Source organism: Streptomyces sp. NPDC048644, from assembly GCF_043199105.1.
Taxonomy (GTDB): Bacteria; Actinomycetota; Actinomycetes; order Streptomycetales; family Streptomycetaceae; genus Streptomyces.
On sequence record NZ_JBICVO010000024.1, the window covers coordinates 1 to 57671 of the forward strand.

The 57671-nt window shown below is 72.6% G+C and carries 49 protein-coding genes (1 of these 49 running past the window's edge); 30 read left to right on the forward strand and 19 right to left on the reverse strand.

All coding sequences use genetic code 11. The features are described 5' to 3' along the window. Positions 1–128: 128 nt before the first annotated feature. Genes ACGFNI_RS33475 through hutI form a run of 3 tightly spaced genes read left to right on the forward strand, consistent with a single transcriptional unit; the run spans position 129 to position 3930 of the window. A complete protein-coding gene (locus ACGFNI_RS33475; RefSeq protein ID WP_393689164.1) occupies positions 129–1376 on the forward strand; it encodes an allantoate amidohydrolase in 1248 nt (415 codons plus the stop codon). After that, the gene (locus tag ACGFNI_RS33480; protein WP_393689166.1) at positions 1373–2728 is read left to right on the forward strand and encodes a formimidoylglutamate deiminase; all 1356 of its coding nucleotides are present in this window, start codon (positions 1373–1375) and stop codon (positions 2726–2728) included. Before ACGFNI_RS33475 ends, ACGFNI_RS33480 begins: the two co-directional genes overlap by 4 nt. Positions 2729–2763: 35 nt before the next feature. Continuing rightward, positions 2764–3930, forward strand: coding sequence for an imidazolonepropionase (gene hutI / locus ACGFNI_RS33485; RefSeq protein WP_393689168.1), 1167 nt, complete (start codon positions 2764–2766; stop codon positions 3928–3930). Between the two features lie 123 nt (positions 3931–4053). Here the strand turns inward: hutI and ACGFNI_RS33490 are convergent, their stop codons facing one another. Next, entirely contained in the window at positions 4054–4992 is a 939-nt protein-coding gene (locus ACGFNI_RS33490) for an RNA polymerase sigma factor SigF (protein ID WP_393689246.1), read from the reverse strand. A 259-nt stretch (positions 4993–5251) separates the two neighbouring features. On the opposite strand from ACGFNI_RS33490, the gene ACGFNI_RS33495 reads away from it, so the two are divergent. The 6 genes from ACGFNI_RS33495 (at position 5252) to ACGFNI_RS33520 (ending at position 10851) form a co-directional block, all read left to right on the forward strand. Further along, positions 5252–5620 carry an STAS domain-containing protein gene (locus tag ACGFNI_RS33495; protein ID WP_393689170.1) on the forward strand — a complete coding sequence of 123 codons (369 nt, stop codon included), beginning with the start codon at positions 5252–5254 and terminating at the stop codon, positions 5618–5620. A 173-nt stretch (positions 5621–5793) separates the two neighbouring features. Further along, on the forward strand, positions 5794–6300 hold the full coding sequence (locus tag ACGFNI_RS33500; protein WP_393689172.1) for an ATP-binding protein: 507 nt from the start codon (positions 5794–5796) through the stop codon (positions 6298–6300). A 233-nt stretch (positions 6301–6533) separates the two neighbouring features. Further along, positions 6534–7262: an LPXTG cell wall anchor domain-containing protein gene (locus tag ACGFNI_RS33505; protein WP_393689174.1), complete on the forward strand. Its 729-nt coding sequence runs from the start codon at positions 6534–6536 to the stop codon at positions 7260–7262. Positions 7263–7409: 147 nt separating this feature from the next. Then, on the forward strand, positions 7410–8330 hold the full coding sequence (locus ACGFNI_RS33510; RefSeq protein ID WP_393689176.1) for a hypothetical protein: 921 nt from the start codon (positions 7410–7412) through the stop codon (positions 8328–8330). Next, complete coding sequence (locus tag ACGFNI_RS33515) at positions 8327–9433, forward strand: hypothetical protein (RefSeq protein WP_393689178.1); 1107 nt, start codon at positions 8327–8329, stop codon at positions 9431–9433. The genes ACGFNI_RS33510 and ACGFNI_RS33515 overlap by 4 nt, the downstream gene beginning before the upstream one ends. Before the next feature lie 47 nt (positions 9434–9480). Then, complete coding sequence (locus ACGFNI_RS33520) at positions 9481–10851, forward strand: hypothetical protein (RefSeq protein ID WP_393689247.1); 1371 nt, start codon at positions 9481–9483, stop codon at positions 10849–10851. Between the two features lie 72 nt (positions 10852–10923). Here ACGFNI_RS33520 and ACGFNI_RS33525 read toward each other — a convergent pair whose 3' ends face one another. Continuing rightward, complete coding sequence (locus tag ACGFNI_RS33525; protein ID WP_393689180.1) at positions 10924–12453, reverse strand: peptide MFS transporter; 1530 nt, start codon at positions 12451–12453, stop codon at positions 10924–10926. 480 nt (positions 12454–12933) lie between these two features. Between ACGFNI_RS33525 and ACGFNI_RS33530 the strand changes: the two genes are divergently transcribed. Next, on the forward strand, positions 12934–13614 hold the full coding sequence (locus tag ACGFNI_RS33530; protein WP_030086430.1) for a response regulator transcription factor: 681 nt from the start codon (positions 12934–12936) through the stop codon (positions 13612–13614). Between the two features lie 102 nt (positions 13615–13716). Next, positions 13717–14964: an ATP-binding protein gene (locus ACGFNI_RS33535; RefSeq protein WP_393689182.1), complete on the forward strand. Its 1248-nt coding sequence runs from the start codon at positions 13717–13719 to the stop codon at positions 14962–14964. 22 nt (positions 14965–14986) lie between these two features. Here the strand turns inward: ACGFNI_RS33535 and ACGFNI_RS33540 are convergent, their stop codons facing one another. Both ACGFNI_RS33540 and ACGFNI_RS33545 read right to left on the reverse strand, forming a co-directional pair. Then, a complete protein-coding gene (locus tag ACGFNI_RS33540) occupies positions 14987–15508 on the reverse strand; it encodes a GtrA family protein (RefSeq protein ID WP_393689184.1) in 522 nt (173 codons plus the stop codon). Between the two features lie 117 nt (positions 15509–15625). After that, entirely contained in the window at positions 15626–16084 is a 459-nt protein-coding gene (locus tag ACGFNI_RS33545; protein ID WP_393689186.1) for a hypothetical protein, read from the reverse strand. 173 nt (positions 16085–16257) lie between these two features. Between ACGFNI_RS33545 and ACGFNI_RS33550 the strand changes: the two genes are divergently transcribed. Genes ACGFNI_RS33550 through ACGFNI_RS33560 form a run of 3 tightly spaced genes read left to right on the forward strand, consistent with a single transcriptional unit; the run spans position 16258 to position 19210 of the window. Then, positions 16258–17463 carry a 5-(carboxyamino)imidazole ribonucleotide synthase gene (locus ACGFNI_RS33550; protein ID WP_393689187.1) on the forward strand — a complete coding sequence of 402 codons (1206 nt, stop codon included), beginning with the start codon at positions 16258–16260 and terminating at the stop codon, positions 17461–17463. Then, positions 17460–18014, forward strand: coding sequence for a 5-(carboxyamino)imidazole ribonucleotide mutase (gene purE, locus ACGFNI_RS33555; protein ID WP_393689189.1), 555 nt, complete (start codon positions 17460–17462; stop codon positions 18012–18014). The genes ACGFNI_RS33550 and purE overlap by 4 nt, the downstream gene beginning before the upstream one ends. Beyond that, positions 18011–19210, forward strand: coding sequence for a dipeptidase (locus tag ACGFNI_RS33560; protein WP_393689191.1), 1200 nt, complete (start codon positions 18011–18013; stop codon positions 19208–19210). The genes purE and ACGFNI_RS33560 overlap by 4 nt, the downstream gene beginning before the upstream one ends. A 78-nt stretch (positions 19211–19288) precedes the next feature. Here ACGFNI_RS33560 and ACGFNI_RS33565 read toward each other — a convergent pair whose 3' ends face one another. Beyond that, complete coding sequence (locus ACGFNI_RS33565; protein WP_393689192.1) at positions 19289–19654, reverse strand: VOC family protein; 366 nt, start codon at positions 19652–19654, stop codon at positions 19289–19291. A gap of 71 nt (positions 19655–19725) precedes the next feature. Between ACGFNI_RS33565 and ACGFNI_RS33570 the strand changes: the two genes are divergently transcribed. Further along, entirely contained in the window at positions 19726–20280 is a 555-nt protein-coding gene (locus ACGFNI_RS33570; protein WP_393689194.1) for a CGNR zinc finger domain-containing protein, read from the forward strand. 11 nt (positions 20281–20291) lie between these two features. Here ACGFNI_RS33570 and ACGFNI_RS33575 read toward each other — a convergent pair whose 3' ends face one another. Continuing rightward, complete coding sequence (locus ACGFNI_RS33575; protein WP_393689196.1) at positions 20292–21632, reverse strand: UDP-glucose dehydrogenase family protein; 1341 nt, start codon at positions 21630–21632, stop codon at positions 20292–20294. A gap of 279 nt (positions 21633–21911) precedes the next feature. On the opposite strand from ACGFNI_RS33575, the gene ACGFNI_RS33580 reads away from it, so the two are divergent. Further along, positions 21912–23084, forward strand: coding sequence for an acyl-CoA dehydrogenase family protein (locus ACGFNI_RS33580; RefSeq protein ID WP_227049675.1), 1173 nt, complete (start codon positions 21912–21914; stop codon positions 23082–23084). Between the two features lie 60 nt (positions 23085–23144). Here ACGFNI_RS33580 and ACGFNI_RS33585 read toward each other — a convergent pair whose 3' ends face one another. After that, on the reverse strand, positions 23145–24470 hold the full coding sequence (locus tag ACGFNI_RS33585) for an LCP family protein (RefSeq protein ID WP_393689198.1): 1326 nt from the start codon (positions 24468–24470) through the stop codon (positions 23145–23147). 192 nt (positions 24471–24662) lie between these two features. On the opposite strand from ACGFNI_RS33585, the gene ACGFNI_RS33590 reads away from it, so the two are divergent. Then, the gene (locus tag ACGFNI_RS33590; protein WP_393689200.1) at positions 24663–25217 is read left to right on the forward strand and encodes an acyl-CoA thioesterase; all 555 of its coding nucleotides are present in this window, start codon (positions 24663–24665) and stop codon (positions 25215–25217) included. On the opposite strand, the gene ACGFNI_RS33595 is transcribed toward ACGFNI_RS33590, so the two are convergent. Genes ACGFNI_RS33595 through ACGFNI_RS33605 form a run of 3 tightly spaced genes read right to left on the reverse strand, consistent with a single transcriptional unit; the run spans position 25168 to position 27736 of the window. After that, positions 25168–25749, reverse strand: coding sequence for a VanZ family protein (locus ACGFNI_RS33595; RefSeq protein WP_393689202.1), 582 nt, complete (start codon positions 25747–25749; stop codon positions 25168–25170). The two genes, ACGFNI_RS33590 and ACGFNI_RS33595, sit on opposite strands and share 50 nt — an antisense overlap. Positions 25750–25790: 41 nt before the next feature. Continuing rightward, a complete protein-coding gene (locus ACGFNI_RS33600) occupies positions 25791–26279 on the reverse strand; it encodes a hypothetical protein (RefSeq protein ID WP_393689203.1) in 489 nt (162 codons plus the stop codon). Next, the gene (locus ACGFNI_RS33605; RefSeq protein ID WP_393689204.1) at positions 26276–27736 is read right to left on the reverse strand and encodes an LCP family protein; all 1461 of its coding nucleotides are present in this window, start codon (positions 27734–27736) and stop codon (positions 26276–26278) included. The genes ACGFNI_RS33600 and ACGFNI_RS33605 overlap by 4 nt, the downstream gene beginning before the upstream one ends. A gap of 262 nt (positions 27737–27998) precedes the next feature. On the opposite strand from ACGFNI_RS33605, the gene ACGFNI_RS33610 reads away from it, so the two are divergent. Continuing rightward, the gene (locus ACGFNI_RS33610; RefSeq protein ID WP_393689206.1) at positions 27999–29021 is read left to right on the forward strand and encodes a glycosyltransferase family 2 protein; all 1023 of its coding nucleotides are present in this window, start codon (positions 27999–28001) and stop codon (positions 29019–29021) included. A gap of 69 nt (positions 29022–29090) precedes the next feature. Here the strand turns inward: ACGFNI_RS33610 and ACGFNI_RS33615 are convergent, their stop codons facing one another. The 4 genes from ACGFNI_RS33615 to ACGFNI_RS33630 form a co-directional block, all read right to left on the reverse strand. Then, a complete protein-coding gene (locus ACGFNI_RS33615; RefSeq protein ID WP_393689208.1) occupies positions 29091–30812 on the reverse strand; it encodes an LCP family protein in 1722 nt (573 codons plus the stop codon). Between the two features lie 68 nt (positions 30813–30880). Next, entirely contained in the window at positions 30881–32668 is a 1788-nt protein-coding gene (locus ACGFNI_RS33620; RefSeq protein WP_393689209.1) for an LCP family protein, read from the reverse strand. Positions 32669–32894: 226 nt separating this feature from the next. Then, positions 32895–34367 carry an LCP family protein gene (locus ACGFNI_RS33625; RefSeq protein ID WP_393689211.1) on the reverse strand — a complete coding sequence of 491 codons (1473 nt, stop codon included), beginning with the start codon at positions 34365–34367 and terminating at the stop codon, positions 32895–32897. 157 nt (positions 34368–34524) lie between these two features. Beyond that, positions 34525–35286: a TIGR03089 family protein gene (locus ACGFNI_RS33630; RefSeq protein WP_393689213.1), complete on the reverse strand. Its 762-nt coding sequence runs from the start codon at positions 35284–35286 to the stop codon at positions 34525–34527. Positions 35287–35657: 371 nt separating this feature from the next. On the opposite strand from ACGFNI_RS33630, the gene ACGFNI_RS33635 reads away from it, so the two are divergent. Together ACGFNI_RS33635 and ACGFNI_RS33640 are read left to right on the forward strand one after the other, a co-directional pair. Then, the gene (locus ACGFNI_RS33635) at positions 35658–36740 is read left to right on the forward strand and encodes a sugar phosphate nucleotidyltransferase (protein ID WP_393689215.1); all 1083 of its coding nucleotides are present in this window, start codon (positions 35658–35660) and stop codon (positions 36738–36740) included. A gap of 87 nt (positions 36741–36827) precedes the next feature. Beyond that, a complete protein-coding gene (locus ACGFNI_RS33640) occupies positions 36828–37733 on the forward strand; it encodes a DNA-3-methyladenine glycosylase family protein (protein WP_393689217.1) in 906 nt (301 codons plus the stop codon). A gap of 67 nt (positions 37734–37800) precedes the next feature. Here the strand turns inward: ACGFNI_RS33640 and ACGFNI_RS33645 are convergent, their stop codons facing one another. Genes ACGFNI_RS33645 through ACGFNI_RS33655 form a run of 3 tightly spaced genes read right to left on the reverse strand, consistent with a single transcriptional unit; the run spans position 37801 to position 40705 of the window. Further along, on the reverse strand, positions 37801–39153 hold the full coding sequence (locus ACGFNI_RS33645) for a coenzyme F420-0:L-glutamate ligase (RefSeq protein WP_393689218.1): 1353 nt from the start codon (positions 39151–39153) through the stop codon (positions 37801–37803). Continuing rightward, entirely contained in the window at positions 39150–40139 is a 990-nt protein-coding gene (gene cofD / locus ACGFNI_RS33650; protein ID WP_393689220.1) for a 2-phospho-L-lactate transferase, read from the reverse strand. Before cofD ends, ACGFNI_RS33645 begins: the two co-directional genes overlap by 4 nt. A 44-nt stretch (positions 40140–40183) precedes the next feature. Continuing rightward, complete coding sequence (locus tag ACGFNI_RS33655; protein WP_393689222.1) at positions 40184–40705, reverse strand: cysteine dioxygenase; 522 nt, start codon at positions 40703–40705, stop codon at positions 40184–40186. A 695-nt stretch (positions 40706–41400) separates the two neighbouring features. Between ACGFNI_RS33655 and ACGFNI_RS33660 the strand changes: the two genes are divergently transcribed. From ACGFNI_RS33660 to ACGFNI_RS33670, 3 genes are all read left to right on the forward strand, one after another. Next, positions 41401–41664, forward strand: a complete 264-nt coding sequence (locus tag ACGFNI_RS33660) for a WhiB family transcriptional regulator (protein WP_030266018.1) — start codon at positions 41401–41403, stop codon at positions 41662–41664. Positions 41665–41979: 315 nt separating this feature from the next. Next, positions 41980–45834, forward strand: coding sequence for a glycosyltransferase (locus ACGFNI_RS33665; protein ID WP_393689224.1), 3855 nt, complete (start codon positions 41980–41982; stop codon positions 45832–45834). After that, entirely contained in the window at positions 45831–47414 is a 1584-nt protein-coding gene (locus tag ACGFNI_RS33670) for a DUF5719 family protein (protein ID WP_393689226.1), read from the forward strand. The genes ACGFNI_RS33665 and ACGFNI_RS33670 overlap by 4 nt, the downstream gene beginning before the upstream one ends. A 22-nt stretch (positions 47415–47436) precedes the next feature. On the opposite strand, the gene ACGFNI_RS33675 is transcribed toward ACGFNI_RS33670, so the two are convergent. Continuing rightward, positions 47437–47895: a metallopeptidase family protein gene (locus tag ACGFNI_RS33675; protein ID WP_393689228.1), complete on the reverse strand. Its 459-nt coding sequence runs from the start codon at positions 47893–47895 to the stop codon at positions 47437–47439. A 318-nt stretch (positions 47896–48213) separates the two neighbouring features. On the opposite strand from ACGFNI_RS33675, the gene ACGFNI_RS33680 reads away from it, so the two are divergent. The 7 genes from ACGFNI_RS33680 (at position 48214) to ACGFNI_RS33710 (ending at position 55946) form a co-directional block, all read left to right on the forward strand. Beyond that, entirely contained in the window at positions 48214–48645 is a 432-nt protein-coding gene (locus ACGFNI_RS33680) for a DUF3499 domain-containing protein (RefSeq protein WP_393689230.1), read from the forward strand. A 251-nt stretch (positions 48646–48896) separates the two neighbouring features. Beyond that, complete coding sequence (locus ACGFNI_RS33685) at positions 48897–50513, forward strand: L-lactate permease (RefSeq protein WP_393689231.1); 1617 nt, start codon at positions 48897–48899, stop codon at positions 50511–50513. A gap of 137 nt (positions 50514–50650) precedes the next feature. Next, the gene (locus ACGFNI_RS33690; protein ID WP_393689233.1) at positions 50651–52009 is read left to right on the forward strand and encodes a phosphomannomutase/phosphoglucomutase; all 1359 of its coding nucleotides are present in this window, start codon (positions 50651–50653) and stop codon (positions 52007–52009) included. Positions 52010–52130: 121 nt separating this feature from the next. After that, positions 52131–52313 (forward strand): Trm112 family protein, encoded by a 183-nt coding sequence (locus tag ACGFNI_RS33695; RefSeq protein ID WP_227049697.1) that lies wholly within the window; start codon positions 52131–52133, stop codon positions 52311–52313. Positions 52314–52390: 77 nt separating this feature from the next. Continuing rightward, a complete protein-coding gene (locus tag ACGFNI_RS33700) occupies positions 52391–53527 on the forward strand; it encodes an SIS domain-containing protein (protein ID WP_393689235.1) in 1137 nt (378 codons plus the stop codon). Positions 53528–53628: 101 nt separating this feature from the next. Beyond that, positions 53629–54825 carry a mannose-6-phosphate isomerase, class I gene (gene manA / locus ACGFNI_RS33705; RefSeq protein ID WP_393689237.1) on the forward strand — a complete coding sequence of 399 codons (1197 nt, stop codon included), beginning with the start codon at positions 53629–53631 and terminating at the stop codon, positions 54823–54825. A 161-nt stretch (positions 54826–54986) separates the two neighbouring features. Next, positions 54987–55946, forward strand: a complete 960-nt coding sequence (locus ACGFNI_RS33710) for a cation diffusion facilitator family transporter (RefSeq protein WP_393689239.1) — start codon at positions 54987–54989, stop codon at positions 55944–55946. Positions 55947–56115: 169 nt separating this feature from the next. Here ACGFNI_RS33710 and ACGFNI_RS33715 read toward each other — a convergent pair whose 3' ends face one another. Next, positions 56116–57671: the 3' portion of a fructose-specific PTS transporter subunit EIIC gene (locus ACGFNI_RS33715; RefSeq protein WP_393689248.1), read on the reverse strand. 490 nt of this gene lie beyond the right edge of the window; the window shows 1556 of its 2046 coding nt (coding positions 491–2046); its start codon lies off the right edge, out of view — the gene reads right to left on this strand; its stop codon occupies positions 56116–56118.

The window sequence follows — 57671 nt, forward strand, 5'->3', positions numbered from 1 at the left end:
GGCATGGGCGTCATCCGTCACGTGGACGCCGGATACGACATCGCCGAGAACGTCGCCACCGAACGCCACGTCCGCATCCCCATGCGCGAAGAAGGACCGGCGGCCACTGCGACCCAGGGCGGTCACGCATGAACTCCTCCTTCCACACCATGTGGGACGAGCTGCGGCCGATCGGCCGCGACTCCTCATCGGGCGGCTACCGCCGCGCCGCCTGGACCGGCGCCGACACCGACTGCCGCGCGTGGTTCCGGGCCCAGGCCGAGACCCGCGGGCTCTCCTACGAACTGGACCGCAACGGCAACCAGTGGGCCTGGCTCGGCGCCGCGTCATACACCGACGTGGCCGCGGGCGAGGCCGTCGTCACCGGCTCGCACCTGGACTCTGTGCCCGACGGCGGCGCCTTCGACGGGCCGCTGGGCGTCGTCTCCGGCTTCGCCGCCCTCGACGAACTCCGCCGCAGGGGAACGGAATTCGGCAAGCCGCTGGCCATCGTCAACTTCGGCGACGAGGAAGGCGCACGCTTCGGGCTCGCCTGCGTCGGCTCCCGGCTCACCGCGGGGCTGCTGACCCCCGAGGCCGCCCACGAACTGCGCGACGCGGAAGGCGTCACCCTGCCGCAGGCCATGGAACGCGCCGGATACGACCCGTCGGCCATCGGCCCCGACCGCGAACGGCTCGACCGCATCGGCGCGTTCGTCGAACTCCACGTCGAGCAGGGCCGCGCCCTCGACCTGACCGGCGACCCCGTGGGCATCGCCTCCGCGATCTGGCCGCACGGCCGCTGGCGGTTCGACTTCCACGGCGAGGCCAACCACGCGGGCACCACCCGCCTGGAGGACCGCCGCGACCCGATGCTCACCTACGCCGAGACCGTGCTCGCCGCGCGCGAGCAGGCCCGGCTGGCCGGCGCCCTGGCCACCTTCGCCAAGATCAGCGTCGAACCGAACGGCGTCAACGCGATCCCCTCGCTCGTCCGCGGCTGGCTGGACTCCCGCGCCGCCGACCAGGACACCCTGGACACGGTGACCAAGGAGATCGAGCGGGCCGCGACCGCACGCGGCGCCCGCGACGGCGTGGACGTCCGGGTCGTCCGCGAATCCTTCAGCCCCATCGTGGAGTTCGGGCACACGCTGCGCGACGAACTGAGCGCGATCCTCGGGCGGACCGGCGCGGGCGGCGCCCGTACCGTGCCGGTACTCGGCACCGGCGCGGGCCACGACGCGGGCATTCTGTCCGGCACCGTCCCCACCGCCATGCTGTTCGTCCGCAACCCCACCGGCGTCTCGCACTCACCCACCGAAACGGCGGCCGAGGACGACTGCGTCGCCGGAATCACCGCACTCGCCGACGTACTGGAAGGTCTCGTGCGCACATGACGACGCAGGGCACAACGATGTACTGGCTCGAACACGCCTGGCTCGGCACCCACGTCGAGCCCGGCGTGGCCGTGGACGTGGCGGACGGGCGGATCACGGCCGTCCGCACCGGCACCGCCACCCCGCCGCCCGGCGCCGTCGCGCTGCGCGGGCTGACCATCCCCGGCCTCGCCAACGCCCACTCGCACGCCTTCCACCGCGCCCTGCGCGGCACCGTGCAGGTCGGCTCCGGGACTTTCTGGACCTGGCGCGAGGTCATGTACGACATCGCGGGACGGCTCACCCCCGACAGCTACTACGCGCTCGCCCGCGCCGTCTACGCCGAAATGGCCCTGGCCGGCATCACCTGCGTCGGCGAGTTCCACTACCTGCACCACGCGCCGGGCGGCACCCCCTACGACGACCCCAACGCCATGGGTGAGGCGCTGATCGCCGCCGCGGCCGACGCCGGAATCCGGATCACCCTCCTCGACACCGCCTACCTCTCCGCCGGCTTCGGCGCCCCGCCCGGCCAGCACCAGCAGCGCTTCTCCGACGGCAGCGCCGACGCCTGGGCCGAACGCGCCGCCGCCCTCAAGGACGGCCGCGCACACGCCCGCATCGGCGCCGCCATCCACTCCGTACGCGCCGTGCCCGCGGAGCAGTTGGGCACCGTCGCGCAGTGGGCCGCGGCACGGCAGGCCCCGCTGCACGTCCACCTCTCCGAGCAGACCGCGGAGAACGACGCCTGCCGTGAGCACCACGGCTGCACCCCCACCCGGCTGCTCGCCGACCACGGCGCCCTCGGCCGCCGCACCACCGCCGTGCACGCCACCCACCTCACACCGGAGGACATCGGCCTGCTCGGCGGCACCGGCACCGGCGTCTGCATGTGCCCCACCACCGAACGCGACCTCGCCGACGGCATCGGCCCCGCGGTCCCACTCCAGCAGCACGGCAGCCCGCTGTCCCTCGGCAGCGACAGCCACGCCGTCATCGACCTGCTCGAAGAGGCCCGCGCCATGGAGCTGGACGAGCGCCTGCGCACCCGCACCCGCGGCCACTGGACGGCCGCGGCCCTGCTGCGCGCCGCGACCGCCGACGGTCACGCCGCCCTGGGCTGGGACGACGCCGGCACCCTCACCACCGGCGCACTCGCCGACTTCACCACGATCGCCCTGGACTCCGTACGCACCGCGGGCCCGCTGCCCCGACTGGCCGCCGAGACAGCGGTATTCGCCGCCTCCGCTGCCGACGTACGGCACACGGTCGTCGGCGGCCGGCAGATCGTCCGGGACGGGACGCACACACTGCTGCCCGACGTACCCACCGCACTCGCCGAAACCATCGCCGCCCTGCACGCGAGCGACTGACGCGCCCCCAGCGGCCGAAGGAGAACACCCCCGCGATGACGACCACCGCGCTCACCCACATCAACCAGCTCGTCACCAACGACCCCTCCCTCGGTGAAGGCCCCCTCGGTCTGATCCAGGACGCGGCCGTCGTCATCGACGGTGACCGCATCGCCTGGGTCGGTGCTTCCAGCAAAGCACCCGCCACTGACAACGCCGTCGACGCCGGCGGCAGGGCCGCCATCCCCGGCTTCGTCGACTCCCACTCCCACCTGGTGTTCGGCGGCGACCGCACCCAGGAGTTCAACGCCCGCATGTCGGGCCGCGCCTACTCGGCCGGCGGCATCCGCACCACCGTCGCCGCCACCCGCGCCGCCACCGACGCACAGCTCTCCGCCAACGTCGCGCACTACATGGCCGAGGCGCTGCGCCAGGGCACCACCACCTTCGAGACCAAGTCCGGCTACGGCCTGACCGTCGACGACGAGGCCCGCGCGCTGCGCATCGCCGCCACCCACACCGACGAGGTCACCTACCTCGGCGCGCACATCGTCTCGCCCGACTACGCGGACGACCCCGCCGCCTACGTCGATCTGGTCACCGGACCGATGCTGGACGCCTGCGCCCCGCACGCCCGCTGGATCGACGTGTTCTGCGAGAAGGGCGCCTTCGACGGCGACCAGGCGCGTGCCGTCCTCACCGCGGGGAAACAGCGCGGCCTGCTGCCGCGCATCCACGCCAACCAGCTCTCCTACGGCCCCGGAGTCCAGCTCGGCGTCGAACTGGACGCGGCGTCCGCCGACCACTGCACCCATCTCACGGACGCCGACATCGACGCGCTGGCGAACTCCGCCACCGTCGCCACGCTGCTGCCAGGAGCGGAGTTCTCCACCCGCGCGGTATGGCCCGACGCCCGCCGCATCCTGGACGCCGGGGCGACCGTCGCGCTCTCCACCGACTGCAACCCGGGCTCCTCCTTCACGTCCTCCATGCCGTTCTGCATCGCCCTCGCCGTCCGCGACATGAAGATGACGCCCGACGAGGCGCTCTGGGCGGCCACCGCGGGCGGTGCGCAGGCGCTGCGCCGCACCGACGTCGGCCGGATCGCCCCCGGCGCCCGCGCCGACCTCGCCCTGCTGGACGCCCCCTCCCACGTCCACCTCGCCTACCGGCCGGGCGTCCCGCTCGTCACGGACGTCTGGCACAAGGGAGTCAGGATCTGAACAGGGGCCGCGCGGGGCGGTAGCGCCCAGGACGCGGAGGAGGGCCCGTCCCGAGTCGCCCGGGGCAGGCCCTCCTTCGCGCGGGCGGCTGCCGGTCGGCGGACCGGCAGTGACCGCGACGGCTCACTCGTCGATCATCAGACCCTTGCGCAGTCGCACCAGGGTGCGTGAGAGCAGACGGGAGACGTGCATCTGGGAGATGCCGAGCTCCTCGCCGATCTCGGACTGGGTCATGTTGGCGACGAACCGCAGCGACAGTATCTTGCGGTCACGCGGCGGGAGTTCGGCGATCAGCGGCTTCAGGGACTCGACGTACTCGATGCCTTCGAGCCCGTGGTCCTCGTAGCCGATGCGGTCCGCCAGTGCGCCCTCGCTGTCGTCCTCCTCGGGCTGCGCGTCCAGCGAGCTCGCGGTGTACGCGTTGCTCGCGGCCATGCCTTCGACGACCTCGTCCTTGGTGATGCCGAGGCGTGCGGCCAGCTCGCCGACCGTGGGTGCACGGTCCAGCTTCTGCGCCAGTTCGTCACCGGCCTTGGCGAGGTCCAGACGCAGTTCCTGCAGTCGCCTGGGTACCCGCACCGACCAGCTGGTGTCGCGGAAGAAACGCTTGATCTCGCCGACGATGGTCGGCATGGCGAACGTCGGGAACTCGACGCCACGGTTGATTTCGAAGCGGTCGATCGCCTTTATCAGGCCGATGGTGCCGACCTGGACGATGTCCTCCATGGGTTCACTGCGGGAACGGAACCGGGAGGCCGCGAACTTCACCAGGGCGAGATTGAGTTCGACCAGAGTGTTGCGGACGTACGCGAATTCGTGGGTGCCTTCCTCCAGCGACTCCAGCCGCTCGAAGAGGGTTTTGGACAGGGCCCTCGCGTCCACCGGACCCACCTCGTCGAACGGGGGGATCTCGGGCAGCCCGTCGATGTCGGGAATTTCCGTGACATCGGATTCGGCGGGGACCGCCTGGGCAGGGATCTGCCCTGTCGGGTCGGACGGGGGTGTCGACGAGGTGTGCTGCCGGGTGTCGTCGGTGCGCAATTCGTCGAGCCGGGGTGACATGGTCTCCTCCATCGTTCTCGGCATATGGCTGCCGACGCCTCTACGTGAAGCTGCGGTGTGCGGCGCCTCCAAAGCCGGCCGTGTCGAATGTGTCTGTCTACGCCTACCTGGCTTTGCCGGAAGATGGCAAGTGTGCGATGTCCTTATTTCGTGCTATATGGCGATTGTTCGGCTACCCCTGCGTGAAACGAGGGCGTAGGGTTCTCGCGAGCGCAGTCATAGGCAATCGACGTCGAGACAGCAAGAGGGGTGCGCGCGCATGGACCGCGGGACGGTCGGCAGTGCGAGCCGAGGCCGGCTTCACGTCGAGATCCGGCATCACGGCGCCAGCGCGGTCGTGACCGCCGCCGGTGAATTGGATCACCACACCGCCGATCTGTTGCGTGAGTCGCTGGAGGGGTGCGTGGCGGACGGCTACGCGCGCCTCGTGGTCGACTGCTCCCCCCTGGAGTTCATGGACTCCACCGGGCTCAACGTGCTGCTCGGCGCCCGCCTGAAAGCGGAGGCCGCCGGGGGCGGGGTTCATCTGGCCGGAATGCAGCCGGTGGTCGCCCGGGTTTTCGAGATCACCGGCGCGGAGGCGGTTTTCACGGTGCATGACTCCCTTGACGAGGCACTGGCCGACTGAGGGTGACGCGGGCGGTCCGGAGGGTGGCATTCCGGGCACGTAGTCCGCGTCACAACTTCCGTACCCAAGAAGTGGGTGTTCTCACGGTCCGGTCGGGCAGGAGACATCTGAATCCGTTGAATCAGTCAGGTATCAGTTTCCGTGAAAAGGCGAATCGGTGAGGTGAAGCGCTGATGAGCACCACCCGGCCGTACCCGCCGGGCGATCTCGGCCCGGAACCGGGCAGCGCCGGTGCTTCCGCCGCCGCCCCGGCCTCCGCCGCCGCCCCGGCCGGTCAGGTCCGCAGGCTGCGCCTGGCAGGCACCAAGGGGGCCGTGGCACGCGCCCGCGACTTCGCCAGGGAAGCCCTCCAGGACTGGGGCTGGCTGCCGGCTGCCACCGCCGACCAGCGGGCCGCCGCCGAGGATGTGCTGCTCGTCGTCTCCGAGTTGGTGACCAACGCCTGCCTGCACGCCGAGGGCCCCGAGGAACTGCGGCTGCGCTGCGCGTCCAAGGTGCTGCGCCTGGAGGTCAGTGACCTCGGCGCCGGATCGCCCGCGCCCCGCACCCCGCACCGGGCGGGCCGGCCCGGCGGGCACGGCATGTTCATCGTCCAACGGCTCTGCCTGGACTGGGGTGTTGTGCGCAACGCCGACGGCGCGGGCAAGACGGTGTGGGCCGAGCTGGCCGCACCGTCCTGAGCCGTACCGCCGTGCGGCTGCCCGGTCAGGGCGCCGGGGCAGCTGCTGTGTGACCGAAGTCGAGGGCGCGGACCTGCGGGTCCGCGCCCTCGTCCGTCACGGCCGGCAGACCCCGCCCGATCCGGGCTGTGCTGTGTCTTCCCTCGGCACGGTCCCCGGCGTACCTTGACGCCCAATCTGATGTGCCGTCAGTTGCCAAGAGGCGGTGCTCGACCGGGAGAAGGGATGTCGAGGTGACCCGCTTCCATGCACAGCGCACCAGCCACCCGCGCCGTACGGCCACGCTGGCCGCGGCCGTGGCGGCAGCGGCGGGGTCGGCGGTGATGCTGGCCGCACCGGCCGCGCAGGCCGACGTCGTCGACGTCAACTACCAGTGCAAGACGCCCATCGGCAACAAGGGCGCGGTCTCGCCCATCGACATCAAGGGCACTCCGGACGGCGGCGGGTACAAGCTCGTGATGTCGTTCCAGAAGGGTGTCTCCTCCAGCCCCGTCGAGCTGGGCAAGGGCGCCATGAAGCCGTCCGCGCTGATCAAGCTGGGCGGTGCGGAGAGCGGCACGGTGCCGGTGTCGGGGCCGACGAACGACAAGGCGATTCCGGCCAACACCCCCATCAAGATCAGCGACTTGAGCGGTACGTACACCCCCAAGAGCAGCGGGAAGGTGACGTTCACGGCGTCCACGCTCACCATCAAGGCGCTGGGCACCACGACCACGTGCACGCCGAGCAACAGCCCCAAGCCCTCGCTGACCTTGGACGTCAAGGGCTCGGGCGGGAGCAGCGGCGGCAGTTCGGGCGGTACGGGCGGCTCGACGGGCGGCGGTTCCGGCGGTTCGCCCGGCACCCTGCCGCAGACCGGACCGGCCGATTCCGCCCTCGCCCTCGGCACGCTCGGCGGCACGGTGCTGCTGGCCGGCGCGGCGGGCGGCCTCTGGCTCACCCGCCGCAGGCAGCGGGTGTGACCCGGGGCGGCCCGCCGCCCCGCCCGTACCGGCGGCCACGCAACTCCGCCACCACCGGCACCGCTTGACGCCGCCGCGCCCCGCGCCCCGGCGTCAGGCGATGCGCCCGCACCCGCACCGTATGCGTACGAGCACCAGGAGCCGCCGATGCCGTTCCGTAGCCGCGCAGGGGTCACCGGCGCCGCCCTCACCGCCGCCGTGCTGCTGTGCCCCGCCGCTGTGGCCGGGGCCGCCCCCGTACCGGACGCGCCGTCCGGAGCGGGCCTGACGGCCGCGCCCGCACCCGGCAGCGGGACCGGGACCGGCGACCGCGGCCGTCCGTACTTCTACCTGGAGGGCGGCCCCGGCACCGTCATGAAGGACCGGCTGGCGCTCACCAACCCGGCGGACCGGGCCCGTACCGTCCGGCTGCGCGGCGCGGACAGCGGGGCGTGGCTGGTGCCCGCGGCCCGGGAGGTCAGGATTCCGGCGCGGACGCGGGCGACGGTGCCGTTCACCGTGACGGTGCCCGCCGACGCGCCGCCCGGCGACCACCCGGGGGAGCTGATCGCCGAGGACGGCGGGCGGAAGGTGAGCGTCCGCGTCCATCTGCGGGTGACCGGGCCCGCGCTCTCGGCGCTGACCGTCGAGAACGTCTCGGTCACCGCACGCGGGGACGCGGCGGAGATCCACTACGCGCTGGTCAACCGCGGCACCACCGTGCTCACCCCGCGGCTCGCGGTACGCGCCGACGGCGTCTTCGGGCCCGTACTGCGGCGCGCGGCCCGCACGCTGCCGGTCAGGCTGCCTCCGGGGCGGCGCGTCGAACGCACCGAAACCTGGCCCGATCCGCCCGCCCTGGACGCGGTGGACGTCACGCTCACCGCCACGGCGGGCGGCGGCGCGCACGGCACGGCCGAGGCCCGCTACACCCCCGTCCCGCGGGGCCCGCTCGGCGGCGCCGCGCTCGTCCTCCTGGCGGGGGCGGGCGGCTGGGCACTACGGCGCAGACGGCGGCGGGCGGCGGGAGCGCACGGCGAAGCAGACGACGGCGTAAGGGACGTGATGCGTGTGGGAGCCCCCTCGTGAAGCGCGGGACGCGGCGCCGGGCCGGTCCGTACCACTCCCGCATCGCCGCCGCGCTCGCCCTCTGCGCGGCGCTGGTGCTCCCGGTGCCGCCCGCCGCCGTGGCCGCCACCGCGCGCAGCGCCGCCGCCGCGCCGTCGGCGCAGGTCTCCGACAAGGAGGCGGGCACCGGCGGCACGGTGACCGTGACCGGGCGCGGCTGGCGGCCGAAGGCCCTGCTCACGCTGCTGATCTGCGGACAGAACATGATCGGCGGCACCAACTCCTGCGCCAACGGCGACGGTCGGGCCACCACCACCGACGCACACGGCGCGTTCCGCAAGCGCCTGCAGGTCGCCGAACCGCCCAAGCCCTGCCCCTGCGTGGTGCACGTGGCGACGGTGACCGGCGAGGCGGCAGCGGCGGACGTCGCGTTCAAGGTGGCGGGCCACCCCGTGGCGCCGCTGCCCAAGGAGGGCGCGGGCGGCCGGCTCGCGCTGGTCGCACAGCCGGAACTGGCGGGCAGCAGCGGCCTGTTGACCTGGTTCGGCGCCCCGCCGCAGCGCCGCCTGACCTTCACGGTCGGCAACCTCGGCTCGACACCGGCCAAGGACCCGGTGTTCAAGGTCGGGACCTCGCACGGCGTCTTCGCCCCCGAGTGGGAGGAACAGCAGTGGCGGGGAACCGTCGCCGCAGGGAAGAAGGCGCGGATCACCCTGCCCGTGGAGCTGGCGGCCGGCGCGCACGGGGACTACCAGGTCTCCCTGGAGTACGGCGGCAAGCTGCTGGCCGATGAGCCCTGGGGGGTCGGCAGGCCGTGGGGGGTGACGCTCTTCTGGGTGCTGCTGTGCGTGGTGATCCCGACGGCGGTCTTCCGGATCGGCATGGCGGTCGTCGACCGGATACGCCCGCGCCCGGCCCCCTCGTCCCGCACCCCCGCCGCGCCAGGACCGCGTGTCCCGGCCCGCGTGGCCGCCCGGTGGCGGCGCGGGCGGGCCCCCGTACCCGGCGGCGGGGCCGACGCGTCCGCACCTGCGGACGCCCAGGCCACGCTGCCCTGGTTCACCCCGGACGCCGCACCGTCCACCACCACATCAGGACAACGACCGACGTCGAAGGGGACCTAGTGAAGAGACAACGAAGCAGAGCGGGGGTGGCGGCGGGCGCCGCGCTGATGCTCGCGGGGGCGGGCATCGTGGCCACGGCAGGGACCGCCCGCGCGGCGGACGTGGCGTACAAGACGGAGTGCAAGCCGCCGCCGATCTCGGGGCTGCCCGCGATCAAGGGCACCACGAAGGTGACGGTGACCGCGCCGGCCACGGCGAAGGTGGGCGACGAGGTCGAGGTGGTGTGGAAGACGGTGGAGGCCGCCTCCAAGAACCCCGACATCCTCGACCTGGACAAGGACACCGTGCAGCCCACCGGCACGATCAAGGTGGCGGGCGCGCAGACCGGCGACCTGGCGATGCAGGGGCCGCGGCAGAATCCGCCGATCCCCAAGAACAGCCCGATGAAGCTGCCGGACATGAAGGGCACGCTGAAACTGGAGAAGCCGGGAGAGGTCACCCTCGCGCCCGGCTTCTACAACATCAACGTCAACAAGCCGATCTCCACGGACACCAAGTGCACACCCGACGAGGAGGTGCCGCCCGCGGTCACGATCAAGGTCTCCGACGGCGGGGGCAGCGGCGGCACGACGGCGGGCACGAGCGGCGGGGAGTCCGGCGCGGGCGGTACGGACGCCGGGGGCACGGATTCCGGCGGTACGGACGCGGGCGGTACGGATTCCGGCGGTACGGATTCCGGCGGTACGGACTCGGGCGGCAGCACGAGCGGCGGGACCAGCGCCGGTTCCACGGGCGGTTCCGGAGGTGACCCCGACGGCACCGCCTACCAGGGCAAGGAACTGGAGGTGCCGTACGCCTGCAAGACACCCATCGGGGACAAGAAGGCGACCTCGCCGGTGCGGATCAACGGCGTGAAGAAGGGCGGCGGTTACGACCTGACGGTGAAGTTCAGCAAGTCCGTGATGGACAGCCCGGCCGACATCCCCAAGGGCTCGGTCACCCCGTCGATGGACGTGAAGGTGGGCGGCGCCGACAAGGGCACGGTGAAGGTGACCGGGCCTGCCAACGCCGGGCCCATCAAGTCGGGGCAGCCGATCGAGATCCCCGACCTCAAGGGCACCTACAAGCCGGGCGCCACCGGCAAGGCGACGCTGACACCGGGCGTGCTCACCGTCAAGGCGCTCGGGACGACCACCACCTGCACCCCGGAGAAGGACCCCGGCGTCTCCCTGGCGCTGGACACCTCGGCCCAGCCGGGCGGTACGTCGGGCGGCACGTCCGGCGGGACCTCGGGCGGCGCCGCATCCGGCGGCAGTGCGGGCGGCGCGCAGACGGCCGGTGGCAGCGCGGGCGGCCTGGCCGACACGGGGGCGAGCGACCACGGCGCCCTGACCGCGCTCGGCCTCTTCGCCGGCACCGTCCTCCTGCTCGGCGGCGCGGTCTTCACCTTCACCCCGTGGCGGCGGCTGCGCCGCTGACCCCGGGAGACCGGCACGCGGAAGGGCCCGGCACGCAGCGGCGCGCCGGGCCCTTCCGATGGGACGCGGACGTCAGTGCACGTCGCCCATCAGACCCGTGATCTTCTTGCGGTTGAACCAGATCGCGACACCGGCCAGGGCCGCCAGCGCGGCCTCCGCGGCCAGCACCCCCACACCGCTCAGATCGGCTCCCGCCGTGGACAGCAGGCTGACCACGCAGTCACCCGCGGTGACGGCGAGGAACCAGACACCCAGCATCTGGCTGGCGTACTTCTGCGGGGCCAGCTTGGTGGTCACCGACAGACCGACAGGGGAGAGGCACAGCTCGCCCATGGTCTGGATCATGTAGACCATGATCAGCCACATCGGGCTGACCTTCGTGCCGTCCGCCGACATCTGCATCGGGACGATGAAGACGAAGTACGAGATGCCGATCAGCACCATCGCCATGGCGAACTTGATCGTGGTGCTCGGCTCCTTGGCGCGCTTGGCCAGGGCCAGCCACAGCCAGGCGAAGACCGGGGCCAGGGCCATCACCCAGAGCGGGTTTATCGCCTGGAACCAGGTCGACGGGAAGCCGAGCCCGAAGACGTTGTCCGCGGTGTTCTTCTCGGCGAAGCCGCTCAGCGTGGAGCCGGCCTGGTCGAAGATCATCCAGAAGACGGCAGCCGCGACGAAGAACCAGACGTAGCCGCTGACCTTGGTCTGCTCCTCGTCCGACAGATCCTTGTCGCGCTTGATGCGGACCAGCACGGAGACCGGGATGATCAGGCCGAGCAGCGCGATCGGGATGAGCGCCCAGTTCAGCGTGAAGGTGCCGGTGCCGATGACGATGCCGTAGAAGACCGCGGCGATGATCAGCCAGATCAGGCCCTTGCGCAGCCAGGCATTGCGCTCCTGGACCGCGAGCGGGGTCGGGACCGCGCTGCTCTGCGGGTTCAGGTGGCGGGTGCCGATCAGGAACTGCACCAGGCCGAAAGCCATGCCGAGCGCGGCGGCGGCGAAGCCCAGGTGCCAGTTGACGCTCTGGCCGATCGTGCCGACGATCAGCGGGGCGGTGAAGGCACCGATGTTGATGCCGATGTAGAAGAGGGTGAAGCCGCCGTCACGACGCGGGTCCTGCGGACCGTCGTAGAGGTGCCCGACCATCGTCGAGATGTTGGCCTTCAGCAGACCGGATCCCAGAGCGACCAGCGCCAGGCCGGCGAAGAACATCCCCTGTCCGGGGAGTGCCAGCGTGAGGTGGCCGAGGATCACGACGCTCGCACCGATGGCGACCGTCTTGCGCGGACCCCACACACGGTCACCGAACCAGCCGCCGGGCATGGCGAGCAGGTAGACCATCGCGAGGTAGACGGCGTAGATCGCCGACGCGGTGGCCATCGTCATGGCCAGGCCGCCACCCTGGGCCCCGGGCTTGGCATCCGCGCCGCCGGAAATCAGGTAAAGCACGAGCAAGGCCCGCATGCCGTAGAAGCTGAAGCGCTCCCACATCTCGGTCATGAAGAGAGTGGCCAGTCCGCGGGGGTGGCCGAAGAAGGTCTTACCGCCTTGTGCAGGGTTCCCCTGCGGGGCGGCGTCCTTCGTCAGGCTGGACGCCATGGTGCTTCCTTGGTCTGCTCGGGACGCGCTGACGAGGCGTTACGCGCCCGGGTGGGGGTGACCGGCACCGGCGTACACCTTGCCCGCCCCCACGTCCGAGGGGTTCGACCCCACACGCGGAGGAATCGGCAGGACGGTCGTACACCGGGATCCACGCCCCCCGTGCTTTCTGGCGCGGCGGACCCGGTCGACAGGTCGATCACTGTGTTGCGGGGACGGTGGTACCGGCCCTGCACACAACAGGGGACCGATGACCCCAGTTGAGAGTCACGGGCCCCAGCGGCTGTGCGATGGACGTCCGGCCACCATACGTCCCGTATACGCACCGTTGGGAGGGGTGAGACAACGCTCACATTCGCACAGGGAACCGTTCGTGCCGCCGCGTGCGCGCCGTACCGGTTCGTGGCGCGGGCGCGCGTGGGCGTCGCCGGTCGTGCCCGCTCGACCCGGTGGTCCAACGCATCGGACTACCATCGGGCCATGACCCGTGTACTGCTCGCCGAGGATGACGCGTCCATCTCGGAGCCGCTCGCCCGCGCACTGCGCCGCGAGGGTTACGAAGTCGAGGTGCGCGAGGACGGCCCCACGGCGCTCGACGCCGGTCTCCAGGGGAACATCGACCTGGTCGTGCTCGACCTGGGCCTGCCCGGCATGGACGGCCTGGAAGTCGCCCGCCGGCTGCGCAACGAAGGCCATTCCTTCCCCATCCTGGTGCTGACCGCCCGCGCCGACGAGGTGGACACCGTCGTCGGCCTGGACGCCGGTGCCGACGACTACGTCACCAAGCCCTTCCGGCTCGCCGAACTCCTCGCCCGTGTCCGCGCGCTGCTGCGCCGCGGCTCCACCGCCGAACCCCAGCAGCCGCCCGCCACCCACGGCGTGCGCATCGACGTCGAGTCGCACCGCGCGTGGATGGGCGACGAGGAACTCCAGCTCACCGCGAAGGAGTTCGACCTGCTGCGGGTGCTGGTGCGGGACGCAGGACGGGTCGTCACCCGCGACCAGCTGATGCGCGAGGTCTGGGACACCACCTGGTGGTCGTCCACCAAGACGCTGGACATGCACATCTCCTGGCTCCGCAAGAAGCTCGGTGACGACGCCGCCAACCCGCGCTACATCGCCACCGTCCGCGGCGTCGGCTTCCGCTTCGAGAAGAGCTGACGCACCCCAGGGGGCGCACAAGGCTCCCCCGGGTCCGTCCGCGGCCCGGCCGCCGGGCGGGAAGCCGAGTTCGACCACCGCAATTCCCGCCCGGAGGGCACCGTGCGCCGCCGCCTCATCAACTCCACCCTCGCCGTGGTGCTCGTCGTGATCGCCGTGTTCGGCGTCTCGCTGGTCATCGTCGAGACCCGCACGATCCAGGCGGGCGCGGAGGAGAGCGTGGCCTCCGAGGCGGTCCGGCTGGTGGGGATCGTGGAGAGCCGTCTCGGCAGCGGCGAGAAGATCACGCCGGAGATCCTCTCCGAGCAGATCACCGCCAAGCGGTACGCGCAGATCAAGGTGCCGGGCAAGGGGCCCATCGAGATCGGCAAGCGGCCCGCGGGCGACGTCATCGCCTCCCGGGTCGAGGGGGACCGCGGCGAGGTGGTCACCGTCCAGGAATCCCGCGCCACGGTGAACGAGGAGATCGGCAGGACGCTCCTGATCATCCTGGCCGTCGCGCTGCTGGCGATCATCGCCGCCGTGATCCTGGCCGTCCGGCAGGCCCGCAGGCTGACCGCGCCGCTCACCGACCTCGCCGAGACCGCCGAGCGCCTGGGCTCGGGCGACCCGCGCCCGCGCCACCGCCGCTACGGCGTCCAGGAACTCGACCGGGTCGCCGACGTCCTGGACGCCAGCGCCGAGCGGATCGCACGGATGCTGACCGCCGAGCGCCGGCTGGCGGCCGACGCATCCCACCAGCTGCGCACCCCGCTGACCGCGCTGTCCATGCGCCTGGAGGAGATCACGGTCACCGACGATCCGGACACCGTGAAGGAAGAGGCCACCATCGCGCTGGCCCAGGTGGAGCGGCTGACGGACGTCGTGCAGCGGCTGCTGACCAACTCCCGCGACCCGCGTTCCGGATCCGCGGTCGCCTTCGACCTGGACGAGGTCGTCAAGCAGCAGATCGAGGAGTGGCGGCCCGCCTACCGCAGTGCGGGGCGGGCGATCGTGCGCTCCGGCAAGAAGGCGCTGCGGGCGGTCGGCACGCCCGGCGCGGTGGCACAGGTGCTGGCCACCCTCATCGAGAACTCGCTGATGCACGGCGCAGGTACGGTCGCGCTGCGCACCCGCGTCACCGGCAACCAGGCGGTCGTCGAGGTTACCGACGCCGGGCCCGGCGTACCGCCCGACCTCGGCTCGCGGGTCTTCGAGCGCACCGTCTCCGGCCGCAATTCGACCGGCCTCGGCCTCGCGGTCGCCCGCGATCTGGCGGAGGCGGACGGCGGCCGTCTTGAACTGCTCCAGCAGCACCCGCCGGTGTTCGCGCTGTTCCTGGCCCGCGAGGCGGAGCCCGCCGACCTGTGAAAGGCCCTGGCGGGTAAAGGTCCTAGCGGGGCGAGGAACCGTACGGCTGCGGCCGGCGTTCCGGCTCGCCTGCGAGGAGTTTCTCGGCGCTCTCCACGGCGGCGCGCGCCGGGAGGGCGGTGCGGAAGACCCAGGTGCGGTACGACCAGAAGCGGAAGAGGGTGGCGATCCCGATGCCGAGGAACTTGAAGACGTTGCTCTGGAGCGGGGTGTCCCAGTCGAAGCCGTACGTCGCGACGTAGAGCACGCCGTTCTCGATGACCAGGCCGATGACGCTGAACAGCAGGAAGAGCGTCAGCTCGCGGGTGCGGCCCTGCTTGTCGCGGTCGCGGTAGGTGAAGTAGCGGTAGCCGAGGTAGTTGGTGACGGTCGCGACGACCGTCGCCACCACGCTGGCCCGGACCACGGGCAGCTCCGTCAGATGCCGCACGAGGTTGAACACCGCGAAGTTCACGAAGACCCCGGCGCCGCCGACGGCACCGAATTTGACGACTTCCCGCATGAGCGCATCCAGCCGGGACCGCAGTGCGCTCCGTTCACTCATGGTGATCGTTCAGCTCCCTGTCGGTGGCGGATGCGCGCACCGACGTCCCGGTCCGCCCCCACATGCTAACGACCGTCCTGAGGCCGTGCCCGCGCCTCGTCGCGGGCCGTCACGGTGTCATCCCACGGTGATCCGGAAGTTCAGGCTCCGGGCGCCGGGCTCCTCCGCCGCACCCGGGCCGCACTCCCGGCAGCGCAGCAACCTGAGGTCCGTACGGCCCGCGGCGACCGCGACGAAGTCCAGGTAGCGGGTGGGGGTGGGACCGGCGGGCGGCGGGGCTCCCGTCCTGACGTGGCCGCCCGCCGGCCTCAGGACGGCCGGGTCGGGGGCCGGGGCGGCGACGGCCCAGCGGGCGCCGCCTGCGGTGCGGGGCAGCTGCACCGAGAAGTGGTCGCCCACCGACACCACGATCTCGGCGCTGCGCGGGCCGAAGACCATCGGCCCGGTCAGCTGGGAGATCACCGAGTACACCGCGATCAGCAGCGCGGCGATGGCCACCGCAGGCACCAGCAGCCGGGAATCCCAGGCCGGCCGCCCCGGTATGCCGCCCTTCGAGCCCTGCCCGTTCTTCTCCATGCCCGCTGCCCCCTCTGCCGTCGCCCGTCCCGCGCCGGTGCCCGTCCCGTACGGGTGCGCCGCCCCTCCCGGTGATCTTCCCGCGGCGCCCGCCACCCCCCGCGGACACCGGACCTTGGAGGATCCCCCAAGGCGCTGTCGGGGTGGTGCGGCCGGGCGGATACCCTGGGGGCGTGACGTTCCCGGTAGTCGGCATGGTCGGTGGCGGTCAGCTCGCCCGTATGACCCACGAGGCGGGTATCCCCCTCGGCATCAAGTTCAAGCTCCTCAGTGACACCCCGCAGGATTCGGCGGCCCAGGTGGTGAGCGACGTCGTCATCGGCGACTATCGCGACCTGGACACGCTGCGTGCCTTCGCGCGCGGCTGCGATGTCATCACCTTCGATCACGAGCACGTGCCCACCGAGCACTTGAGGGCGCTGGAGGCCGACGGTATCCCCGTACGGCCGGGCCCGGCCGCCCTGGTGCACGCGCAGGACAAGGGTGTGATGCGCGCGAAGCTGGACGCGATCGGCGCGCCCTGTCCGCGGCACCGCCTGGTGACGGATCCCGCGGATGTCGCGGCCTTCGCCGCCGAGCTGGCGGGTGACGGCGCGCGGGACGCGGCCGGAGGGCAGTGGCCGCAGGACGGCGAGGGCGGCCTCCCGGTGGTCCTCAAGACCGTCCGCGGCGGCTACGACGGCAAGGGTGTCTGGATCGTACGATCCTCCAAGGAGGCGGCCGAGCCGTTCCGCGCCGGAGTGCCGGTACTCGCCGAGGAGAAGGTCGGCTTCGTCCGCGAACTGGCCGCCAACGTCGTCCGCTCGCCGCACGGCCAGGCCGTCGCCTATCCCGTCGTGGAGTCCGTCCAGGTCGACGGCGTCTGCGACACGGTCATCGCCCCGGCGCCAGGGCTGGGCGAAGACCTCTCGGCGCGGGCGCAGGAGCTGGCGCTGCGGATCGCCGCCGAACTGGACGTCGTCGGGCACCTCGCCGTCGAGCTGTTCGAGGTCAGGGATGCCGACGGCGAGCCCGTGGTGCTGGTCAACGAACTCGCGATGCGCCCGCACAACTCCGGCCACTGGACCCAGGACGGCGCCATCACCTCACAGTTCGCCAACCACGTCCGCGCCGTGCTCGACCTCCCGCTCGGCGACCCGCGCCCGCGCGCCCCCTGGACGGTGATGGCCAACGTACTCGGCGGCGACTTCCCGGACATGTACTCCGCGTACCTGCATTGCATGGCACGCGACCCGCAGTTGAAGATTCACATGTACGGAAAGGATGTGAAGCCCGGCCGCAAGGTCGGCCACGTCAACACCTACGGCGACGACCTGGCCGACGTGCGCGAGCGCGCCGCGCACGCCGCCGGCTACCTGCGAGGAACGATCACCGAATGATCTCCAGCCCCTCCGGCACACCCGCCGCCCCGCTCATCGGCATCGTCATGGGCTCCGACTCCGACTGGCCCGTCATGGAGGCAGCCGCCAAGGCGCTCGACGAGTTCGAGATCCCCTACGAGGTCGATGTCGTCTCCGCGCACCGCATGCCGCGCGAGATGATCGCGTACGGCGAGGAAGCGGCAGGACGCGGCCTGAAGGCGGTCATCGCGGGCGCCGGAGGGGCCGCGCACCTGCCGGGGATGCTCGCCTCGGTCACCCCGCTGCCGGTCATCGGCGTGCCGGTGCCGCTGAAGTACCTGGACGGCATGGACTCGCTGCTGTCCATCGTGCAGATGCCCGCCGGGGTGCCGGTCGCCACCGTCTCGGTCGGCGGCGCCCGCAACGCCGGACTGCTCGCCGTCCGGATCCTCGCCGCCCACGACGCCGAACTCCGCGCCCGGATGCGGGACTTCCAGCAGGAGCTGAACGACCAGGCGACCGAGAAGGGCAAGCGGCTGCGCAACAAGGTCGCCTCCCCGGCCGGCTTCGGCTTCGGGGGCACCAAGTGAGCGCCGAGCTGGACGCCGCGCGGGAACTGCTGGCCCGCTGGCCCGTCGTGGACGGCCACAACGACCTGCCCTGGGCGCTGCGCGAGCAGGTCGGCTACGACCTCGACCGGCGCGACATCGCCGCCGACCAGTCGGCGTTCCTGCACACCGACATCCCGCGGCTGCGGGCCGGCGGCGTCGGCGCGCAGTTCTGGTCGGTGTACGTACGGGCCGACTACGCGGGCGACAAGGCGGTCAGCGCCACCCTCGAACAGATCGACGTGGTGCGGCAGTTGGCCGCCCGCTACCCGGACGAGCTGCGCCTGGCGCTCACCGCCGACGACATGGAGACGGCCCGCGCCGACGGCCGGATAGCGTCCTTGATGGGCGCCGAGGGCGGCCACTCCATCCACAACTCGCCGGCCACCCTGCGGGCCCTGCACCGGCTGGGCGTCCGCTACATGACGCTCACCCACAACGACACCATCGACTGGGCGGACTCGGCGACCGACGAGCCGCGGCACAACGGTCTGACCGCCTTCGGCGAAGAGATCGTGCGGGAGATGAACCGCTGCGGGATGCTCGTCGACCTCTCGCACGTCGCGGCCACCACCATGCGCGACGCGCTGCGCACCAGCCGGGCGCCGGTGATCTTCTCGCACTCGTCGGCCCGCGCCGTGTGCGATCACCCGCGCAACATCCCCGATGACGTACTGGCTCAGCTCCCCGCCAACGGCGGCGTCGCGATGGCCACCTTCGTCCCGAAGTTCGTGCTGCCCGCCGCCGTCGAGTGGACCCGGCAGGCCGACGAGAACATGCGCGCCCACGGCCTGCACCACCTCGACACCACCGAGGAGGGCATGGCGGTGCACCGCGCCTTCGAGGCCGCCCACCCGCGGCCGAAGGCCACCGCCGCCACCGTCGCCGACCACCTCGACCACATGCGCGAGGTGGCGGGCGCCGACCACATCGGCATCGGCGGCGACTACGACGGCACCGCCTTCACCCCGGACGGCCTCGCCGACGTCGCCGGATACCCGCACCTGATCGCCGAGTTGCAGCGCCGCAAGTGGTCCGAGGCCGACCTCGCGAAGCTCACCTGGAAGAACGCGGTCCGGGTGCTGCGCGCCGCCGAGGACGTGGCCCGCGACGAGCAGGCGAGCCGCCCGCCGTCGGTGGCCACCATCGAGCAGCTGGACGGTCCTGGCCAGGGCTGACCTGCGCACCACAGGACGACGGCGGGCCGCACCCGGACACCCCGGGGGCGGCCCGCCGTCGTCTGCGGCGCGGACCGCTCAGCGCAGGCACAGACAGAACGGATGGCCCGCGGGGTCGAGGTAGACCCGGAAGGTCCGCCCGGGTGCGTCCGGCTGCACCAGTTCGGCGCCGAGGTCCAGCACCCGGCGCTCCGCCTCGTCGATGGCCTCGCGGGCCACGTCGAAGTCGAGGTGGAGCTGCTGCGGGTGCTCCTGCCCCGGCCAGTGCGGCGGGGCGTAGTCGTCGACGCGCTGGAAGGCGAGCTGCCGCCCGGCGGGCCCGGTGGCCACGACCCAGTCGCCGTCGCCGCTCACCTCCCAGTCCAGCGCCGCGGCGTAGAAGCCGGCGAGCGCCTGCGCGTCGGGGCAGTCCAGGACGACGGGGCCGGGGACGATGAGAGACATCGTTACCTCCTGAATGGGTTAACCGGTAACTGCGTTACCGCATCATTGCCCACGCAGGTAACGTCATACACATGGCCGACCGCACCGCACCCGGCCAACTGCTCCTGGTGCAGCAGCTGGTGAACACCCTCGACATCGCGTCCGGGCAGGACACACTGACCGCCGACGGCGGCCTCGCCGCGTTCCTCGACGGCCACGGCCTGCCGCGCGGCGAGGGCCGGGCGGACGCCGGGACGGCCGAGGCGTGCGCGCTGCGGGAGGCGCTGCGGGCCGCCTGCCTCGCGCACACCGGCGCCGCCCTCCCGGACGCGGCTGCCGGGGACCTGGAGCGGCTGTTCGCCCGCGCCCCCCTCGTCCTCACCCTGGACGCCGACGGTGGCGCAGCGCTGCGCCCCGTGCCGGGGCTGACCGGCACCGCCGCGCTCACCGCCGCCGTCGCCGCCGGGATCGCCGCCGCCACGGCCGGCGGAAGCTGGGCGCGCCTGAAGGCGTGCGAGGCCCACGACTGCCGGTGGGCCTTCTACGACAGAAGCCCGGCCGGCCGCAGCCGCTGGTGCACCATGGCGGTCTGCGGCAGCCGGGCGAAGATGCGGAGCTACCGCGCCAGACGCGCGGAGTCCGGCTGACGGTGCGGTGGTTACGCCTGCGGACGCCCCAGCGCCCGGTAGGTCCAGCCGGCCTTGCGCCACAGCTCCGGGTCGAGCGCGTTGCGGCCGTCCAGGATGCGGCGCTCGGTGACGACCTCGCCGAGCGCGGCCGGGTCCAGCTCGCGGAACTCGCGCCACTCCGTCAGGTGCAGCACCGCGTCCGCGCCGCGCACCGCGTCCAGCGCGCTGTCCGCGTACCCGAGGGTCGGGAAGAGCCGCCTGGCGTTCTCCATGCCCTTGGGGTCGTAGACGGTGACCTGCCCGCCCTGGAGGTGGATCTGCCCCGCGACGTTCAGCGCGGGGGAGTCGCGTACGTCGTCCGAGTCCGGCTTGAAGGTGGCGCCCAGGACGGCGACCCGCTTGCCGAGGAAGCCGCCGCCCACCGCGTCACGGGCCAGCTCGACCATGTGGCCGCGGCGCCGCATGTTGATCGAGTCGACCTCGCGCAGGAAGGTCAGCGCCTGGTCGGCGCCCAGTTCACCGGCGCGGGCCATGAAGGCCCTGATGTCCTTGGGCAGGCAGCCGCCGCCAAAGCCGATGCCGGCCCGCAGGAACTTCTTGCCGATCCGCTCGTCGTGCCCGATGGCCTCGGCCAGCTTCACCACGTCGCCGTCGGCCGCCTCGCACACCTCGGCCATCGCGTTGATGAAGGAGATCTTCGTCGCGAGGAAGGAGTTGGCCGACGTCTTGACCAGCTCGGACGTCGGGTAGTCCATGACGATGAAGGGCGAGCCCTCGCCGACCGGCGTCGCGTACACCTCACGCAGCAGCTCCTCGGCCCGCTCGCTGGCCACACCGACGACGATCCGGTCCGGGTGCAGGGTGTCCTGGACGGCGAAGCCCTCGCGCAGGAACTCCGGGTTCCAGGCCAGCTCGGCCGCCTCACCAGCGGGCGCCGCGGCGGCCAGCAGCCCGGCGAGCCTGGCCGCGCTGCCCACCGGCACCGTCGACTTGCCGACGACCAGCGCGGGCCGGGTCAGATGCGGCGCCAGCGACGCGAAGGCGCTCTCCACGTACGACATGTCGCAGGCGTACTCGCCGTGCTTCTGCGGCGTGTTGACGCACACGAAGTGCACGTCGCCGAACGCGCCCGCCTCTTCGTAGGAGGTCGTGAAGCGCAGCCGGCCGGTGGCGCCATCGATGCCCGCGACGTGGCGGCGCAGCAGCTCCTCAAGTCCCGGTTCGTACATCGGGACCTCGCCGCGCTGGAGCATCTCGATCTTCTCGGGGACCACGTCAAGGCCCAGTACCTCGAAGCCGAGTTCGGCCATGGCGGCGGCGTGTGTGGCGCCGAGGTAGCCGGTGCCGATCACGGTGATCTTGAGGGCCATGGGTACTCCAGACAAGTGGTGTCGGCTCGGGGCCGCGGGTGCGGGGTGGCGGGCGGTGACGGGCGGGCGGGCAACGCGCTGTTCCCGGCGGGAAAACAGCGCTGACCGAGCATAGTCGGGCCCGCTCCGGGGCTCGTCGGGCGTCCGCCGCCCCGGGGCCGCACGTTGTCGGGAACCTCACGTATCCCGATGGGCGGCCGGCGCCTAGAATCCGAAGGAGATTACGGGTTACTTAACGGTAGTTAGCACTGCAGTCAGCTCTCAGGGGAGTGAGAAACCTTGGCGGGAACCGCTGATTTCGATCTGTACCGGCCGTTGGAGGAGCACGACATGCTCCGTGAGTCGGTGCGCGCGCTCGCCGAGGCGAAGATCGCACCGTTCGCCGCCGCCGTGGACGAGGAGGCGCGCTTCCCGCAGGAGGCGCTCGACGCGCTGGTCGCCAACGACCTGCACGCCGTCCACGTACCGGAGGCGTACGGCGGTGCCGGCGCCGACGCGCTGGCCACCGTCATCGTCATCGAGGAGGTGGCCCGCGTCTGCGGCTCCTCCTCCCTCATCCCGGCGGTCAACAAGCTCGGCTCGCTGCCGGTCATCCTCTCCGGCTCCGAGGAGCTGAAGGCGAAGTACCTCGGCCCGCTGGCCAAGGGCGACGCGATGTTCTCGTACTGCCTGAGCGAGCCGGACGCGGGCTCGGACGCCGCGGGCATGAAGACCAAGGCCGTCCGCGACGGCGACTTCTGGGTGCTCAACGGCGTCAAGCGCTGGATCACCAACGCCGGGGTCAGCGAGTACTACACAGTGATGGCCGTCACCGACCCCGAGAAGCGCTCCAAGGGCATCTCGGCGTTCGTCGTGGAGAAGGGCGACGAGGGCGTCTCCTTCGGCGCCCCGGAGAAGAAGCTCGGCATCAAGGGCTCGCCGACCCGTGAGGTCTACCTCGACAACGTCCGCATCCCCGCCGACCGCATGATCGGCGCCGAGGGCACCGGCTTCGCCACGGCGATGAAGACCCTGGACCACACCCGCATCACCATCGCGGCCCAGGCGCTCGGCATCGCCCAGGGCGCCCTGGACTACGCCAAGGGCTACGTCCAGGAGCGCAAGCAGTTCGGCAAGCCGATCGGCGACTTCCAGGGCGTGCAGTTCATGCTCGCCGACATGGCCATGAAGCTGGAGGCCGCCCGCCAGCTGACCTACGCAGCCGCCGCCAAGTCCGAGCGGATCTCGGCCGGCGGCAAGGCCGAGGACCTGACCTTCTTCGGCGCCGCGGCCAAGTGCTACGCGTCCGACGCCGCCATGGAGATCACCACGGACGCCGTCCAGCTGCTCGGCGGCTACGGCTACACCCGTGACTACCCGGTCGAGCGCATGATGCGCGACGCCAAGATCACCCAGATCTACGAGGGCACGAACCAGGTGCAGCGGATCGTGATGGCCCGCAACCTGCCGTAGGGCGAGGAAACGGAACGGCCCCCGGCGTCGCGCCGGGGGCCGTTCCGCGTACGGGCCGGGTCACTGGCCGTCGGAGACCGTGACCTTCTCGTCGTTGTTGAGCTGCTGGACGAGCTGCGTGAGCTTGGCCTTGTCCCACACCACGTTGCCGTGCACGATGCCGGACATCGGCATGTTCATGGACTTGCCCTCGCCGCCGGTGACGTCCTTCATCGCGAAGAACATCTGGCCCAGGTCCCACAGGCCCATGTCCTTGTCGACGATCAAGGTGTCGAGGCCCGCGCTCATCGTCGGATAGAGCTTGAACGGGTTGAGGACCGTGCTCGGCGTCGCGGTCTGGCTCGCCAGCGCCGCCAGGAACTTCTGCTGGTTCTTGGTGCGTGCCAGGTCGCTGGCGGCGAACGCGTGCCGGGCGCGGACGAAGGCCAGCGCCTGGCTGCCGTTGAGCGTCTGCGTGCCCGCCTTGAAGTCGGAGCCGGAGTCCTTGTCCTTGAACGCCTTGGGGATGTTCAGCTCGACGCCGCCGATCGCGTCCACGATGCCGGCGAACCCGGCGAAGCCGATCTCGACGTAGTGGTCGATGTGCAGCTTGGTGTTGAACTCGACGGTCCGCACCAGCAGTTCGGCGCCGTCCTCGGCATAGGCCGCGTTCAGCTTGGTGTGCCGCCCGGTGCCCGGGTACTTCTTGCCGGAGTCCGAGCCGACGAACGACGGGATTTCCACGTCCGAGTCGCGCGGCAGCGAGATCAGCGTGGGGCCGTTGCTGCCGTCGTGCAGGATCATCATCGAGTCGGTGCGCTTGCCCTCGGCCGAGCCGGTGTGCAGCTTCTTCTTGTCGTCGGCGGTCATGCCCTCGCGGCTGTCCGAGCCCACGATCAGGTAGTTCGTGCCGTCGCCCGCTGCCGGACGGTCGATGACCTTGCTGAGGTCGACCTTCCGGCGCAGCTTGCCGTCGGCCCAGAAATACGTGGCGACCGACGTGACGGCGAACACCACGACCAGGGTCAGGACCGTCCACTTGATGCGCCGGCCCCAGTTGGGACGCGGCCGGGCGCGGTAGCCGTCGGGCCCGCCGCCACGGCCGCCGCCCTGGCCGCCGCCGTCACCGCCGTAGACCTGCCCGGTGTTGTAGCCGCTGTCGTAGTCGTCGTAGCCCTGGGACTGCTGCGGCGGCACGCTGCCCCGGCGCGGGGACATCTGCGGCGGCAGCGGCGGCTCGGACCGCCCGTACCCGGACCCCGCGTCGCGTCGCACCTGCGGCATGGCACGCACCCCCTCCGGCTGGGTGCTGCCGCTGCCGCGTCCGTACCCGTTCCCGCTCCGGTCGCGGGATCGTCCACCCCCGGCACCGTGCGGGCGGGAGGTACCGCCTTGCCACTCATTCATAGGGGGAAGTGTGCCTGCCGGAGGGGGCCTCCTTACAGGCCGGGTGCAGGATCGGGCCGGGGCTGTTGCAGAGCTGATGCAAAGGGTCAGGGCATACCGCAAGGGGACGTGACCATTCCGGCGGCACCGGGGCAAAACCGCATTCCGGACGGCGCGCGTCCGGCCGCGGATGGCCGAGATTAGGGTGGTCGCATGACCGAAACCGCCGCGACCGGCGAGGAGGGCGCGCTTCCGGGCAAGCCCACCTCCGTATCCCGCACCACGCTCTCGCACATCATGACCGCCGGGGACACCAACCTCCTCGGGACGGTGCACGGCGGCGTGATCATGAAACTGGTCGACGACGCCGCGGGCGCGGTCGCCGGACGGCACTCCGGCGGGCCCGCCGTGACCGCGTCGATGGACGAGATGGCCTTCATCGAACCGGTCAGGGTCGGCGACCTCGTCCATGTGAAGGCCCAGGTCAACTGGACCGGCCGGTCCTCCATGGAGGTCGGCGTACGGGTCCTGGCAGAGCGCTGGAACGAATCCACCCCGGCCACCCAGGTCGGCTCCGCCTACCTCGTCTTCGCCGCCGTCGACGCCAACGGCACGCCCCGCAGGGTGCCGCCGGTCGTCCCCGAAACCGAACGGGACAGGCGCCGCTACCAGGAGGCGCAGATCCGCCGCACGCACCGCCTCGCCAGGCGGCGCGCGATCATGGAGCTGCGCGAGCGACGCGCCGCCGAGGGCCTCGACGACGCATGACGGCGGCGGCCAGCCGGGCCAGCGCCGCGAGCCCCAGCCCGATGCCGGTCCCGGCGGCCCCGCACAGCACATCGTTCACATCGGCGATCCGCCCGGCCCGCATCATCAGCTGCGCCACCTCGATCAGCACGCACAGCCCCACCCCCGCCAGGAACGCGGCGGCCACCGACCGGCCAGGCAGCGCGAACCGCAGCAGCATCGGCACCGGAAGGAACAGCGCGGCGTTCGTCAGCTGCTGCCGCACCAGCATCGACAGCTCCTGCGGCAGCAGCGGCGCCCCCGGGTCGAACAGGCCCTCACCCGGCAGCCACCACACCGTGGCATCCCCCGAACCGATCGGCTGCGACGGCGCCAGCGTCATCACCAGAACCAGCAGCAGCCAGCAGCCCAGCAGCACCCCCGCGGTCCTGCGCGGCGCCGCGCTCTGTGGCGCCCGCCCCGCCCACAGGGCGAGCGCCAGCGCCAGCGCCGTCGCCGCCAGCAGAAACAGCGCCACCGTCGCCGGCGTGATGCCCAGTACGACCTGCCACACGATGCGACCCTCCGGAAACGTGCCGCCAGCCGACCCGGGGATCAGCCGCAGCTCCACTTGGTGACGAAGACGGTGTCCCGGTGCTCCATGAGGCCCCGGATGCACTCCCCGGGCAGCATCTCCACCCGTCCGCTCAGCTCGGCGGCTCCCCGCACCGTCCGCCGGAAACCGAACCACCCGGGGAACGCCGTGATCCTGGCGTCCTTGCGCTGATAGCCGAGCCGCACGGTGATCTCGCCCGGCACCGGGCGGGAGCCGCCGATGGCACGCGCCGGGCCCGTGGTGGCGCCGCGCCGGTAGCTCACGAGGTAGCGGCCCGCCGCGCCGACCGGGCCGCGCAGGCACAGCTGCCCGCCCGCCAGACCGCCGCAGCCGGTGGGCGCCGCCGGAGCCGGAGGGGCCGCCGCCGCGGTCGCAGCGACCAGGCACAGGGCCGCCACCGCCACCCCGGCCCGCCGCAGGTACACCGGCCCCGCGGGAGGCCCCGGCACCGTCGGGCGCACCGCCGCGCGGGGAGTGGGGACGCTCATGGGCACACGGCCTCGTCCCCGGTGATCGCGGAAAGCCCCGGGGAACCGGCCGGCGGCTCCTCCGCCCGCACCGGATGCACGCCCTTGTGGTCAGCGCCGACGGTGACCTTCATGACCGGCCCCTGCCCGGCCGCCCGGCGCAGCTCGGCCCCCGGCAGCGCGGCGGCGAGCGTACGGGCCGAGCGGTCCCAGCGCGGGTCGTAGGAGATGACCGTACGGGCGAAGGGGGCGCCCGGTGCGTCGCCCGGGACACCGGCGGCGACGAACCCGGCGGCGTGCAGCGCCTTGGCGGTGCCCCGGCCCAGACCGTGCTGCCCGGTGCCGTTGTCGACGTGCACCCGGATCTGGTTCGGCGGCACGTCCACCACCGTGGCGGGCGGCTGCTTCGCCGCGGTCTTCGGCCGGTGCGCGGCGAACGGCTTGTCGTCCCGGATCGCCTGGAAGAGCTGCCGGGACCTGACCGGATCCCAGCGCACCGTCGAACCGCCGTCGGGCAGCCGCACCCCGTTCCTGGCCAGCGGCACCGAGACGAACTCCGACGACGACGCGGAGAAGCCGCGCATCGCCTGCCCGAGGTCCACCATGTCGTCGGCGTTGAACCCCGCGTCGGCCCGCACGGACGCCAGCATCGCGGTGGCCACCTCCTTGACGCGGATCGGGTTCATCAGCACCCCGGAGGAGGTGACCTTGTGGATGAGGGAGGCGAGGAACCGCTGCTGGCGCTGCATCCGGCCGAGGTCGGCCGACCCGTCGATGTGCCGCGAGCGCACGTACTGGAGCGCCTGCCCGCCGTTGAGCTGCGCTTTTCCGGCCGGCATGTCCAGGCCCGTATAGCTGTCCTTCAGTGGCCGCACGGTGCAGATCTCCACCCCGCCGACCGCGTCCACGCTGCGCATGAAGCTGGTGAAGTCGACCTCCAGGTAGTGGTCGATGTGCACCGCCGTCATGTGCTCGACGGTGCGCACGGTGAGATTGGGGCCGCCCTCCGCGTACGCCGCGTTCAGCTTGATGGCGTGCCGGGGCCGCTGCGCCCCGGTGGCCGCGTCCCGGTGGGCGGGTACCTCGGCGTACGAGTCGCGCGGCAGGCTGACGACGCTGGCGCGGTCCCGCCCGGCGGACAGGTGGACCAGCATCAGGGTGTCCGTGCAGTGACAGGGCGCCCCGCCCAGGTGGTACTTCCTCTTCTCCGCCTTGGTGAGCTTGTCCCGGCCGTCCGTGCCGACGACCAGGAAGTTCAGTCCGTCGCCGCCCCCGGGACGGTTCTGCATCCCCTGGAACGCGTCCACCCTGCCGATGCCGCTCTCGACGCCGCTGACCATCGCGTGCCCCACCCCGCTGGTGGTCATCAGCAGCACCGAGACGGCGGCGGCGATCCGCAGCCCCCAGCGCTTGCGCGGCGGACGCCGACGGCCCGGACGGTGCGCTGCGGTGCGGGCGGAGCGGGACGGGGCGGTCACGGGGACACCTCCGCGGCGGGACGGGTGCGAGGGGCGGCCGGCCACAGCTGCGGGGCGAACGGTCGGGACGAAGCCGGCGGGGACAACATAAGTCCATACGATCTGCTGTAAAGCGTCACACGCCGGGCGTCCGCCGCCCCGCCACCCGGCCACCGTCCGGACGTGTCCCTCGTTCGCGGTAACGTGAGACGGAATATCGCAGTCTCCCGGCGAGCGCTGCCGTCGATGGCGGCTCCGCCGCGGGCCGTCCCCCCGAGGAACCATGCCCCAGCAGCAGCCCCCGGCCGTCTCCGTGATCATGCCGGTGCTCAACGAGGAACGTCACCTGCGCAGCTCGGTCCGGCACATCCTGGAGCAGGAGTACGCCGGCGAGATGGAGGTGGTGATCGCCCTCGGCCCCTCAGCGGACCGTACGGACGAGATCGCCGCCGAGCTGGTGGCCGAAGACCCGCGGGTGCACACCGTGCCCAACCCGACGGGCCGCACCCCCGCCGCGCTGAACGCCGCGATCAAGGCGTCCCGGCACCCCGTCGTGGTCCGCGTCGACGGCCACGGCATGCTCTCGCCGAACTACATCGCCACCGCCGTGCGCCTCCTGGAGGAGACCGGCGCGCAGAACGTCGGCGGCATCATGCACGCCGAGGGCGAGAACGCCTGGGAGGACGCCGTCGCCGCCGCGATGACCTCCAGGATCGGCGTCGGCAACGCCGCCTTCCACACCGGTGGCGAGGCGGGCCCCGCCGAGACCGTCTTCCTGGGCGTCTTCCGGCGCGAGGTGCTGGAGCAACAGGGCGGCTACAACGAGGAGTTCATCCGCGCCCAGGACTGGGAGCTGAACTTCCGGATCCGCGAGGCCGGCGGCGGCGTGTGGTTCTCGCCCGAGCTGAAGGTGCAGTACCGGCCGCGGCCCAGCGTCAAGGCGCTGGCCAAGCAGTACAAGGACTACGGCAAGTGGCGGCACGTCGTCGCGCGCTACCACTCCGGCTCGATCAACCTGCGCTACCTCGCGCCGCCGACCGCGGTGTGCGCCATCGCCGCCGGTGTCGTCGTCGGCGCCGCCGTCACCCCCTGGGGCTTCGTCGTCCCGGCCGGCTACCTGGCCGCCATCGCGGCGGGTTCGGTACCGGCGGGCAAGGGGCTGCCGCTCAAGGCGCGCGTCCAGATCCCGGTGGCGCTGGCCACCATGCACATGGCGTGGGGCGTGGGCTTCCTGACCAGCCCGCGCGCGCTCGCGAAGAAGGTCATCGCCAGCCGCCGCCCGGCGGTGACCGCGCCCGCCGAATAACCGGCGCTGACGCAGCGGAAGGGGGCGGGCCCGTGCGGGGCCCGCCCCCTTCCGCTTCCCGCTCGCGGCTCAGAAGGTGTACATCGGATTCACCTTCATGCACGCCTTCTTGTCCTCGCCGTTGAGCGCGTCGGCGCTCTCCGGGGCCTTGTCGGAACCCTTGTCCGCGCCCTGCTTCGGGTACGTGGACCCTTCGCGCCAGTCGTTGCCGACGACCAGGCGCAGCCCGTCGGCCGAAGCGGACTGCTTGACCGCGCTCTTGGGCAGGCCGAGCGACTTGGCCAGCGCCAGGGCGTCGCCGCGCTGCTTGCCGTCCGGGTAGCCGATGGTGGTGTCGGCCTGCGTGACGAGCGTGGAGTCGGTGCCGGCCGTGGTGTAGCCGAGCTGCACGAGCTGCTGCTGGATGACGGAGGCGCGGTGGGGGACCGGGCCCGACACGGTGCTGTTGGTGCCGTTCTGGACGACAACCTTCAGCTGGTCCTTGGCCGTTGACGGCTTGGGGTCGGGCGTCGGCTTCTTCTTCGCGTCCTTGCCGTCCAGCGAGGTGTCGTTGCGCAGCAGCGTGAAGGTCTGCTCCGCGTCACCCGGCTTGGGCAGCACGTACTTCTCGCCGGGGCCGTACTGCCAGGGCATGGTGACCATCGTGATGCGCTTGGTCGGCACCCGCTGGAGTTCGCCCGCCAGGTCGTAGAGTTTCTTGGGGGAGCCCAGGCCGTCGTCGACGGTGAGCGCCTTGGTGGCGGCCTCGGCCAGGTCGTACAGCTTGCCGGGGTCGGTGAGCTTGGTGCCCGACTTCAGCTGCCTGACCATGGAATTCATGTACATGTGCTGGGCCTTGGTGCGCCCGATGTCGGTGTTGTCCTCGAAGCCGTAGCGGGTGCGCAGCCACTGGAGTGCCTGCACGCCCTTGACGGAGTGGGTGCCCTTGGTCAGCTTGAGGCCGCTGCCGTGGCCCTTGCTGTCGTGCGAGTAGACGTTGTTGTCGACGCAGACGGGGACGCCGCCGATGGCGTCCGCCATGTCCACCACACCGGAGAAGTCGACCATCATGAAGTGGTCGATGTAGATGCCGGTCAGCTCTTTCCACGTGGCGACCGTGCAGCCGGGACCGCCGTGCTGGAGCGACTGGTTGATGGGGGCGGTGGCCTGCTGATAGACCTTGCCGTCGTCGGGGTCGGTGCACTTCGGTATGGGAACGCGGGTGTCGCGCGGTATGGATATCACCGACATGTTGCTGCGGTCGGCGGAGACGTGCAGCAGCATCTGGACGTCCCCCAGCGGCTTGCGGTCCGCGTCTTCGCGGGAGCCGCCGAGGTCGATGTTCTTCTCGCTGTTCCGGCCGTCGGAGCCGATCATCAGGATGTTGAGCGGACTCTGCCCGAAGGCGTTCGGCTCGGGCTTTTGCAGACCGCTGCTGCCGAGGTCCAAGTGGTCCTTGCGCAGCAGGCCGTTGAGGTGCTCGTAGTAGAGCCAGCCCGCGCCTGCGCCGCCGACCAGCAGCACGCCGAGGGCGAGCGCGGTCCAGCGCAGGACCCGGCCGCCCTTGCGGCGGCGCTGGCGGCCCGCGCGGCGGCGGCCCCGGCGGGACGTGCCGCCGCCGTCCTTGCCCGAACGGCCCGCGCCGGCAAGGGATTCGGCGCCGGATCCTGCCTCGTCGTCCGGGGTCCAGCCGGGTGCGTCCGGGGGCGGTCCGCTGCTTTCTGACGGGCTGTCGTACCGGCCCTCCAGCTCCTGTGCGTCGGCCTGTTGTCGTCGTCGCGGCCGGTCACCACGCACACTGCTCTGGCGCATTGGGCCCTCTCCCCGTAGTCGGTCGTGGTGCGGTCGGCGCCGGGTCGGGGCGGCCGGATTCGCTCAGATCACTTGGCACAGATGTTCTTGTCATCTGCATTGACGTGCTGAACCCCGTCCGGGGTTTCAGTCGGCGCCTCAATAGGGGTGCCGGCTTCCTTGAAGTCCTTGCCGAGGGTCAGCTTCATCGGCACGCGGTCACCGGCGTCGGCCGACGCCTTCTTGAGCGCGCTCTTGGGCAGGCCCATCCAGTCGGCGAGGGTGGCCGCCTGGTCGGCTTGGTTCGGGGCGAACTCCAGCCGGGTTGCGGCCAGTTTCGCCGGGGCGTTGCCCGCGTTGGTGGAGAGCTTGGCCGCCTTGGTGTTCTGCAGCCAGTCGACGGTCTCCTGAGCGGCGCCGAACGGGCCGCCGCCGTTGGTGACATCGACCCGGACAAGCTCCGGCGGGGCCTTCTTGACCGGCGCCGTCTTCTTGCCCTTGCTCTTGCCCTTCGGCTTGGCGAGGGTGTGGTCCGCCTGCACCATCCGGAACAGCGGATCCGCCTTCGCCTTGTCCAGGATGACGTTGTTTTTGTTCGCCGGGTTGTCCAGCACCGGCACTGTGGCGAAAGTGATTTTGTCGATGTCGACCTTCTTCAGGTCGTCGGCGAGGTCCACCAGCTTCTTCGCGCTGCCGATGCCGGTGTCGACGGTCAGCGCCTTCGTCGCCGCCTGGCTGATGTCGTAGAGCTTTGCCGGGCTGCTGAACGCGTCCGACTTCATCTTGCGGATCATCGAGCTGAGGAACTGCTGCTGGAGCTCGATCCGGCTGAGGTCGCTGCCGAAGCCGACGGTGTGCCGGGTACGGACGAACGCCAGCGCCTGCTCACCCTTGACGATGTGCCGGCCGGCCGACAACTTCAGGTGCGACTTGGGGTCGTTGATGTCCTTGCCCGCGCACACCTCGACCCCGTCCACCGCCTCGGACAGCTCCTTGACGGCGTTGAAGTCCGCCATCATGAAGTGGTTGATCTTCACGCCGGTCAGCTTCTCGACGGTGCGCCAGGTGCAGCCGGGGTCGCGGCCCTCCTGGCCGAGGCTGGTGTTGAAGAGCACCCCCTGCTGTCCGGGGATGTCCTTGGTCGAGCCGTCCTTCTGCTTCGTCGGGCAGTTGGGGATGTCGGTGACCATGTCGCGCGGGATGCTCAGCGCGGTCGCGTTCGTCCGGTCCTTGGAGACGTGCATCAGGATCGTGGTGTCCGCGTGCCCGACGCTGCCGCTGTCGCCGTAGCCCTGATTGCCCTTCCCCGAGCGGGCGTCCGTCCCGAGGATGAGGATGTTCACCGGGCCGTCGGTGACCGCGTCGTTCTGGATGCCGACATCGACCTTGGAGATGTTCCCGTCCAGCTGCTGGTACAGGTAGAACGCGCCACCGCCGCCGGCGACCAGGACGAAGCCGAGGACACCCGACGTCCAGTAGAGCGCCTTCTTCTTCCCGGACTTCTTCGGCTTCGGCTTGCGCCGGCTCGCCGGACCCTCGGCCGCGGCCGAGGCCGTGCGGCCCGCCTTACGGGCCGCCGCCCTGCCGCCCGCCGGGCGCCCGCCGTCCGCACCGCTGCCGGCCGCCGGGGCGGCGCCGGCCGCACGTCCGCTTCTCCGGTCGCGCTGCGTCGGCAGCTCACGCGTATCGGTGTCGCCGCCCGTGCCCGCCGGAGGGCGCCCGTCCCCGGGGCCCGGTGCCTTACGGGCGGAGGGCGGGGCCGCCGCTCCGCCGGCAGGGCCGAGGCGCAGTTCGTAGTTGCCGGTTTCGGGGTTCAACACCCATTGATCGGCGGGATCGACATTGTCGCCCGCCCGCCCACGGCCTTGCGCGTCCACGGTGCCTTGAGTCCTCCGTCGGTGCCACGCAGCGCCTCCCCCTCGGGCGCTCGGGTCGGTCGGTCGTGCAGTTTCGTGGTCGGTCGGTCAGCTGGTCGAGCGACCGGATCGCTCACACTATCCGCCCAGTTCAGCGCGGAACGACGCCCGTGACAAATTCCACTTACCTACAACTGGGCATTCCGCCCAATCCATTCGAGTCGTTGAGGGTACCTTTGCGGCATCTTTATTCGCAGATCCCGCGGTCTGCGGTGGTTCCGGGAAACGCAGGACCCGAACCACCGGGCGGAGAGGGGGAACTCTCCGCCTTCTCATCGGAGGATGCCGTATCGGACGCGTTCGGTGAAGGGGTGTCACCCGACGGATCCGACGCGGGACCGCCCTTCGCGCGCCGCGGCGGCTCCACGGAAACCGGCTGGTCCTTGGCCAGTCTGCGGAACAGACGGTCCGCTGACGGCTGCACCAACTCGTCGCGATTGGCGTTGTAGCGGTACTCCCTGCGCGGCACGGTCATGAACTGCACTTGGGACGCAGGAATGCTGCGCATGCTGCGCACCAATTCGTACAGCCCGGTGAGCGAAGCCAGGCCCTTGTCGGTGGTGAGAGAACTCGTCGCGGCATCCAGCAGTGGATAGATCCGGGCCGGATTGAGCAGCACACCATTGCTCTGCACTTTCTTCACGAGAGCGCCAAGGAACTGCTGTTGGCGTTCCATACGCTGAGTGTCACTCCCGTTACCCAGACTCTTGCGGGCCCGTACGAATCCGAGTGCGTCCTCGCCGCGCAGCGTCTGCCGCCCGGCGGGAAGATTCAGCCGCGCCTGACGGTCGTCGATCGCCTCGGGCAGGCAGACCTCGACACCGTGGACCGCGTCCACCACCTTCCTGAATCCGACGAAGTCGATGATCATGTGGTGGTCGACGCGGATGCCGGTCATCTTCTCGACCGTACGGATCGCACAGGCGGCACCGGCGAACTGGAACGCCCCGTTGAACTGCGTGGTCTGGGCCGGCATCCGCTTTCCGTCCGAGCGGGTGCAGGACGGCACCTTCACCATCAGGTCGCGCGGGATGCTGACCGCGGTGGCGCTGTGCCGGTCGGCCGACAGGTGCAGCAGGATCGTGGTGTCCGAGCGCTGGGTGCCGTTGTCCGCGCCGTACTCGCCGTTGCCGCCGCCACGGGTGTCGGAGCCGATCAGCAGGATGTCCTCGGCGTTCGTCGGGCCGCCCTTGGGCCGCTCGGCCTCGTACTTCTCCAGCTCGGCCTGGGTGTCGATGTCGGTGTGGATGTTGCCGTTGAGCTTGCTGTAGAGCGCATAGCCGGTCCCGGCCAGCCCCAGCAGCACCACCGCCACACCGAGAGCCGCCCAGCGCGGCCAGCGACGCCTGCGGCGGGGCGGGGGGCCGTCCGGGGAACAGGCAGGGGAACGGTCCGGGGTGCCGTCCGGGGGGCCGTCAGATAGGGAAGGCGGGGGATGGGCGGTGGGTGGCTCGTCGAGCGGCGCGGGGTCCTCCGGCTCCGCGTCGCCGTCGGCGTCGGCAGGCCCCTTGCCCGTCCTCCCGGGCCCCTCCGGTGTGCCCTCCGGCCCGCCCACTCCCTCCGGCCCCGGTGCTGTCCCCGGCGCCGGCTGCCGCGGCGTCGGCCCGGTGCCCTCGTCAGGGCCATCGGGGACGGACGGGTTCTCGGGGCTGTTGGTCACGTGGGCGTCCATCCTTCCCGGAGTCGGCGTCGTCCCCCCACCCCCGAACCCACCCCGCCCCCTCCTGATCATGGCCCCGAACCGGCGGCGGGGCCGTCCGGGCGGACTTCGCGGTCCGCCGGACGGGGGACGCGGGGCGTGCGCGGGAGTCCGGCCCTCAGGAAGCGGCGGGCACGGTGAACGTGACGTTCTCGGTGGCCTTGCGGGCGGCCGTGCCCGCCTGGTCCAGCCGGTCGAGGTGGCGGCAGAGCACCACGGATCCGCCGGTGGCCAGCGGTGCGTACAGGCCGTACGACAGGCCCTGCCAGCTGTCGTAGGCGAGTCCTGACAGCACCCGCGGCGCCTCGGGCAGCCCGGCGGCTGCCGCGTCGGCGAGCGCGCGGGCCGCGATGCCGGACCCGGTCAGTTCCTCGCCGCCGACGGCGAGCGCCGGGTCGGCGGCCCGGACGGGGGCGAACGGCGCGAAGCGGTCGCCCTGGCCCGGTACCTCCACCGCGTAGTCGGCGAAGCCATCGGGCGGCTGCGGGAACCGGCCGCCCAGCGGGCGTAGGGCCAGCGCCACCCGTTCCCCGGAGCAGGCGCGGGCGGCGGCCAGCTCGTCGGGGCCGCTGACCACGAGGTCGGCGGTGGCCGGGTCGCCGCCCACGTCGGCGACCACCCCGACCGACGAGCAGGCCACCAGCCAGACCGCGGTCTGCCAGTGGGCGGGCAGCAGCAGCGCCAGCCGGTCGCCGGGCTCGGCGGCCAGGTCGCCCTGGAGGTAGTTGGCGGTCTTCGCCACCCAGTTGGCGAAGGTCGCGACGGAGAGTTCCACGCGCTCGCCGGTGGCGTCGTCGTAGAAGGTCACGAGCGGGCGGGCCGGGTCCGCGGCGAGCGCGGAACGCAGCAGGTCGGCGGGGGTGCGATCGGTGGCGTTCACCGTCGCAAGATTACGCGGGCGCGGACCGGCCTTCCGGCGGATCCGGACGGGCGTCCGCCCGGTGCGGCCGACGGCCCGTCAAGTCTCGGCGGACGCAGCGGTGTCCGCCCGTGCGGGGCCTGCGGCGCACGGCCCGTCAGCGCGGGCGGCGCACGGATGGGTGCGGTGAAGTGGCGTGCGCAGTGAACCGATGCACCGCCGTCCACGTCCTACCGACCACGGCTGCGGGCGGGCCGCGCCCTCCGCCCGTCGGGCCCCCGGCCAGGCCCGTCCCGCACGCCGTCGTCCGTCCCGCCGACCCCGACCGGAAAACCGTCTGCCTACACTGGTCCGCCGATCGGCCGACCCCAGCAGGAAGCAGAGAAGACAAGGTGACTGAAGCGATCCTCCTGGTCGGCGGCAAGGGCACGAGGCTGCGCCCGCTGACGGTGCACACCCCCAAACCCATGGTCCCGGCGGCCGGTGTGCCGTTCCTGACCCACCAATTGGTGCGCGCCCGCGCGGCGGGTGTCGACCACATCGTCCTCGCCACGTCCTATCTCGCCGAGGTCTTCGAACCGTATTTCGGCGACGGCTCGGATCTGGGGCTGCACCTGGAGTACGTCACCGAGGAGGAGCCGCTGGGCACCGGCGGCGCCCTGCGCAACGTCGCCTCCCGGCTGCACTCGGCGCCCGGCGACCCGGTCCTGATCTTCAACGGCGACATCCTCACCGGTCTTGACATCCCGGCACTCGTCGACACCCACCGCACCAGCGGCGCCGACGTCTCGCTGCACCTGACCCGGGTCGATGACCCGCGGGCCTTCGGTCTGGTGCCCACCGACTCCACCGGCCGGGTCAGCGCCTTCCTGGAGAAGCCGCAGACTCCGGAGGAGATCGTCACCGACCAGGTCAACGCCGGTGCCTACGTCTTCAACCGCTCGGTCATCGACACCATCCCGGCGGGCCGCCCGGTCTCCGTCGAGCGGGAGACCTTCCCCGGGCTGCTCGCCGACGGCGCCCACCTCCAGGGCATGGTCGACTCCACCTACTGGCTGGACCTCGGCACCCCGCAGGCGTTCGTCCGCGGCTCCGCCGACCTCGTCCTGGGCCGGGCCCCGTCGCCCGCCGTGCCGGGGCGCTGCGGGGAGCGGCTGGTTCTGGAGACCGCCCAGGTCGCCCCGGACGCCAAGCTCACCGGCGGCAGCGTCGCCGGGCCCGGCAGCCGGATCGGGGCCGGCGCCCGGATCGACGGCAGCGCGGTGCTGGCGGACGCGGTGATCGAACCGGGTGCCCGGATCCGTGACTCGCTGATCGGCGCGGGGGCCAGGATCGGGGCCCGTACGGTGCTGGACGGCGCGGTGATCGGCGACGGCGCGGTGATCGGCGCGGACAACGAACTGCGCGACGGCATCCGCGTGTGGTGCGACGCCGCCATCCCCGCGGGGTCGATCCGCTTCTCGTCGGACGAGTAGACGGCCAGGCGGACAGGGAACGGGCGGCCACGGGCCCCCGCCCAGGACACCCGTCCCCCCACCCGCCGTATCGCCTACCCTGGCCGGATGCCCGCCCGCACCTGGGTTCCGCCAGGACCGTACGACCTGCACCGCACGCTCGGTGTGCTGGCGCGCGGCCCCGGCGACCCCGCCTTCGCGGTGCGCGGCGACGAGGTCTGGCGGGCCTGCCGCACCCCGCAGGGCCCCGGCACGCTGCGGATCGCGGCCCGCCCGGCGGCCGGCGCCGTGGACGCCGAGGCGTGGGGCCCCGGCGCCGACTGGCTGCTGGAGCGGCTGCCCGAGCTGCTGGGGGAGCGCGACGACCCGGCGGCGCTGACCCCGCGCCACCGCATCGTGCACGAAGCACGCCGCCGCCACCCCGGCGTCCGGCTGGCCAGGACAGGACTGGTCCTGGAGTCGCTGATCCCCTCGATCCTGGAGCAGAAGGTCACCAGCGACGAGGCGTACCGGGCCTGGCGGCTGCTGCTGCAACGCCACGGCGAGCCCGCGCCAGGACCCTGGGACCGGATGCGGGTGATGCCCGATCCGCGCGGGTGGACGCTGATCCCGTCCTGGGAGTGGCACCGCGCGGGGGTCGAGGACAAGCGCGCGGCGACGGTCCTGCGCGCGGTGCGGGCCGCCCGCAGGATGGAGGAGGCGGCGGGCATGGACCTCACGGCCGCCACCCGCCGGCTGACGGCGATCGGCGGCATCGGCCCGTGGACCGCCGCCGAGACCCTGCAACGCACGCTCGGCGCCCCGGACGCGGTCACCGTCGGCGACCTGCACCTGCCGAAGATCGTCGGCTATGCGCTCACCGGCCGCCGCGGCACCACCGACGCGGAAATGCTCGACCTGCTCGCGCCGTACGAGGGGCAGCGGCACCGCGCGACCCGGCTGGTCCTGCTCTCCGGCCGTACCCCGCCGCGCCGCGCCCCGCGCTTCCCCGTGGGCGACATCGCCGCGCTCTGACCCGCGACCTGCGCACACGGTGCCGTGCGGCCACGCCCCATGGCACCGTGCCGGACGCCCCCGGTCCTCAGCGCACCACGACGAAGTCCGCGCCGTCCCTGGCGGGCCGTTCCTTCGGCGCCGCCGCCGGGTGGCCGATGGCCACCGCGCCCATCGGATCCCAGTGCGCGGGAAGCTCCAGCACCTCGCGGACGACGTCCCGGCAGAACATCGTCGACGACACCCACGCCGAGCCGAGCCGCTCACCGGCCAGCGCGACCAGGAAGTTCTGGATCCCGGCGCCGCCCGCGACGACGAACATCTCGCGTTCGGCCGCGTTGCGCCGCGCGTCCGGGTAGGTGTGCGCGCCGTCCGCCACCAGGCACGGCACCGCCAGGTACGGGGCCTGCCGCAGCACATCGCCGCGCCTGACCCGCTTGGCGACGGACTCGTCGGAGAAGCCGTCGCGGCGCAGATCCGCGATCCAGGCGTCCCGCATCGCGTCCAGCAGCCGCAGCCGGCTGTCCTCGGTCTCCAGCAGCACGAACCGCCAGGGCGTGGTGTGGTGCGGGGCGGGCGCGGTCACCGCGGCGTCGACGGCCCGGCGCACCGCGCCGCCGTCCACCGGGGCGTCGGTGAACTCGCGGACCGTCCGCCGCAGCGTCACCGCCTCGCGCACCGCCTCCGACGTGCCCAGCCGGAACATGTCGTCGGCGGCATTGCGCACCAGCGCCCGCGCCCCTGCGCCGTCCCCCGACTCCTCGACGACGTGCGGCAGTCCGCGCACCACGGCGACCGGCAGCCCCTCGGCCTTGCCCTTCACCAGGTCGCCGGCCGCGGCCAGTTCGTCGGCGGTGGCCACCACCGTCGCGCTGAGCGGATTGCCGTACGCGTCCGTGCCGCCGCGCAGGTCGTCGAGTACCCGGACGCCGGCCGCGCCGATGGCGACGTCGGTCAGCCCGTCACGCCAGGGCCGCCCGAAGGTGTCGCTGATGACGATGCCCACGTCGACGCCGAGCACCGTACGCAGCCCGGCCCGCAGGGCACGTGCCGACGCGTCCGGGTCGTCGGGCAGCAACAGCACCGTCCCCGCAGGGGTGTTGGAGGCGTCGACCCCGGCCGCCGCCATCACCAGGCCCTGCCGGTTCTGCACGATCCGCAGCCCGCCGCGGCGGGCGACGACACGTACGGTCTCCTGGTCTATGGCGGCCTCGCGGTCGGCGGCCTCCAGGACCCGGCCCTCCGCCTTGCTGACGATCTTCGAGGTCACCAACAGGACGTCGCCGTCGGCGAGTTGGTGCGCCCCGTCGGCGGTGAGCGCCGCGGCGATCACCTTGACGAGGTCGTCGCCCGGCTGCACCTCGGGAATCCCCGGCAGCGCCCAGACACGGTACCCGGGCGCGTCGGCCGGGCCCGTTCCCCTGCCGTCCACGCGGCTCATGCCCTGACCTCCTCGGCCAGCGCCAGCGCCTCGCGCACCATCGCGGCCGTCGCGGCCACGTCCGTCATCATCAGCGGCACGGCACGGCAGCGGATCCCGGCCGCCTCGACCTCACCGACCGACGCGGCGTCGACGGTGTCCACCAGCCAGCCGTCCAGCAGCCCGGCGCGCTCGGTCTCCGCGACGGAGCGCCCCTTCGCGCCGTAGTGCCGGGCCACCGCCGCGGCGGTGGACTCCACGTCGACCGCGGCCAGCACCTTGTCGGCCATGCCGCGCACCGGCGCGCCACCGACGATCGGCGACAGGCCGACCACCGGCGCACCGGAGGCCGCGACGGCGTCCCGGATGCCGGGCACCGCGAGGATGGTGCCGATGCTCACCACAGGGTTGGACGGCGGGAAGAGGATCAGGTCGGCAGCGTTGACGGCATCCAGCACGCCGGGCGCTGGTGTGGCCTGCTCGGCGCCGACGGGCACCACCGCGTGGGCGTCCACCGAGGCGCGCATCCCCACCCAGTACTCCTGGAAGTGGACCGCCCGCCGCTCCCCGCCCTCCCCGATGGCGACGTGCGTCTCGACACGGTCGTCGGTCATCGGCAGCAGCCGCACACCGGGCTGCCAGCGGGCGCACAGCGCCTCGGTGACGGCGCTGAGCGCGTAGCCGGCGTCCAGCATCTGGGTCCGCACGATATGGGTGGCGAAGTCCCGGTCGCCGAGCCCGAACCACTCGGGCCCGACGCCGTACGCCGCCAACTCCTCCTTCACACGGAACGATTCGTCGCTGCGGCCCCACCCCTGTTCTTCGTTGATGCCGCCGCCGAGCGTGTACATCACGGTGTCGAGGTCGGGACACACCTTGAGCCCGTACAGATGGATGTCGTCACCGGTGTTGCCGATGACGGTGATGTCCGCCTCCGGAGCCGCTGCCTTCAGTCCCCGCAGAAAGCGGGCGCCGCCGATACCGCCGGCCAGAACCACAATGCGCATGGAAGCCAGTGTGTCAGCCACAGGCCGGCGGTGAGGGGCGGTGGTCAGCGGTCGGCGGGGGCGGCGCAGCGGGCGCTGTGCATGGGCATGTCCGTCAGCCCGGGGAAGTAGATGTGCAGGCTCACGGCCGGGGTCAGGGAGTCGTTGACGACTTCGTGGACGTAGCCGGGCGCGAAGACCCGCTGGGCGCCGGCCCGCAGGGTGTGGTGGCCGGCCGTGGTGCGTTCGGTCAACTCGCCTTCCAGCACGGTCAGTACGCCGGACGACCGCCCGTGGTCGTGCCGTCCGCTGCCCTGCCCCGGCACCCAGCTCAGGAGCCAGACCTCGTAGCCGAGTGGGGCCTCCCCTGGTCGAGCGGAGCCGAGAGCTTGGGGAACCACACGCAGCCGGTGGTACCAGCGGGTGGTGGCGTCGTAGCGGACGAGCGGGGCCCATGCGTCGCGGTCGGCCGCGATCGTGTTGGCCAGGCCCACGAAGCCGGCGACGGTGGCCGGATGGGCGGGGACGGGCGGCAGCAGGTGCGGGATGGCGAGCGGGTCGCCGGCGATCTGGACGTCGCTGTTCATGTGCTTCGGGTTCCTCGGCGGACGAGCGGGGATGACGCGAACGGGGTGCGGCACGACGCGGTGGAGTCCCGGTAGGGGTACGGCGCGGTGCTCACGGAGCAGGGGTGCTGCGGGGGTGGTGCGAGCGGAAAAGGCTGGAGCTCGGTGGCTTCAACAGCTGGAACAGCGACAGCGGGCCTGAGCAGCGCAGAGCGACCCGTAGGCACGGGTCAGTCTGGGCGCGAGGGTCGCTGGCATGAGAACAAGCAGACCGGGTCCTTCATGGGATGTCAACCGGATGCCGGGTTTGGAGGAAATGTTTCACCTCATCCGGTTACTCCACGGGACGAAAGGTTTGTGCGGCGAGAGGGTCGGAGAAGTCGCCCTCCAACCGCACCCCTAAACGCCGTTGCCGTCTTGTGATCGCTCTGTGATCTTCTTCGCTTCGGCGCGCGGGGTGCAACGGGAGTGCCGTCGGTCACGTCCCTGTTGGTGAGAGGGGGCGCACTGTTCGAGTGCGCCCTGGGAAGTGTCCTGGTTTTTGGTGATTTGAACACTTTCCGCATACGCTTGGTTCCGCAGAGTGAATAAGAGGCCCAATAGCAGATCTCGGCTTGACTGGCCCGGATCCGCGCACTTGTAATTTCACTCGTGTCGTTCAGCCGTTATCGATCACGGCAACATCACGGGGACGTAAAGACAGACGAGGGGCGCACATGACCGAGCTGTTCGAAGAATTGCTGGTCGAGGAGGCGGACGAGGAGCTCGGCTGGCAGGAGCGCGCACTGTGCGCCCAGACCGACCCGGAGTCCTTCTTCCCGGAAAAAGGCGGCTCCACCCGCGAGGCCAAGAAGGTCTGCCTCGCGTGCGAGGTCCGCTCCGAGTGCCTGGAATACGCCCTCGCCAACGACGAACGCTTCGGTATCTGGGGCGGTCTGTCGGAGCGCGAGCGGCGACGACTGAAGAAGGCCGCCGTCTGAAGGCGGCCCGGCAGTCCGCCAGGCCGACGGCGTGCGGACCCGCAGGCCCCGCCGCCGTGCCACGCCAACTCCCCATATCCCCCTATAACGAACACTCCGCCTCCAGCGCACTGCACGCCGGGGGCGGACTGCTGTGTACGGAGCCGGTCGGTGCCGCCGCGCGAACCATTAGTGTGGGGCCCCGTCCGAGACGTGCCAACGCCCCCGCAGGGCGCGCGCGTCCCTCGTAGTCCGTCGCAGTGTCTTCCGGGGGTGCCGGCCCAGAGCGGCTTCGCCGCGGGCCCGAACTCCCGGGTCCGGAGGGCCCGTACCTCGATGTCCGTGCACAGCCAGTCGGCGGCCCAGGCCGCCGCACCATCCGCCGCCGCACCGGAGTTCCCGCGGCATGTCGTCACCGCCGTGCTCGTCTCCCACGACGGCGCCCGCTGGCTGCCCGACGCGCTCGCCGGGCTGCTCGGCCAGGAGCGTCCGGTGCAGAACGTCATCGGCGCCGACACCGGCAGCGCGGACGACTCCGCCCAGCTGCTCGCCGCCTCCATCGGGGACGAGCGGGTGCTGCACCTCGCCCGCCGCTCCGGATTCGGCACCGCCGTCGACGAAGCGGTCCGCACCGCAAGCGTGCTGACCCCCGATGACCTGCCGTATCTGCAGCGGCCGAGCGGCTGGGATCCGGTCAGCCGCACCTGGCGTGACGACGCGTACGACATGCCGGAACTGCCGCACGGCGAACCCGTCCAGTGGCTCTGGCTGCTGCACGACGACTGCGCGCCCGAGCCGACCGCGCTCGCCGAGCTGCTGCGGGTCGCCGACGCCAGCCCGTCGACCGTCATCGTCGGTCCCAAGCTGCGGAGCTGGTACGACCGCAGGCAGCTGCTCGAAGCCGGTGTCAGCATCGCGCGCAGCGGCCGGCGCTGGACCGGACTCGACCGGCGGGAGCAGGACCAGGGCCAGCACGACCAGGTCCGCCCGGTCCTCTCGGTCTCCACCGCGGGCATGCTCATCCGGCGCGACGTCTACGAGGAGTTGGGCGGCTTCGACCGCCGGCTGCCGCTGATGCGCGACGACGTCGACCTGTGCTGGCGCGCCCAGGCCGCCGGGCACCAGGTCCTGGTCGCCCCGGACGCGGTACTGCGGCACGCCGAGGCCGCGGCCCGCGAACGCCGCACCGTCGACTGCGTCGGCCGCCACGTGGCGAGCCCGCACCGCGTCGACAAGGCCGGCGCCGTCTACACCCTCCTCGCCAACACCCGCGGCGCGCTGCTCCCTTACGTCCTGCTGCGGCTGCTGATCGGCACCGTGCTGCGGGTGCTCGCCTACCTCGTCGGCAAGGTGCCGGGGCAGGCGCTCGACGAACTCGCCGGGCTCTTCGGGACGTTGCTGCGGCCGGGGAAGATCCTCGCGGCGCGCAAACGGAGAGGCAGGCCCGCCGTCGAGGCGAGCGAGCTGCGGCCACTGTTCCCGCCGCCCGGCGCGACCGTACGCGCCACCGTCGAACAGGTCGTGGGCAACATCGGCGGCCGGGCCGCCCCGGACGTCGCGTCGGCCGGCCGGCACGGCGCGGTGGAGTCGGGCCCCGGCGGCGACGACGCCGACTTCCTGGAGATCGAGCAGTTCGCCCGGCTCAAGCGGATCGCCCGCGCACCGGCGCCGGTGCTCTTCGCGGTGCTGCTGCTGGTCTCGCTGGTCGCCTGCCGCGGGCTGCTCGGCGGGGGTTCGCTGACCGGCGGCGCGCTGCTGCCCGCGCCCGCGCACCTCTCCGAGCTGTGGGCCTCGTACCTCGACAGCTGGCATCAGGTCGGCGTCGGCTCCACCGCGTCAGCGCCGCCGTACCTGGCCGTGCTCGCGCTGCTCAGCACGCTCTTCTTCGGCAGCACCGGCTTCACCCTCACGCTGCTGCTGGTCGCCTCCGTACCGCTGGCGGGCCTGACCGCCTACTTCGCCTCCCGCCCGCTGGTCGCCTCCCGGCTGCTGCGGGCCTGGGGTTCCGTCGCCTACGCGTTCCTGCCCGCGGCCACCGGAGCGCTGGCCGGCGGCCGGCTCGGCACCGCGGTGCTCGCCGTCCTGCTGCCGCTGATGGCCCGCGCGGCCGTCGCGGCGAGCGGGCTGCGGCTCGCGCCGGGCGCACGCCCCGGCTGGCGGGCCGTCTGGGCGCTGGCGCTGCTGGTCACCTTCACCACGGCCTTCACGCCGGTCGTCTGGCCGCTCGCGGTGCTGCTGAACCTCGCGCTGCTGGTGCTGCGGGCCCTGGACGGCAGCCGGAGCCTGCTCCCCGGCTATCTGCTGCGTTTCCTGGCCGTCGCGGTGGCCCCGCTGCTGGTGCTCGCTCCGTGGTCGCTGTCGCTGCTCGCGCACCCCGCGCGCTTCTTCCAGGAGGCGGGCCTGGAGTTCGGCACGGGTTCCGCGTCCACGCTCGACCTGGTCGGCATCAGCCCCGGCGGCCCGAAGGCGGCGGGCGGCCTGCTGCTGATCGGCGTGGTGCTGGCGGCGCTCGCCGCGACGCTGCGCGACGAGCGGCAGAAGGCGATCCGTACCGCCTGGGCCGTCGCGCTCGCCGGGCTGCTGTGCGCCGCGCTGGGCAACGGATCCGGCTGGACCGGGCCCGCGATGCTGGTCTACGGCCTCGCGCTGCTGTGCGCGGCGGCGGTCGGCGCTGAGGGCATCCGCACCCGGATGGCCACGCTCGGCTTCGGCTGGAAGCAGCCGGTCGCCGTGCTCATCGCGCTGGCGTCCGTCGTGGCCCCGCTCTACGCGGCGGTCAGCTGGATGATCACCGGTGCCGCGGGGCCGCTGGAGCGGCGCGACGCGGTCCAGGTCCCGGCGTTCGTCGCCGAGGAGTCGGGCACCGCCGACCGGGCCCGCACGCTGGTGCTCGGCGGCAGCGCGGGCCACGTCGACTACTCCCTCGTCCGCGGCTCGGGCGCCCGGCTCGGCGACGCCGACCTGGCCGTCGAGGCGGGCGGTGACAGCAGGCTCGGCGGCATCGTCGCCAACCTCGTGGCCGGCTCGGGCGCCGACCAGACCAACCAGCTGGGCGGCTACGCGGTCCGCTACGTCCTGGTCCGCGACGGCGCCCCGCACGAGATGAGCCGGGTCCTGGACGCGACCCCGGGGCTGACCCGGCTCAGCCAGGACGACGGCAGCGCACTGTGGCGCGTCGACCGCCGGGTCTCCCGGGTGTCGATCGTGGCGGGCGAGGCCAAGGACGGCACGCAGGCCGGTGAGGCGGCGGCGCCGATCCCGGTGCCGGCCGGGCCCGTCGATGCGCACACCCAGGTGCCCGGCGGTGCCGAAGGCCGGGTCCTGCGGATCGCGGACGCCGCGGACGAGGGCTGGCAGGCCACGCTGAACGGCACCCCACTCAAGCCCGTCACGCTCGACGGCTGGGCCCAGGGCTTCGCGCTCCCGGCAGGCGGCGGGCGGCTCGACCTCACCCACGAGAACCCGCTCGGCCACAACCTCTGGCTGGGCGCCCAGGCGCTGCTCGCCGTCGTCCTGGTGGTCCTGGCGCTGCCGGGCCGTCGCCGGGAGATCGACGACGACCTGCCGGACGAGGCCGCCGCGGCTGCCGCGGCGCAGGCGGCGGCTGCCACCGGCGACGGCCGGCGGGCCCGCAGGCTCCGGGCGCAGGCGGAGGCCGCCGGCACCGTTCAGGAGACCCCGGAGGCCGACATTCCGGCGGCGCGTGACGGTGCGGCGGACCCGGTGGCCCCGGCCGCCCCCGCCCAGGAGGTGCCCACGCACGACCCGTACGCGGCGGTGCCACCGCAGGCGCCGTACGACGCGTGGCAGGGTGCCCAGCCCCCCGGCGACCAGCAGCCCTACGCGCCGGCCGACCCCTACCAGGCGGGACAGCAGCCGTACGGACAGCCGTACGCGGCCGACCCGTACCAGCAGCCCGCCCCGTATCCGGCCGATCCCTACCAGGCGGGCGGCTACGACCCGTACGGCTACGGGCAGCAGCCCTACCCCGGTGCCGGGCAGCAGCCCTACGACGGCAGCGGTCAGCAGTACGCCGAAGGCCAGCCGTACGCCGAAGGCCAGCAGTACGCCGAAGGCCGGCCGTACGCCGGCGGCCCGCCGCAGGACCAGGCCCAGCAGCCCTACGACGACGGCACGACGTTCCACGGCTCCTACCCCGAGCCGCGCCGTGACGGGAGCGACCAGCAGTGAAGCGCACCATGATGTCCCTCATCGGCGCGGGTGTCGCGCTCGCCGCCGTCACCGGTGTCGCGGCCGTCGCGGCGCCGGGCGGCACGGAGGGAGGAGCCCCGCAGGGCGCCTCCCGGATGCCCGTCCAGCGCTCCGCGCTGCTGTGCCCGGCCCCGACCTCGTCGGAGGTCGGCGAGACCACGTACACCGCGTTCGCGCCCAAGGGCGCCGCGGGCGATGACGCCGCCAAGGGCACGGCCGAGCTGCTGCCCGCCGGGACCGTCAAGGACAGCGGCGGCACGGGCAAGGGCGGGAAGGACGACAAGGGCGGGAAGGACGGCAAGGGCGGCACGGTCGAGGGGCCGCAGACGGTGGCGCCGCACGACCACAAGCCCGTCGTGCCGCTGAAGGCCGCCGGCACCCCGGTCACCGCGACCACATCGAGCTCCGACGCCCCCGCGCTGGTGGGCACCGCCGACGGCGCTTCGGCGCCCGGCTGGAGCGTCCAGCAGACGACGTCGGTGGCGGCGGGCGCGGGCCGCGGGCTGTTCGGGCTCAGCTGCGTCGCGCCCGACACCACCTTCTGGTTCCCCGGCGTGAACACCGGCAAGGACCGCCAGGACTACGTGCACCTGACCAACCCCGACTCCACCCAGGCCGTCGTCGACCTCGAACTGCGCGGCAAGGACGGCAGGCTGGCCGCGGGCTCGGGCGAGGACATCGCGGTGCCGCCGCACACCACGGTCCCGGTGCTGCTCTCCACCCTGGTGTCGTCACCGGGTTCCGCGGACACCGACGCGGCGCTGCACGTCACCGCCCGTGAGGGCAGGATCGGCGCGTCCGTCCAGGCCACCGACGCGGAGACCGGCGGCGACTGGCTGCCGGCCGCGGCCGACCCGGCGCCCGGCGCGGTGCTGCCCGGCATCCCCGCCGACGCCACCTCCGTCCGGCTGACCGCCGTGGCCCCGGGCGACGACGCCGACCTGAAGGTGCAACTGGCCACCCCGACCGGCCTGATCACCCCGTCCGGACTCCAGACGCTGCACGTCAAGGGCGGCATGACGACGACCGTCGACCTCAAGGACATCACCCAGGGCGAGGCGGGCTCGCTGGTCCTGACACCGGCCGACGGCGGCTCGAAGGCGCCCGTCGCCGCGGCCCTGCGGGTGATCCGCGGCAAGGGCGGCCACCAGGAGATGGCGTTCATCCCCTCGACCCGGCCGGTCGAGGAGCGCGCCACGGCCGCCGACAACCGCGCCAAGGGCAGCACCCTGTCGCTGGTCGCGCCCGAGAAGGGCAAGGACGCGAAGGTCACGGTCACCGCGTCGGCGGGCAGCGGCGGCGGCAGCGCGGCGAGCAAGACGTACACGGTCAAGGGCGGCACCACCCTGGCCGTCGAACCGCCGCGCCCGCAGGGCCTGAAGGGCTCGTACGCGCTGACCGTGGAGCCGGCGGACGGCAGCGGTCCGGTCTATGCGGCGCGGACGCTGGCGCAGCCGCAGGGCGGCATCCCGGCGTTCACCGTGCAGACGCTGCCGGACGACCGCGGCTCGGTCGTCGTGCCGACCGCGGGCCAGGACCTGTCCCTGCTGACCGACTGACGGCGCACGGACCCGCGCGGCGTCAGTCCTGGCCGTAGCGCGGGTCCACCGACTCCGGTGCCAGGCCGAGGAGTTCGGCGACCTGCTCGACGACGACTTCGTGGACGAGCAGGGCGCGCTCGTCGCGGGACTTGGTGCGGATCTCCACCGGGCGCCGGTAGACCACGATCCGGTCGCGGTGCGGTCCTTGGGCCGGCAGCACCCGGCCCAGCGGGACCGTCCCGTCGTCCGCGTCGTCCCCCGCGCCGGCGTCCGGGCCGAAGCCCGGCACCTCCACGATGAGGAAGTCGACGTCGGAGAGCTGCGGCCAGCGCCTCTCCAGGCGGTCGCGCGAGTCGTACACGAGGTCCACGAACGCGTCGGCGCGGCTGACGGACAGCGGCACCTGCGGCGGGGCGATCGGGCCGCGTATGCCACGGCCGTGGCGGTCACGGCGGCGCGGGCGCGGCTCCGTCGGGCGGGGCGGTACGGACATGTCCATCAGCATCGAGCCTAGAGGAGTGCGCCCGAAGTCGTGCCGGTCTCGCGGCGACCGGCGCAGCCGCACGCGGCGGCTCCCGCCGCGGCCTGCGGAGTGTCCGTCGCTGTCGAGAGATGACCGGTCCGATAACGATTGTGTTCGTTCGGTGGCGCATCCCGGATCGTGGACAACCGGCGGAATGAGGTGAATTGTGCCCTCCGGTGCCGGGATCCACGGGCCCGCAGGGCCTGTTCCGGGCCGCTCGGTGCAGGCCGTCCCTAGCGGGTGCAGGTCAGACGCATCGGACGAAGCGGGACGACACGGTCGGGTGAGCCGGAGGTGAGTCGTCGCGGCCCGGTCAAGAGTGCGGTACCGTCCAACGTCGTGAGCCCTGTACGTCGCTGTTCGCGCACTGCGTGCGGTCGCCCCGCCGTCGCAACGCTGACGTACGTCTATGCGGATTCGACCGCCGTGCTCGGACCGCTCGCCACCTACGCCGAACCGCACTGCTACGACCTGTGCGCCGAGCACTCCGAGCGACTGACCGCCCCCCGGGGCTGGGAAGTCGTCCGGCTAGCCATCGACCCCGGACCCGCCCGCCCCAGCGGCGACGACCTCGAAGCGCTCGCCAACGCGGTGCGCGAGGCCGCCCGTCCGCAGGAGCGGCCCTCCGGCGGACCCGGCGGCGAGCGGCCGGCGGGGCGCGAGCCACGGCCGACGGAGGTCGCCCGCCGCGGCCACCTCCGCGTGCTGCGCTCGCCCGACTCCTGACCGCGGGTTCCGTCGGCCGCGGGCCCGGCCCGCCGCCCCCGCCCGAGCCGCCGATCCGCTCAGCGACCCATCGGTGACAGAGGGTTGACGCCGCCCGGCGTGGACACGAGCATGCCTCCACTCCCGAAAGATCTGCTTCCGCATCGCGGAACCGGCTGGATGGGTAAGTCCGAAGTCGTGTCGTCCGCCCGCCAGGCAGGCACGACTTCGGACTTACCCATCCAGGGGAGCCGCCCACGCCTGGAGGCCCCGTGTTCATCCAGCAACTGGAGCCGGTGGCGGACTCGCTCGCGCTGTCCGCGCTCGTCGCCGCACTGCCCCTGGTCACCGTCCTCGTCCTGCTCGGCGCCGTCAGGACCCGCGCCCACATCGCCGGGCTGACCGGCCTGGCCGTCGCCCTGGCCGTCGCCACGCTCGCCTACGGCATGCCGGCCTGGCAGGCCCTCTCCGGCGCCGCGCAAGGCGCCCTCTTCGGCCTTTTCCCCATCCTGTGGATCGTCGTCAACGCCCTGTGGGTCTACCGGATGACGGTCCGCACCCGGCACTTCGACGTGCTGCGCCGCTCCTTCTCCCGGCTCTCCGCCGACCCCCGCATCCAGGCGCTGGTCATCGCCTTCTGCTTCGGCGCGCTGCTCGAAGCGCTGGCCGGGTTCGGCGCGCCCGTCGCCATCAGCGCGGTGATGCTGGTCGCCCTCGGCTTCGCCCCGGTCAAGGCCGCCGTCGTCGCGCTGGTCGCCAACACCGCGCCCGTCGCGTTCGGCGCCATGGGCACCCCCGTCGTCACCCTCGCCCAGGTCACCGGCGTCCCGCTGGACGACGTGGCGTCCGTCGTCGGCCGCCAGACACCGCTGCTCGCGCTCGTCGTCCCGCTGCTGCTGGTCTTCCTCGTCGACGGGAAGCGCGGGCTGCGCGAGACCTGGCTGCCCGCGCTCGCCTGCGGATCCGCCTTCGCCGCCGTCCAGTTCGCGGCGTCCAACTACGTCTCCGCGCAACTCGCCGACATCGGCGCCGCGCTGCTCGGCGCCGCGGCGCTGGTCGCGGTGCCCGCAGCGCGCCGCCCGGCCACCGCAGCGGTACGCGCCGCGGTCCTCACCGGCGCCCGCAGCCAGGACCTGGACACCCGCGACACCCGCCGCGAGACGGCCCGCGCCTACGCCCCCTACGCGCTGATCGTGGCGACCTTCTCGCTCGCCCAGATCCCGCCCGTCAAGGGCCTGTTGGACGCGGCGACCCGGACCTTCGACTGGCCCTTCCTCGACGTCGCCGACCCCTCGGGCGAGCCCGTCGGCGGCAACCTCTTCGCGCTGCCGCTGCTCGCCACCGGAGGCAGCCTGGTCCTGCTCGCCGGCATCCTGACCGCGGCCGTGCTCGGCGTACGGGCCGGCGCCGCCGCCAGGGAATGGGCCGCGACCGTATACGAGTTGCGCCGCGCGCTGCTCACCGTCACCTCGGTCCTGGCGCTCGCCTACGTCATGAACCTCTCCGGACAGGCCGCCACCATCGGCCACTTCGTCGCCGCAGCCGGAGCCGGGCTCGCCTTCCTCTCGCCCGTGCTCGGCTGGTTCGGCGTCGCCGTCTCCGGCTCCGACACCTCGGCCAACGCCCTGTTCGGAGCCCTCCAGGTCAGCGCGGCCCGGCAGTCGGGCCTGCCGCCCGTACTCCTCGCCGCCGCCAACAGCTCCGGCGGCGTGCTCGGCAAGATGATCTCGCCGCAGAACCTGACCATCGCCTGCGCCGCCGTCGGCCTCGCCGGACGGGAAGGGGACCTGCTGCGCAAGGTACTGCCGTGGAGCCTGGGACTGCTGCTGGTGATGTGCCTGATCGTCACCGGCCAGAGCACCGCGGCCCTCGGCTGGATGCTGCCCTGACCACTGCCGGGACGGCGGCCGGAGGCGCGCACACCGGGGGCGTCCCGGCCGTCCGGCCCGTACCCGACGTCCGCGCGGCCCCGCCCCGCACGGCCGGGTAGGTTGGGAGATCCGTAGAGACTCCAGGAGGGCTGGCTGTGGCTGATCTGTCGCAGATCGTGAAGGCGTACGACGTGCGCGGTGTGGTCCCCGACCAGTGGGACGAGACCCTCGCCGAGCTGTTCGGCGCGGCCTTCGTCGAGGTCACGGGGGCGGACGCGATCGTGACGGGGCACGACATGCGGCCCTCGTCGCCCGGCCTCGCCGGTGCCTTCGCGCGCGGGGCTGCGGCCCGCGGCGCGGACGTCACCGAGATCGGCCTCGCCTCGACCGACGAGCTGTACTTCGCCAGCGGAGCCCTCGGACTGCCGGGTGCGATGTTCACCGCCTCGCACAACCCGGCCCAGTACAACGGCATCAAGATGTGCCGGGCCGGCGCCGCCCCGGTCGGCCAGGACACCGGCCTCGCGGACATCCGCGCCCTGGTCGAAGGCTGGTCGGAGCAGGGCGCCCCGCCGCCCGCCGACCGCACCGGCACGATCGTGCAGCGCGACGTGCTCGGCGACTACGCGGACCACCTGCGCACGCTCGTCGACCTCTCGGGCATCCGCCCGCTGAAGGTGGTGGTGGACGCGGGCAACGGCATGGGCGGCCACACCGTGCCGACCGTCTTCGGCGGCCTGCCGCTCGAACTCGACCCCCTGTACTTCGAGTTGGACGGCTCCTTCCCCCACCACGAGGCCAACCCGCTCGACCCGAAGAACATCGTGGACCTCCAGGCCCGGGTGCGGGAGACCGGCGCCGACCTCGGCCTGGCCTTCGACGGTGACGCGGACCGCTGCTTCGTCGTCGACCAGAACGGCGACCCGGTGGCGCCGTCCGCGATCACCGCCCTGGTCGCCGCCCGCGAGCTGGCCAAGCACCCCGGCGGCACGGTCATCCACAACCTCATCACCTCGTGGTCCGTCCCCGAGGTCGTCAAGGAGAACGGCGGCCGGGCGATCCGCACCCGGGTCGGCCACTCCTTCATCAAGGAGGAGATGGCGAAGACCGGCGCCATCTTCGGCGGCGAGCACTCCGCGCACTACTACTTCCGCGACTTCTGGAACGCCGACACCGGCATGCTCGCCGCGATGCACGTGCTGGCGGCGCTCGGCGGGCAGCAGGGGACGCTCTCGGAGCTGGTCGCGCAGTACAACAGGTACGCGGCGTCCGGCGAGATCAACAGCACCGTCGACGACCAGGCCGGCCGCCTCGCCGCGATCCGCGCCGCGTACGCGGGCCGCGAGGGCGTCACCCTCGACACCCTCGACGGGCTGACGGTCACCGCCGCCGACTGGTGGTTCAACCTGCGCGCCTCCAACACCGAACCGCTGCTGCGCCTGAACGTCGAGGCCCGTGACGCCGCCACCGCCGAGCGGGTACGCGACGAAGCACTGGCGATCGTCCGGGGCTGAGCCCCCGAAGGGCGGGGCAGGCCACGGCCGCCCCGCCCCGGCAACCCCCGCCGGACAGGCCCCGCCCCCCGGTACGGCGGTAGGCTGGCGGGGCCGCAACCACCCCGAAGGAGCAGACCCCATGCCGGTCGAAGCCAGCCTGATCGAGATCCTCGCCTGCCCGGCGTGCCACGCCCCGCTGGCGGACAGGTCGGCGGCCGACCCCGCCGAGCTCGTCTGCACCTCCGGAGACTGCGGCCTCGCCTACCCCGTACGGGACGGCATCCCCGTCCTCCTCGTCGACGAGGCCCGCCGCCCCGCCTGACCGGGCGCCCGCCGGGGCCCGCCCCGGCACCGCCCGGCGTCCCCGCCCGTACCGGCGATTCGGAGGCCGCGCCCACCATGCTCGACGAGTCACTCCTCGACACTCCTGAGGCGCTGGCCGGCGCCGACCGCTACGGTCTGCTGCGCGGCGTCGCCGAATCCGGCGCCCGGGTCCGCACCGCGGCCCGCAGCGCCACCGAGGCCGGCATCCCCGACCTGGTACCCGACGGCAGGCCGCGCGCCGTCCTCATCGCGGGACCAGGACCGGTCGCCCCCTGCGTCGCCGACCTCTTCGGCGCGCTCGGCCGCGGCAACTGCCCGGTCACCCGCATCCCGTCCACCGGCGTCGCTCCGCTGCCCGGCGCCCTGCGCTGGACGCTGCCCGGCTGGTGCGGGCCGCTCGACCTCGTCCTGATCACCGGACCCGACGGCTCCGACAGCGGCCTCGCCGAACTGGTCGAACAGGCATACCGCCGCGGCTGCTCCGTCGTCGCCGTCACCCCCGCGGGATCCCCGCTGGCCGACGCCGTCGTCCAGGCCCGCGGCCTCGCCGTCCCGCTGGCGACCACCGCGTACGACGACCAGTTCGACGTCGAGGGCGCACCGCCCGCCGCCCCCGGCACCCTCTGGTCGCTGCTCGTCCCGATCCTCGCGCTCGCCGACCGGATCGGGCTGCTCAGCGCCCCGCCGGAGTCCCTGGCCCACCTCGCGGACCGCCTCGACGAACTGGCCGAACGCTGCGGCCCCGCCGTCGCCACGTACGAGAACCCGGCCAAGACACTGGCCGCCGAGGTGGCCGACGCGCTGCCGCTGATCTGGACCGAAGGCGTCGTCGCCGGCGCCGTCGGCCGGCACTTCGCCGCCGAGCTGGCGAGCCTGGCAGGCCGCCCCGCGCTCGCCGCCGAACTGCCCGAGGCGCTGACCGCGCACCGCACCCTGCTCTCCGGCCCGCTGGCCTCCGACGCCGACCCCGACGACTTCTTCCGCGACCGCGTCGAACAGCCCGCGGCCCTGCACGCCCGGATCGTCCTGCTCCGCGAAGGGCCGCCGGGGCCGCTGTCCGCCACCGGCGCCGCGCACACCCTCGCCGACGAGCGCGACACCGCCGTCAGCGCACTCGAACCGCCGGGCGGCACCGACCTGGAGATCGCCGCCGAACTCCTCGCCATCGCGGATTTCGCCGCCGTTTACCTCGCGCTCGCCGACACCGAGTGATCATGTACGGCCGGGGCACGGGCCGGAAAGGACCGCACCCGGCACCGGTCCCCGACCGGTGACCCCGCCCGCCCGTACGACGTCAGGAAAGCAGCAGCCGCATGGACCGCCTCGCCAACACCGTGCGCCCCTACGCCTGGGGCTCCACCACCGCCATTCCTGAGCTGCTCGGCACCGAGCCCACCGGAGAGCCCCAGGCCGAGATGTGGATGGGCGCCCACCCCGGAGCGCCCTCCCGCATCGACCGCGGCGCCGGGCTCGTCCCGCTGTCCGACGTGATCGCGGCCGACCCCGAGGCCGAACTGGGCGCCGCGTCCGTAGCGGCCTTCGGCCCCCGGCTGCCGTTCCTGCTCAAGCTCCTCGCGGCGGGATCCCCGCTCTCCCTCCAGGTCCACCCCGATCTCGACCGGGCGGCGGAAGGCTTCGCCGACGAGGAACGCCGCGGCGTCCCGCTCGACGCCGGGCACCGCAACTACAAGGACCCCCAGCACAAGCCCGAGCTGATCTGCGCACTCACCCCGTTCGAAGGGCTCTGCGGCTTCCGCCATCCCGCGCAGGCCGCCGACATCCTGGAGGGCCTGGACGTCGACGACCTCAAGCCGTACGTCGACATCCTGCGCGCCGGGCCCGAGGCCGACGCCCTGCGCGAGGTGCTGACCGCCGTCCTGAGCGCCGAGCCCACCGCGATGGCCGAGACCGTCGAGCGGGCCGCCGTGGCCGCGGGCAAGCAGGCCGCGGACGACGGCCCGCACGCCGCCGCGTACGCCGCGTACGCCTCCCTCGCCCACCACTACCCCGGCGACCCCGGCGTCCTCGCCGCCATGCTGCTCCACCACGTCCAACTCCAGCCGGGCGAAGCCCTGTTCCTCGGCGCCGGCATCCCGCACGCCTACCTCGAAGGACTCGGCGTCGAGCTGATGGCCAACTCCGACAACGTGCTGCGCTGCGGTCTGACCCCCAAGCACGTCGACGTCCCCGAACTGCTGCGCATCGTCCGCTTCGATGCGGGCGACCCCGGCGTGCTGCGCCCGGAAGAGGTGGACGGCGAGGAGATCTACGAAACCCCCGTCGACGAGTTCCGCCTCTCCCGCTTCGTCCTGGCACCCGGCGCCGCCCCCCGCCCGCTGGAATCCGGTGCGCCGCAGGTACTGCTGTGCACGGCGGGCACGGTCGTGGCGGGCACCGCGGACGGCGGGACGCTGACCCTCGCACCGGGGGAGTCCGCGTTCGTCCCGGCAGATGAGCGGACCACCGTGTCCGGCGACGGCACCCTCTTCCGTGCGAAGGTCATGGCGTAGCAAGGCCGGTGGCGTAGCGGGGCCGTGGCGTAGCAGGGTGGCCCGGCGCAGGCCCCGTGGCGGCCTCGTGCCACCGTTCACGGGCGGGACTGCGACAATGACCGCCGCACAGGATTAAAGGGCCGGTAAAGCCCGGCCGACGGAAGGGACATGCGGCACCCATGAGTGCATCAGGCGGAACCAAGGCGATCGTCGCGGCGCTGGGCGCCAACCTGGCCATCGCCGTAGCGAAGTTCGTGGCATTCGCCTTCAGCGGCTCGTCGTCGATGCTCGCCGAGGGCGTGCACTCGATCGCCGACTCCGGCAACCAGGGCCTGCTCCTGCTCGGCGGCAAGAAGGCCAAGCGCGCGGCCACCGCGGAGCACCCCTTCGGCTACGGCCGCGAGCGGTACATCTACGGATTCCTCGTCTCCATCGTGCTGTTCACCATCGGCGGCGTCTTCGCGCTCTACGAGGGCTACGAGAAGATCCAGCACCCGCACGAGCTGGAGAACTGGTACTGGCCGGTCGGCGTCCTCGTCTTCGCCATCATCGCCGAGGGCTTCTCCTTCCGTACGGCCATCAAGGAGTCCAACGAACTGCGCGGGCAGCAGACCTGGGCCCAGTTCATCCGCCGGGCCAAGGCGCCCGAGCTGCCCGTCGTCCTCCTGGAGGACTTCGGCGCGCTGATCGGCCTGGTCCTCGCCCTGTGCGGTGTCGGGCTCACCCTCGCCACCGGCGACGGCCTGTGGGACGGCATCGGCACGATGTGCATCGGCGCGCTCCTCGTGCTGATCGCCCTGGTCCTCGCGGCCGAGACGAAGTCGCTGCTGCTGGGCGAGGCCGCGGGCCCCGAGCAGGTCGCCAAGATCCGCGCCGCGGTCGTCGACGGCGATGTCGTCACCCGCGTCATCCACATGCGCACCCTGCACCTCGGCCCCGAGGAACTGCTGGTCGCCGCCAAGATCGCGGTCCGGCACGACGGCACCGCCACGCAGATCGCGGACGCCATCAACGCCGCCGAGGCCCGCATCCGCGAGGCCGTACCGATCGCCCGGGTCATCTACCTGGAGCCCGACATCTACAACGAGAACGCCGCAGCCGCCGACGCCGACCCGGCGAAGGCCCCGGGCGGCAATTGACCGACACCTCGCCCACCGGCCAACGGAGGCGAGCGGCAGTCGCCGAGAAGCACCGGGGGAGGCCCCGCACCCAGCGACATGGGGGCGGGGCCTTTCGGTTTTCGGCCTTTCGGCAGCCGGGCGGCGGGCGGCTTCGCGGGCCGGCGACGCCGGTGCCGTGCCGGCCTCCTCAGCGGATCTCGCTGAGGACGGCGAGTACCGCGGCCTCGTCCGGCGCGCTCCCCAGCCGCACACGGAAGTCCGCGTCCATCAGCTTCCGCGACAGCAGCGCCAGGATGCGCAAGTGCTCGTCCCCGGCCGCCGCTTCCGGCACCGCGATCAGGAACACCAGCTTGGCGAGCGTGCCGTCCGGCGACCCCCAGTCGATCCCGTCGGCCGAGCGCGCGAAGCCGACGACCGGAGCCGTCACCGCGTCCGTCTTCGCATGCGGGATCGCTATCTCCTCGCCTAGCCCCGTAGTGCCCTGCGCCTCACGGGCCAGCGCCACCCGGACCAGCTCGCCCACGTCCGCCACCTTCCCGCCGGCCGCCGCCAGTTCGGCCATCTCGCGGATGGCCGCCTCCTTGCCGTCCGCGACGAGCCGGGTCCGCACGGTCCGACGGGTGAGGTAACCGGACAGCACGTCACCGGGCCCGTCCCCGTCCCTGTCCCCGTCCGACCTGCCCGGCCCGGCATCCGGCCCGCCGGGTCCGCTCGGCCCGTCCGGCACCGCATCGGCCGCGCCCGCCCCAGCCGCCGGCCCAGCCATCGCCGGCACCGCCGAACCCGCCACCGGCACGGCCGAACCCGCGGCCGAACCCACCGCCGTACGCCCCTTCCCGCGCTCCGCGAGGTCGGCGATCGTGACCGTGGCCAGCGCCGTGACGACGGAACCGGCGGCGACGGCCATGAAGAACGCCGGCACCCCGCCGACCGCTCCGAGCACCGCCACGATCGGGCCGCCGTGCGGCACCGCATCCGTCACCCCGGCCATCCCGGCGACCGCACCTGCCACCGCGCCGCCCAGCATGTTCGCCGGTATGACCTGACCCGGCCGGGCGGCGGCGAACGGAATGGCGCCCTCGGATATGCCGAAAAGCCCCATGAACAGCGCCGCCATCCCTGTCTCGCGCTCCTGCTGCGCGTACCGGCGCCGACGGATCAGGGTGGCAAGACCCTGACCGAGCGGCATGACCGGGATCGCGGCGGCGCACATGCCCATCACGTTCTGATTGCCGGACGCGATCAGCCCGGCGCCGAACAGGAACGCCGTCTTGTTGACCGGTCCGCCCATGTCGAACGCGATCATCAGGCCGAGGAGCGCCCCGAGCAGGACGGCGCTGGATCCGGTCATCCCGCCGAGCCAGCTCGTCAGATGCTCGAAGATCCACGAGATCGGCCTGCCGATGACGTAGACGAAGAACAGCCCGAGCGCCGTCGTCGCCACGATCGGGATCACGATGATCGGCATGATCGGCTGGACGAACTTCGGCACCTTCGCCTTCTTGATCCAGACGACCAGATATCCGGCCAGGAACCCCGTCACGATCGCGCCGATGAAGCCCGCGCCCGCCTTGGAGCCGTACAGCGCACCGGTGTTGGCCACCCAGCCGCCGATCATGCCGGGCACCAGCGCCGGCCGGTCGCCGATCGCGTACGCGATATAGCCGGACAGGACCGGGACCATCAGCGTGAAGCCGATCGTCCCGATGTCGTTGACGTGCTTCCAGAACGACCCGTCCGGGA

Bases quoted from the DNA above. Each gene is read 5' to 3' on its own strand.
- ACGFNI_RS33475 (WP_393689164.1), top strand. From the start codon at position 129: ATGAACTCCTCCTTCCACACCATGTGGGACGAGCTGCGGCCGATCGGC.
- ACGFNI_RS33480 (WP_393689166.1), top strand. From the start codon at position 1,373: ATGACGACGCAGGGCACAACGATGTACTGGCTCGAACACGCCTGGCTC.
- hutI (WP_393689168.1), top strand. From the start codon at position 2,764: ATGACGACCACCGCGCTCACCCACATCAACCAGCTCGTCACCAACGAC.
- ACGFNI_RS33490 (WP_393689246.1), bottom strand. From the start codon at position 4,992: ATGTCACCCCGGCTCGACGAATTGCGCACCGACGACACCCGGCAGCAC.
- ACGFNI_RS33495 (WP_393689170.1), top strand. From the start codon at position 5,252: ATGGACCGCGGGACGGTCGGCAGTGCGAGCCGAGGCCGGCTTCACGTC.
- ACGFNI_RS33500 (WP_393689172.1), top strand. From the start codon at position 5,794: ATGAGCACCACCCGGCCGTACCCGCCGGGCGATCTCGGCCCGGAACCG.
- ACGFNI_RS33510 (WP_393689176.1), top strand. From the start codon at position 7,410: ATGCCGTTCCGTAGCCGCGCAGGGGTCACCGGCGCCGCCCTCACCGCC.
- ACGFNI_RS33520 (WP_393689247.1), top strand. From the start codon at position 9,481: ATGCTCGCGGGGGCGGGCATCGTGGCCACGGCAGGGACCGCCCGCGCG.
- ACGFNI_RS33525 (WP_393689180.1), bottom strand. From the start codon at position 12,453: ATGGCGTCCAGCCTGACGAAGGACGCCGCCCCGCAGGGGAACCCTGCA.
- ACGFNI_RS33530 (WP_030086430.1), top strand. From the start codon at position 12,934: ATGACCCGTGTACTGCTCGCCGAGGATGACGCGTCCATCTCGGAGCCG.
- ACGFNI_RS33540 (WP_393689184.1), bottom strand. From the start codon at position 15,508: ATGAGTGAACGGAGCGCACTGCGGTCCCGGCTGGATGCGCTCATGCGG.
- ACGFNI_RS33545 (WP_393689186.1), bottom strand. From the start codon at position 16,084: ATGGAGAAGAACGGGCAGGGCTCGAAGGGCGGCATACCGGGGCGGCCG.
- purE (WP_393689189.1), top strand. From the start codon at position 17,460: ATGATCTCCAGCCCCTCCGGCACACCCGCCGCCCCGCTCATCGGCATC.
- ACGFNI_RS33565 (WP_393689192.1), bottom strand. From the start codon at position 19,654: ATGTCTCTCATCGTCCCCGGCCCCGTCGTCCTGGACTGCCCCGACGCG.
- ACGFNI_RS33570 (WP_393689194.1), top strand. From the start codon at position 19,726: ATGGCCGACCGCACCGCACCCGGCCAACTGCTCCTGGTGCAGCAGCTG.
- ACGFNI_RS33575 (WP_393689196.1), bottom strand. From the start codon at position 21,632: ATGGCCCTCAAGATCACCGTGATCGGCACCGGCTACCTCGGCGCCACA.
- ACGFNI_RS33585 (WP_393689198.1), bottom strand. From the start codon at position 24,470: ATGAATGAGTGGCAAGGCGGTACCTCCCGCCCGCACGGTGCCGGGGGT.
- ACGFNI_RS33590 (WP_393689200.1), top strand. From the start codon at position 24,663: ATGACCGAAACCGCCGCGACCGGCGAGGAGGGCGCGCTTCCGGGCAAG.
- ACGFNI_RS33600 (WP_393689203.1), bottom strand. From the start codon at position 26,279: ATGAGCGTCCCCACTCCCCGCGCGGCGGTGCGCCCGACGGTGCCGGGG.
- ACGFNI_RS33610 (WP_393689206.1), top strand. From the start codon at position 27,999: ATGCCCCAGCAGCAGCCCCCGGCCGTCTCCGTGATCATGCCGGTGCTC.
- ACGFNI_RS33615 (WP_393689208.1), bottom strand. From the start codon at position 30,812: ATGCGCCAGAGCAGTGTGCGTGGTGACCGGCCGCGACGACGACAACAG.
- ACGFNI_RS33640 (WP_393689217.1), top strand. From the start codon at position 36,828: ATGCCCGCCCGCACCTGGGTTCCGCCAGGACCGTACGACCTGCACCGC.
- ACGFNI_RS33645 (WP_393689218.1), bottom strand. From the start codon at position 39,153: ATGAGCCGCGTGGACGGCAGGGGAACGGGCCCGGCCGACGCGCCCGGG.
- cofD (WP_393689220.1), bottom strand. From the start codon at position 40,139: ATGCGCATTGTGGTTCTGGCCGGCGGTATCGGCGGCGCCCGCTTTCTG.
- ACGFNI_RS33655 (WP_393689222.1), bottom strand. From the start codon at position 40,705: ATGAACAGCGACGTCCAGATCGCCGGCGACCCGCTCGCCATCCCGCAC.
- ACGFNI_RS33660 (WP_030266018.1), top strand. From the start codon at position 41,401: ATGACCGAGCTGTTCGAAGAATTGCTGGTCGAGGAGGCGGACGAGGAG.
- ACGFNI_RS33665 (WP_393689224.1), top strand. From the start codon at position 41,980: ATGTCCGTGCACAGCCAGTCGGCGGCCCAGGCCGCCGCACCATCCGCC.
- ACGFNI_RS33675 (WP_393689228.1), bottom strand. From the start codon at position 47,895: ATGGACATGTCCGTACCGCCCCGCCCGACGGAGCCGCGCCCGCGCCGC.
- ACGFNI_RS33695 (WP_227049697.1), top strand. From the start codon at position 52,131: ATGCCGGTCGAAGCCAGCCTGATCGAGATCCTCGCCTGCCCGGCGTGC.
- ACGFNI_RS33700 (WP_393689235.1), top strand. From the start codon at position 52,391: ATGCTCGACGAGTCACTCCTCGACACTCCTGAGGCGCTGGCCGGCGCC.
- manA (WP_393689237.1), top strand. From the start codon at position 53,629: ATGGACCGCCTCGCCAACACCGTGCGCCCCTACGCCTGGGGCTCCACC.
- ACGFNI_RS33710 (WP_393689239.1), top strand. From the start codon at position 54,987: ATGAGTGCATCAGGCGGAACCAAGGCGATCGTCGCGGCGCTGGGCGCC.